The following is a 48,729-nucleotide window of genomic DNA, read 5'->3' as shown; positions in this document are numbered from 1 at the left end:
GGTAAAGGATACATCATTCGCGGTCCAGAAAATTATTCAAATACGGCTAGAGTTCCATTTACTGCAACTTTTTCAGGAACACCAAATAATGGAACTGTAAATACAGAAAATTTGTATGCAAACAAAATCTATCTTGTCTGAAATCCATATCCATCAGCGTTGGATGCCGATAAATTTATAATTGCAAATCGCAACCTGCTTCAAGGAACTCTTTATTTCTGCACATATAACACGGCAGTAGTGCTAGGAGGTGCTTATCAATACGGGGCGGATGATTATGCCACATATTACCTTACGGGCAGAGTAAAAGTCGCTAAACCTGCTGGGTCAGCAAATAGTTCAAACAACTATGACAAGCCAAGCGGTCAAATTGGTGCAGGACAAGCTTTCTTTGCGGGAATAAAAACAGCTGGTTCACTGGCTTTTACCAACGCTATGCGTTCAGGAGGAAAAGATAACGGCCAATTCTATAAACCAGGAAAAGATTCTAAAACAGCTGGATTAGAAAAGAATCGTATTTGGCTAAACATAACTAACACTGGCGGCGCTTTCAAACAGTTAATGGTAGGTTATATTGAAGGCGCAACTGATGCATATGAAAGTATTTTTGACGGTACTACTATGGACGCAAATAAATATCTTGACTTTTACAGCATCAACGAAAACAACAAATTAGTAATTCAAGGGCGTGCGCTTCCTTTTAAAGAATCAGATGTTGTGCCATTAGGCTACCGCACAACAATCAATGGCGATTTTACCATTGCAATTGACGAAGTGGACGGAAACATGACTACTCAGAAAATCTATTTGGAAGATAAAACCACAGCTGTGATTCATGATCTTACCGCAAGCAATTACACTTTTACAACTGTCGCAGGAACTTTTACAGATCGTTTCGTACTGCGTTACACCAATAAATCATTAGGAACAGGTGATTTTGAAAATATTGAAAACGGAGTTTTAGTTTCTGTAAAAGACAGAACAGTAAAAGTACTTTCATCGAATGAAAACTTGAAAGAAGTTAATGTTTATGACATTTCAGGTAAATTGCTTTACAATAAAACAAAAGTAGGTTCAAACGAATTGCAGATTTCAAATCTACAGTCAAGCAATCAGGTTTTAATTGTAAAAGTTACTTTAGAAAATAATTTTACCGTTTCTAAAAAGATCATTTTCAATTAATTTTCAAACAGACCAGTTAAAAATCCGACAGCAAAAGCTGCCGGATTTTTCTATATAACCACAAAGACAAACAAACACTCAGAAGCTTTAAAACCTACTAAATCTTCTGTTTTACCCTATTAATCAAACCCAAATCGCCCCCAAATTGTATGAGCCAAAAAATGCTTTTGCCCTCCCGTTTTCTATTTTCAAAACAGATAGTTTTCTTTTTTCTTTTGGCTACATTTCAAATGAGTGGTCAAAGCGACATCACCAGAATCTACACTGACTGGCAAAATTACTGGACCTCCAACAAAGCAACCCTTGAAGGAAACCGCCCAGACGACGCCAACAATTTATTAGCCTTTACTTGGAAAAACAAAACGTACTCTACTGGAGTCAACAACACAATACTTGACACTAAAGGCGTATCCTATATCCCTCAAAAATTTAGAGCTTTAAAAATTCAGAATTTAGGATCGAGCACTTCGACCTACTTTTTGCAAGGTTCTATGATAGACGCATCACCGACAACTGCAAAACTTCAGCCTTCAATAGCAGGATCAACTGCAACGGGTGCTGAACTTGCGGCACGACTCACCGATGGAAGCTTCGGCTTATCACTTGGAACTGGTATTGCAAATATTCCAGTTGGTAAAGCGGAATTTAAAATTGGAACAAACAATTTAAATTTGACTGGCCTCGACGATGGCATTCCTGACTTAATTGTTACTCAAGTAGCAGATACAGGAGGTTCTGCTGATATCTTTAAATTTGTCGATGCTGCAGGAAACACCGTTGGAAAAGAAATATCATTTTTATTTGGACCTGTTCAAGTTGTTGGAACTTATAGTCTTGATCTTTTCAAAGTTGATGGAACCCTTAGCACTTATGCTCCCGCTTCAACACGAGATATTAGAATATTAGGAATAGAAACAAGTTCATTTGGCATAACAAATGCTAATGCCGCTCAGGTAGACCGATTTGTTGTTACATTCTCTGGCAGCTCTGATTGTGCTTTTATTGCTTTCAACAGAAATTCATTAAAAATAGCGGAATTAACTCTAGCAAAAAAAGCTACACTTTCTAACTGTGGCAAACTTGGAGATAAAATAAATTACGAATTTGAAGTTACCAATACTGGAGAAGTGCCTATCACAGATATATATGTTACAGATCCAGACTCGGGAACCGTAATTACAGGAAATCCTATTGCTTCAATAGCACCTGGAGCAAAAGTAACTTTAACCGGAGTTCACACAATTACTGCTGCAGAGGTAAATCTTGGAAAAGTCATCAACAATGTTAAAGTTACAGGAACCGACCCTTCCTTGAATACTGTAGAAGATCTATCTACACCCCTGACAACTATTTTATTGACACCACCATCCGTTGGAACGATTACGAACATAACGTGTGCCAATTCAGGAACAGTCATTTTAAGTAATTTGCCAGATACAGGAACATGGACACTGGAAAGAAGTCCATCCGGCTCTCCAATATATGGAACTGGATCTACCACGACAATTTCGAATTTATCAGCAGGAACTTATACTTTCAAAGTCACAAACAGTACTGGATGCAAATCCCCGGCAAGTGCAGAAATTAAAATTACAAATCAGTCTTCAACAACTTGGAATGGCTCAACATGGTCAAATGGCAATCCTGATATAACAAAGAATGTCATTTTCACAGGCGCTTACAACATTACAACAGATTTTGAGGCTTGTTCTTGCACTATCAATTCGGGAGTTAATCTCACGATTCCATCAGGAAAGACCTTAACGCTTGCCAATGCACTTACAGTAGCAACAAGTGCGTCTTTAACATTTGAAAATAGTGCTAGTTTATTGCAAACAAATACAGGCACAAACATAAACAGTGGTAAAATTTTATATCAGCGTACAACACCTGGAATTCGTCAAGCGGATTATACTTATTGGTCAACACCAGTACAAGGACAAACCCCTGGTGGAATTTCTTCTAAGACTGATCCATCCAAAATCTATTACACGGATGGTATTGGATGGGTTTCTATGTCAAAGACAGCTGTAATGACTGTAGGTAAAGGATACATCATTCGCGGTCCAGAAAATTATTCAAATACGGCTAGAGTTCCATTTACTGCAACTTTTTCAGGAACACCAAATAATGGAACTGTAAATACCGAAAATTTGGATGCAAACAAATTCTATCTTGTCGGAAATCCATATCCATCAGCGTTGGATGCCGATAAATTTATAATTGCAAATCGCAACCTGCTTCAAGGAACTCTTTATTTCTGGACACATAACACGCCAGTAGTGCTAGGCGGTGCTTATCAATACGGCGCGGATGATTATGCCACATACAATCTTACCGGAAGCGTAAAAACAGCTAAACCTGCCGGATCAGCAAATAGTTCAAACAACTATGACACGCCAAGCGGTCAAATTGGTGCAGGACAAGCTTTCTTTGCGGGAATAAAAACAGCTGGTTCACTGGCTTTTACCAACGCTATGCGTTCAGGAGGAAAAGATAACGGCCAATTCTATAAACCAGGAAAAGATTCTAAAACAGCTGGATTTGAAAAGAATCGTATTTGGCTACACATAACTAACACTGGCGGCGCTTTCAAACAGTTAATGGTAGGTTATATTGAAGGCGCAACTGATGCATATGAAAGTATTTTTGACGGTACTACTATGGACGCAAATAAATATCTTGACTTTTACAGCATCAACGAAAACAACAAATTAGTAATTCAAGGGCGTGCGCTTCCTTTTAAAGAATCAGATGTTGTGCCATTAGGCTACCGCACAACAATCAATGGCGATTTTACCATTGCAATTGACGAAGTGGACGGAAACATGACTGCTCAGAAAATCTATTTAGAAGATAAAACCACAGCTGTGATTCATGATCTTACCGCAAGCAATTATACTTTTACAACTGTTGCAGGAACCTTTACTGATCGTTTTGTACTGCGTTACACCAATAAATCATTAGGAACAGGTGATTTTGAAAATATTGAAAACGGAGTCTTAGTTTCTGTAAAAGACAGAACAGTAAAAGTACTTTCATCGAATGAAAACTTGAAAGAAGTTAATGTTTATGATATTTCAGGAAGACTGCTTTATAATAAAACAAAAGTAAGCTCTAACGAATTGCAGATTTCAAACTTGCAGTCAAGCAATCAGGTTTTAATTGTAAAAGTTACTTTAGAAAATAATTTTACCGTTTCTAAAAAGATCATTTTTCAATAAATTAAGAAATACTATTCCATAAAAAAACCATCCGCTTTGACGGATGGTTTTTTTTATATTCAGATTTTTTTTCTTCAATTATCTCTTCTCAATCAGCACACTTACAGCATTTCCGCCAAAACCAACTGCATTAATTAAAACCTTCTTTATTGTTTTGCTCTGATTTTGTTTTTCTCCAAATGGCACACCAATAAAAGTATCGTTCTGGATCATCAAAAGCGCCAGTTCTAAACTCAAAATTCCAGAAGCTCCAAAAGTATGTCCTATTTTCCATTTGTTCGTTGTCAATAAAGGCAATTTCTCTCCAAAAACTTTCTCAATCGCACGCAATTCGGTCAAATCACCTTTAATTGTGCCTGGTGCATGCATTACAATTGCATCAATACTTTCTAGATCTTCATCTTTTAAAGCCATTTTCATCGACTTTTGAAAACAAGTCGCTTCTGCAGAAATCGAAATATTATGTTCTAAAATTTCGGTTGCATAACCAACACCAGTTACATATGCAATTGCATTTTCTGTTTCTCCAGCTTCTAAACAGCAAACCGCGGCACCTTCTCCTAAAATCATTGTGTTTTGCGTTTTTTCAAAATCAAATGCTAGATTCGGCCAAGCTTCCTGATTTTGATCAATACGTGAATAGATTTTCAAAGCTCTCATTTGAGCAATTGTAAAATCAGTCAACGGTGCTTCACTTCCACCTACCAAAAACTTATCTGCCATTCCTGATTTCAGCCAGGCAACGCCATTTAATAACGCATGAAGCGCTGTTGAACAAGTTATTGAATGCGAAATTTCAGGACCTGTACTTTGCAAATCATGAGCAATCCAAGATGAAATATTTCCTAATGTAGTAGTTGGCGAAGCTAAAGTCTGTGCTTTTCCAGTATCAATATATTCTTTATAATGTTTTTCAAACAAATCAGTCGCTCCTCTCGAAGAACCAATATTTATTCCGAAAACATCTTCTGAATTCCAGCCAGCCTGTTCAACTGCTTTACGCGAAGCTGCCAATGCGAATAAAACAGAATCATCTAAAAACTTATATTTAGGATCTGATTCCCTGATTTCGGCAACAAGCCTTTTTGATTCTTCGCTAAGTGAGGCTGTAGAAGTTTCCTGCTGATCCAAAAATCGTTTTGAAAAGCAGTGATTCTCGTTCAGATAGTTTGTCCAAACTTCTTCAGCATTATTTCCTAATGGAGAAATAGATGAAAAAGCTGTTATAGAGATTTTATTTGTATTCAAAATATTGTTTTTATGCCTATTGCATTTTCTAACCGCAAAGATCGCAAAGATTTACGCAAAGGTCGCAAAGAATTATAAAAAATGGCACACTAATAACATGGCTTAAACTAATTCCAAATTGTTATCTGTGGAAATCTGTTTTAATATGTCTAATCTGTGGGCAAAACTATACCATTTCAATCGCTTCTTCGATTGTTTTATAGACTTTTTGAAGCTGTTCGTCTGTCATAATATAAGGTGGTAAAATATACACGATATTTCCAACCGGCCTCAAAACAACTCCTTTGTCAATAAAGAAATTATATAATTTGGTGCGCATTGAACCATAATAACTTTCTTCCGAATCTGATTTTATTTCAACTGCAAAAATAACTCCTAACGTTCTAGCCGTAATTACTTTTGAATGATTTTCAATCTTCTTCTGAAACTCTAAATGGCTTTTATTTATTCTTTCAATATTAGCCTGCATTTCATCAGTCTGTAATAAATCTATGCTGGCCAAAGCCGCCGCACAGCCCGTTGGATTTGCAGTAAAAGTATGTCCGTGAAACAACGCTTTATTGATATCGTCATCATAAAAAGCATCGAAAACTTCTTGGGTAAAAGTCGTAATCGCCATTGGAATTGTGCCGCCAGTTAACGCTTTCGACAAACAAATCATGTCCGGATCTACATTGACATAATCCATTGCAAAGGTTTTTCCAGTTTTGCCAAAGCCTGTCATTACTTCATCGGCGATGGTTAAAATATTATTTTCTTTACAAATTCCAATCAGTTTTGCCAATGCTTCTGGCTCATACATTACCATTCCGGCTGCACCTTGCACCAAAGGCTCAAAGATAAATCCGGCGCAATTATGTTTTTCAATTACATCTTTCAGCGCCTCAAAACTTGCTTCCTCCTCCCCTTTTACCGGAACCGGAATTCGGACAACGTCAATAAACATTCCCTGAAAAGCTTGAGTATAAAATGAAATACCGCTTGCTGCCATTGCTGCAAAAGTATCTCCGTGAAAAGCGTTTTCGAAAGCAATTATGGTTGTGCGCTTTTCATTTTTATTGAAAAAATACTGCAACGCCACTTTAATTGCCACTTCAACTGCCGTTGAACCATTGTCTGAAAAAAAGATTTTTTGCTGATTCTTTGGCAAAATTTCCATCAACTTTTCGGCCACTTTTATTGCAGGTTCATGTGTGAATCCGCCAAATAAAACATGTTCTAAAGTCGTCAGCTGTTTATAAATTGCATCGGCAATAAATTTATTGCTGTGTCCAAAAGGATTAACCCACCAAGATGCTATGGCATCAATGTATTCTTTATTGTTTTCGTCCCAAAGCAATGCGCCTTCTCCTCTGGAAATGGCGATTGGCGTTTGCGAAGTTTTATGCTGGGTATAAGGATGCCAAAGGTATTGGCTGTCTTTTTCTGTTAATGTCATTTTTTTAGAAGATAGAGAATAGAACATAGAAAAAAGACTATGCTCTACAGTTTCCGCAAAGATAAGAAAGTCTATTTTCTTTACTCTATATTCTTTACTCTATAACTTCAATAGATTTTCCCGGAACAAATCAGCGTATTCTTTAATTACGTTTTGGTCGAAATAAGGTTCTTCATCAATTCTTCCAATGCATTTAATTCCGGTTTTATTCAGAATCAAACTTTCGGTTGATTTATTTTCGCTTCCGCTGAAGATAATTCCGTGCACTTGAAAACCTCGATTCTGAATTGCCTCAATAGTCAATAAAGTATGATTGATGCTTCCTAGATAATGTCTTGAAACTACAATTACTTTATAATCCTTCTGAATCAAATCTGCAATTGTATCTTTTTCATTTAACGGAACAAAAATCCCTCCTGCACCTTCAATTACCAAATGATTTTCTGTTTTTGGCTCCTGAATTTTCTTCAAATCAATTTCAATTCCGTCAATTTCTGCTGCTAAATGTGGACTTGCAGGTGTATTTAACTCATACGCATTCGGGAAAAATTGAGATTTTGAATTGGAAATTTTAGATTTTACTTTGTGAGTATCGCTAAGATCTAAATCTCCGGCTTGTATCGGTTTCCAATAATCAGCTTCTAAAGCTTCAACTACAATTGTCGATGCTACAGTTTTGCCAACATCTGTAGAAATTCCTGTAATAAATATTTTCATAGATTCTTGTTTCGCAAAAATTAGCAAGGAAAATGCAAAGAATAAACAATTTGTGAATCTATGTGTTTTCTCTGCGAATTTTTGTGTAATAATTTGATAGCACAAAAATACCAATAAAAACAACAAACCCATCAATTACGATGGGTTCTGTTTTATTCTTCTTTTAATTCGTCAATTACTTTTCTGATTTCCTTGGCATATTTTCCATAAAAACATTTTACTGTCCATTCCAGAGACAATCCCATAAATAAAATGCAAAAAGCAACTATGAAAAAAACACTTATTAATTGTCCATTGCTGAAATCCGTTACTTGAATTCCGCCCGTTTTCATCGAATATTTATCGTATAAAAAACCAAGCAAAAACAACACTAAAAAAGGTGTTAAGGCAAATCCAAAAGTTTTGTACAATTCCATATTCAATCTTATATCAAAATAAGTTTCATAAAGACTGTCTTTCGTTTTTAATGTGATATTGTTTAATCTTCTGTAAAACAAATAAAGCTTTGTCAAATAATATACGCAAACAGCAAAAAAGATGCTGAAGAGCAGATAAAAAGGTGCGATCCATTTTTCCGAAAAACCATGCATAAAAGGCGCCAACCCTATTGCTAATACTGCTATTGTTTGCATGATCAAATCATTTCTTAGATTTCTTCTGATTTTGCCTAAAGGCGTATTTGCCGAATTTATTTTTTCTAAATTATCTGGAAGAACAACATTTTCAATTTTTTCGTTATTCCATGCATTTTGTATATCGTTAAAATCCATATCCTTGATTTTTAATTATTTCTTTTAATTTTTCTTTTGCTCTGTTTAATTTCACTCTGGCATTTCCTTCAGAAATTCCGAGATTTTCGCCAATTTCTTTATGAGAAAAACCTTCTAACTGATAGAAAATAATGGCTTTGTCAATTTTTTCCAATTTCTGAACTGCTTTATAAAAATGATCCAGCTGACTTTCTTTAATATGCGAATCGCCTTCGTCATCTTTAATATTTTCTGAAGCAATCTCGTATTTGTCCACCTTTCGTTTTTCTTTTCTGAGGAAAACGATAGCGGTATTCACTGCCACTCGATACATCCAGGTCGAAAACTGACTTTCATTTCGAAACGTATCGTACGATTTCCAAAGCTGGCAGACAATTTCCTGAAACAAATCCTGCTGATCATCATAATTGTCCATGTACATTTTTGAAACTTTGTACAAAATCCCTTTGTGACTTTCTATCCGATTTAAAAACTCTTGTTCTTTCTCTTTCAAAATAGTTTTAATTCATTACTGGTTTTACAATATATCCTGCATTTCTCAATAAATTAATCACTCCAAATTCACCTCCTAAATGTGCTGCGCCAACTGCAAAAAATACGCTTTCATTTTTCATCATCTGTGGCATTACTTTTATCCAATTCAAGTTTCTTCCATCCAAAATCATCTTCTTTGTTTTCTCGCTCGTAATTTTTTTATCTGTTATGATATCATACAAACTTTCAATATTCTCTGCCTTATATACCGCCACTAATTTAGCCGTTTCATCTTGATCTGATTCACTCAACATAGTAATCATTTCATCATTCGTATAAGCATTTTCAAAAATTGATATTTGAGATTTTACAGTTTCTAAACCATCAATTTGAATATTTCTTTTTTTGGCCATTTCTATAAATTCCATTTCATAAAGCTTTATATCTGCACAACCAAAACTTTTCATTGAAATCAAACTCATTACTGTCATTAAACTAAAATTATCTACTTGTTGAACCGTCATGCCAGCAGTTTTTTTCAAGATATCGTCTAATTGTGATAATTGCCTCGGATTTAAAAGTTTGCTCAAAGGTTCTTTTCCCATAGCTAATTTCTGCATGTCAGTCATTTCTGCGGCGTTTGCAAAATTGATTTCCAAAACTAATTTATTTGCTGTGCTGAATGCTTTTTTTGTTTTTTCTGAAAGAAAATAATCTGGTCCGCAAATCATATGAATGGTTCCATATAAATATGAAGGTTTTTCCAATCCGTTTCCTGAAACTTCCCATAAAAGAGAATTTTCCAGTTTTGGAGCTTTTGTCTGCGCTTGAGCAGATGAACTAAAAACTATTGCAATTACTGCTATTACTGATTTAATTAAATTTTTCATTTTGTTGATTGTTTTTTGATTGATGATAATTGATTTTGATTGACTTATTTGATTTGATTGATGATTGAAACCCTGCTTGCTATCTACTGTATTTTTTTCTCTGCCACGAAGCTGCGACTCCAATAACTAAAGAGATAATAATAACGACGCTTATAATTTTTATTAAAAAGTAACTTACCAAACCTAATAAGAATCCTACTGAAGTATAAAGGATAATTTTAGAAAAACTTTCTTTTGACGAAGCTGATTTTGATTTCATAATAGTTTATTTTTTTGATTACGACTCGTAAGTGACCAAACAATCAAAACGTTACAAAAAAAATTCAACTTTTTTCAAAAAGTGAGGAAATACAATACTTTAGAGAAGAAGAAAAGCCCACAGATCAAACTGATCCAACAGATTATCGCAGATTATTTATATTTTGTTTTCTATTATTAGTGTAGATAATGCGCTTAAATTCTGGGGTTTCTCCAAAATTCAACAACAAACCAACTTGAATTTGAGTTGATTTTAGATAATTCATCAATTGGGCAATATGCGAACTTGATACACATTCGCAAGCTTTAAGTTCAAGAATAATAGAATCTTCAACTAATAAGTCAGCATAAAATTCGCCTACTAGTTGATTTTTAAAATAAACTTTGATTTGTTTTTGAGCCTCAACTTTATATCCTTGTGATTTCAGTTCAAAATACATTGCATTTTGATAAACCTTTTCGAGAAATCCATAACCAAGTTGGTTATAGACATCATAAAATATCTTTAATATTGGTTTAGTTATTTCTTTATGCAATAAATCATTCATAAACATCCGTGTAAACCTGCTAAATCCGTTTCATCGGCGGGCTAAAATACGAAATTTCCTAATAATTCTGGAATTTGACTGATTTCTTCTTCAGTATTATAACTATGAATACAAAAACGCAAACGCTCCTGACCTTCTGGAACTGTTGGAGATAAAATTGCTTTCACATCAAAACCTTTATCCTGCAATTGCTGTGCGATGCGTTTTACATTTTCGTTCCCAGGAATAATAGCCGACTGAATAGCCGATTTACTGCGGACAAACATTGGCTTCAAGCCAAATAAATTTTTCTGCTGATTAAAGAATATGATATTTTGACGGAGTTTGTCAATCGTTTCTTTTTCAATTTCTAAATGCTGATAAGCGATCAAAATTGTTGCAACAGAATGCGGAGATAATCCGGTAGTATAAATAAAGCTTCGGGCAAAGTTGACTAAATATTCTTTCAGCTCAGAACTTCCAAGTACAACCGCACCGTGACAGCCCAAGCCTTTTCCAAAAGTCATAATTCGGGCAAAAATTCTATTATGCAATTGAAGATATTGGATCAGTCCTTCACCTTTATCTCCAAAAACACCCAAAGTATGTGCTTCATCAACCACTAAATAACAATTGTATTTTTCAGACAGCTGTACTAATTCTTCCAAATTCGGACTGTCGCCATCCATTGAAAAAACGGTTTCTGTCACAATGTAAATATTTGCTGGAATTTGGGATTTAGAAGATTGGAATTTAATAATTAATCGTTCTAAATCTTCAAAATCGTTGTGGTTGAACTTGTATGATTTTGCATTTGACATTACAATTCCGTCACGAATTGAAGCATGACTTAACTCATCATACAAAATAACATCATTTCGCTGTGGTACAGCGCTAAAAAACCCTGCATTGGCATCGTAACCCGAATTAAAAATTAAAGCCGATTCAGCTTCATGAAATTGAGTTATAAAAGATTCTGCAATTTGATATAACGAATGATTACCTGAAATTAATCTTGAACCGGTAGCTCCGTTTTGAATAATCTCATTTTCTATTAGATAATGATGAGACTGTTTAAAAATAGATTCGGATTTTGAAAATCCAATATAATCGTTTGAAGAAAAATCAACAAGATTATTAAAACTTGGCAATTTTCTTAACGAGTTATTTTGCTTTCTATTTTCAAGCTTTTGAATAAGATTTTCGGGTAATTTCATGAAAGCAAAGTTATGAAATTGAAATTTGATATAAACAAACAGCGAGATTTGATGTTCTCGCTGTTTTCTAATTTGTTTTAAATATTGCTTATAAAAGGCGACTTCCTGCTGTAACTTGATTCGGTTATTTCTTTAACCATAAATTGAGCAATGTCAAATGCGCTGATTTTATCTCCTAAACAATCTTCAAGATTTACTGCAATTTTAGAACTATCATCAGTAAACTCAATAAACGGAACACGAACTTGTGTCCAGTTGCTATCACTCTGGACTAAAAAATTATAAGCTTTTTGACGATCTTCCTGAATTTCGGGAAAATTGGTTTTCATCCAATCAGTTGCCATAATAGTTTTTATGCTTTTTTTATCAAATGAAGTATCAATATTTAACCCAGCTAGTAAAACAAATCGCTCAATACCAAATTCCTTCATCGCTTTCAGCACATTTTTTATCGATTGACTTGCGACCATAGACTCACCTGGTCTTTGACCAATAGTACTGATCACCGCCTCACAATCTTGCAATAACAACCAAATGATTTTCTCATCAACAGCATCTCCTTTGATGATTTCTAAACATGAATTTTGAATGGTGAATTTATCCGGATTTCTTACTAATGCTTTTACGCTGAATCCTTGTTCCAATAACTGGTTTATTACATATTTTCCAGTTCTTCCTGCACCGCCAAGAACGGCGACTTTTTTTATATTTTTCATCTATACTCTTTATAAAATTTGACATAATAAACTTCGCTTTATCAAGTCGATAAAACGAAACTGTAAAAGCTTACTGAGCGTTTACAACAAAATCAATATTTTATAAAGAGATTTTAATACTTCAAAAGTAAAAAATAATTCTCAAAAAGTCTTAAAAACAAAAAACCATTCACAAAAGTGAATGGTTTTAAAATTATTTTGAAATTGTTTTTAGTCAACTAAAACAATTACTTTATTGTCTTTCATTTCGATTGTACCTGACGTAATCCCTAATGTATAAGTTTGGTCATTAACTCTCACAAATTTATCTGCTACCTCTTTAGAAAAATTAAAGCTCGGTGCTGCAATTTTTATAGTTCCCTTTTCAAGAATAGAAACAATAGGAGCGTGATTATTCAAAATCTGAAAGCTTCCATCAACTCCAGGAACCGTAACTGAAGTCACTTGTCCCGAAAATAATTTTGCTTCTGGTGATACTATATCTAAAATCATAATCGTTTTTTAAATTCCAAATTATAAAATTCCAAATCCCAATTTTGGAATTTGGAATTTTTATTTTTTGATGTTTATCAAGCTATGCTTGATTATGCTTCAGCTAACATTTTTTCTCCAGCTTCGATAGCATCCTGAATAGAACCTTTCAAGTTGAAAGCAGCTTCAGGAAGATGATCTAACTCACCGTCGATAATCATGTTAAATCCTTTGATAGTATCTTTAATATCAACCAATACACCAGGAATACCTGTAAATTGCTCCGCTACGTGGAATGGCTGAGACAAGAAACGTTGTACACGACGAGCTCTTGATACAGATAATTTATCTTCTTCAGACAACTCTTCCATACCTAAGATCGCGATAATATCTTGCAATTGTTTGTATTTTTGAAGAATCTCTTTTACTCTTTGTGCACAGTCGTAGTGCTCATTTCCTAAAATTTGAGGAGTCAAAATTCTTGAAGTAGAATCTAACGGGTCAACCGCTGGATAAATACCTAGCTCAGCAATTTTACGAGACAATACAGTTGTTGCATCTAAGTGGGCGAAAGTTGTAGCCGGCGCCGGGTCAGTTAAGTCATCCGCAGGAACGTAAACCGCTTGTACAGATGTAATAGATCCTTTGTTTGTAGATGTAATACGCTCTTGCATAGCTCCCATCTCTGTTGCCAAAGTTGGTTGGTAACCTACTGCAGAAGGCATACGACCTAAAAGTGCCGATACTTCAGAACCTGCCTGAGTAAAACGGAAGATATTGTCAACGAAGAACAATACATCTTTACCTTGATCAGATCCAGCTCCATCACGGAAATACTCAGCGATAGATAATCCTGAAAGTGCCACACGTGCACGAGCTCCAGGTGGCTCATTCATTTGTCCGAAAACGAAAGTAGCTTTAGACTCTCTCATTCCTGGCATATCTACTTTAGATAAATCCCATCCTCCATTTTCCATAGAGTGCATGAAATCATCACCGTATTTAATAATTCCTGACTCTAACATCTCACGAAGCAAGTCATTTCCTTCACGAGTTCTTTCACCTACTCCTGCGAATACTGAAAGTCCACCGTGACCTTTTGCGATATTGTTGATCAACTCCTGAATCAATACTGTTTTACCAACACCAGCACCACCAAACAATCCAATTTTACCTCCTTTTGCGTAAGGCTCGATCAAATCGATTACTTTAATACCTGTGAATAAAACTTCAGATGAAGTTGATAAATCTTCAAACTTCGGAGCTTGTCTGTGAATAGACAAACCGTTTTCTCCTGTTTTTGGCAAGTTTCCTAAACCATCAATTGCATCTCCAATTACATTGAATAAACGTCCATATACATCTGGACCGATTGGCATTTGGATTGGATTACCAGTTCCAACTACTTCATATCCTCTTGACAAACCGTCTGTAGAGTCCATAGAGATTGTACGAACAGTGTTTTCACCAATGTGAGATTGTACTTCAAGAACTAATAAAGTTCCATCTTTTTTTGTGATTTCTAATGAATCATAAATTTTTGGAAGTTCAACATCTTTACCGTTGAAAACTACGTCTACTACTGGTCCAATGATTTGAGCAACTTTTCCTATTACTTTTGACATTACTTATGTATTTATTAAATAGCTATTTAGGTTTATCGAAAATACCTCTTTTTTCAGAGCGCAAAGATAATTTTTTAAAATATAAAATCAATTTTTTTTTCATAAAAAATACGATGATTTTGTTTGATTCCTAAAAGCAGAGGCTCAAATCACTAAAATTGTATTTTTTAACGAAATAAAAAAAGCCACTGCATTTTAAAAACGAGTGGCTTTTTACTAAAAAAAATTGGCATTATTGTATTACTTGCGGATATTGAATCGGATATGAAGCCAAATCAACCTTACGCAAAGTTGAACCATATTTTGCATTGATTGCATCTATAAAAATATTAGCAATCAAACCATAACCTCTTGCACTTGGATGAACTCCGTCTAATGAAAAAGCGCCACCAGTTGCAAAAGAAGAAGACATAACGAAATTGCCAAATCTAATTCCACCATTTGATAATTGAGTCAAAGTTGCTTTTGTATCAACAAATGCTAAATCTTTTGCTTTAGCAACTGCTTCAATAGTTACATTATAAGCATCAGTAGCTTTTTTAACTTCGGCTGTTTCAGTTGGAACCAATACATGTTTGTCTTGTAATGGATATGTAATACCAAATTTATCCAAAGGTGCCGGTGGTGCAATTCCTAAACCAGAATTTGCAGCAGTTGGAGCAGTACCAATATCAGCTCTTGTTGTCAAAACTACTAAATCAGTAGCTTTAGCTTGTCTGGCTTGTCCAAATACATTACCATAAAACGCAGCTGTTTGTGCTCCCAATGTTGGTGTAAATGCTAAAGTTAACTGTGCTGATAAATTAGGCAGACTTTCATCTTTTATAAGAAGCGGAAGATTTGCGGCTGTTTCAGACAACAAATTAATTCTGTCTCCTGCGCCAAAAGCAGTCAAAGCCTGTTTTAGCGGACCATATAATTGCGCATTCAACGCCTGTATTGTTGCTTTACCAACTGCCTCATTACCATTTCCAAGAATTTTTGCTGTAAGCGGATTGTAAGGAACTGTTGTAAAATATGGAAGCGCCGTAATGTATGGCAAATTTGCCACTACTCCTTTTGCACCTTTAGCAGTTAAATTTGTTGCTAAAGCATTAAATGCATTTGCAAACACAGTTGGATCTGTAATATCATTTCCTCCATATGTCGCAGGATTTGTATTTCCTGTTTGATCTTTTCCTACACCTCCAGAAGTTGCATAGGCTAAAACATCATTTCCTCCAATAAACAAAGAGAAGAAAGTTGGATTTTGAGCAACAGCATCTGCTATAACCGAAGTTCCTGGTGCACTCGCAAATCTTGCAAAATAAGGATTAGCAGCACCAGAAGCAACTCCCGCAACATTTCCGTAACCAGCCGCTAATAAATGAAAACTTTTAGCTCCCGGAACACCTAAATTCCCAAATGTACCCGTTAAATGCGCCGTAACTTCTGTTGTTGGTTTTCCAGGTACGTTTGTTGGAGTTTGAGTTTGTCCAACAAAATACAAACGTGTTCCTGCAATAATATTACCACCTAAAAGCAAACCTCCTATATTATCATTTGCTAAAGGAGTTTTAAATTCTCCTCCTCCTGCAGCAACAAATTGCTGTGCTAAAATATTTGGATACGCATTACTCTGTCCTTTTATAAACAAAGCATTATCACTATATCCTGCAGCAAAAGAATCTCCAAGTGCAACATATTTAGTTAAAACTGCCGACCCGGGAACAACAGGCACTTCTGCTGGCGCATCGCTTTCATCATTATTACATGCTGCCATAAAGGCTAAAGAAACCAATAAAAGCAATTTTATATTTTTTTTCATGTCATTTAAAATTTAAAAAATTAATACTCCTTTCCGTTTTATTTTCATTTGAGAAAATGGAAAGAAAACCCTACTTCATCAAATTAACTTCTTTCAATTATGGATTAATTGTCCAAGAAGCAAACCACATCTGACCAATTGCTCCAGCACCAATTACCTGAAGATAATCTTTTCCGAAAAGGTTAGTTGCTCCTACTTTAATAACTGATTTAAGCTTTGGAATACCATAATTCACCTGGGCATCAAGAACTGTATTTTCTGGAATCATTCCATCTCCGAAAGAAGATTGCCATAAATATTCTGTGTTCCATCTTACATTTACATTAAATCCTAAATTTTTAGCCACTTTTGCATTTCCAAGAGAAGCTTTGATTCTGTGTTTTGGTGTATTGAATCCTGCCACAAAACCTGGATCTTCTGATTGATCAAAAGTAAACTGAGCATAGTTGTAGTTAACACCTAATTCAAAATCTTTATATACTTTTTTAGACAAACCAACTCCAAAACCAAATGAAGAAATTTGTGCTGTTGTATTGGTATAAACTTGATAAACTCTTCTGTCTCCAAAAGCAAGAGCAGCATAAGTCATTTGTACATTTGGATCTGCTGCATTTGTTCCTACTGTACCATAGTAAGGAGAAATAACTCTAGCAGTATTCATAAAATCATTGTAGATATTATAATAAGCATTCAAATCGATTGACAAATCATTTTGAACTACAGAACGGTATCCAGCCTCAAAAGCCTGAACTCGCTCTGGTTTTACTAAACCAATATTAGCTACTTGAAGATCTCCAGGGTTTGCAGAAGCTGCAAATGCCTGAACAGATGCTAAAGTATAAGCATTGTGATAAGCATTTTGACCCGATAAATTTACTGTAGCTGGAGCACCGGCTGCCTGACCCGCTAAACTAACCGGCATTGTTTCTTGAAACCTGTCTAAGTTTTCAGGTGCAGAACCAATTAAAGCGAATGGTCCTAAATCTAAACCAATATATTGATCTTGTGTTGTTGGGTTACGGAAACCTGTTTGATAAGATGCTCTGAAGTTATGTCTTTTAGACTCGCCTGCAGCATATGTAAACGAAACTCTAGGTGAAACGTTTCCGTCGAAATTCTGGCTTTTATCATAACGAATAGATCCTGTAAATTTCAATCTGTCATCAAGCCATTTTTTTTGTAATTGAGCATAAGCTCCATATTCTTTATATTCAATTGGACCGTCATAATCTGTAAAGATTGTTCCTTCAGAATCCATGATGTATTTTCTCCAAGATCCACCTACTTGAATTTCAGCCCATTTTACTAAATCTTTGAAATTATAATTTACATCTGAATGATATAATTTCGAATGATCAATAAATTTAGCTCCTTGAGTCAAATCAGGATTTGCAATTACTTTTGCAAGAGCATTGTTAAACTGTGCTGAACCCGGTTCAAATCTAGCAGAACCTGTTGGTTTTGGAAGAAAAGATAAAGCAGGAGGAAGAATATTATAATCTGCAAAATTTCTAGCAATTGCAGCAGATTCATTTGCATTTGTTCCCATTACAGCACCAGAATACTGATATGCAGTCGCATAATTAGTAAACCATTCTGTATCTGATTTTGCAGTTCTGTTTACGTTCCACGCAGCAAATCTCATATCATAAGAATCTCCAGCATCTTCACTTGTAAAATAAACTCTTCCAAAGAAGTTTTTACCTTTTACTTCAAATTTACCTTGCTGCATTAAGAAATCTTTCAAAGCATATCTGTTTGCTCCTTGATAAATAGTACTTCCTGTACCAATTTTATATTGAAGAATAAACTCAGTATCATCTTTCCAAGGTTTAAAGTGTGCACTGAAATCCGCTTTCATACTCTTAACTTTATTGTCTGTTAAGTCTTGCTCACGATATCCTGTTCTACTTACTTGCCCTACGTTCGGAATAAAAGTAGTAACCTCATCACCGTAGATATTTAATCCATCATAATTCTGATTCACTGCGTGACTATCTCCACCACTTGTCATACTTCTTTTATCAGCAGCGATCCATTCTGTAGCTTCCATATAAGTGAAATTAGCTTTTAAAGCGAAAGTTTCTGTAAACGCTTTTGCAGCTCTAATTCCGAAGTCATTGTAATCATTAGTTCCGGCAGCATCCTGAGATGTTTGCCCATATTTATAGTAAACACTGATCCCTTCATTAGTAAAAGGACTTTTACTATTCATAAACATAATACCATTAAAAGCATTTGCACCATAAAGAGCAGAAGAAGCACCAGGCAAAAGCTCAACACTAGCCACATCAATATCTGAAACACCAATTAAATTACCCAAAACAAAATTTAATGCCGGCGATGAATTATCCATTCCATCAACCAATTGCATGAAACGAGTATTTGCTACAGTTGCAAAACCACGCGTATTGATTGATTTGAACGAAATACTGCTGGTATTAAAATGCACCTCTTTCAAGTTTTCTAAACCATCATAAAATGTAGCCGCTGTGGTATTTTTAATTTCTTGAATTCCCATTCTTTCAACAGTTACAGGAGATTCAATGATTCTTTCAGGAGTTCTGGAAGCCGAAACTACAATTTCATCCAATTTAGTTTCTTCATCTTTCAGTACTACATCAATTTTTTGATTTAAAGATGTAACACTAATTGTCTTTGTTTCAAAACCGACAGCAGACACCTTAAGTGTAAAAGGCGGTTTAGAAGTAGTGTTCAACTTAAATGTACCGTCAAAATCAGTCGAAGTTCCACCTGAACTTCCTACTATATTAACATTGGCACCAGGGATAGATTGTTTGTTACTATCGGTAACAGAACCAGTAATTGAATTCTGCGCAAAGGAAACGCCGCAGAAAAACAACATAATCAGCAAATACACTCTCATTTGGGTTAGGTTTTTGGTTAGTTTATCTAGCCAAAATACAAATATTTTTGATATTAATAAAAAAACGTTAAAAAAAATTAATATAACGCATAAAAATTGTTAGTATTTTAACTTTTTCACATAATGTTTTATTCAATTAACAGCAATAACGAGGCTTTTCAAATCTTAAATAGTATGCATACATATAAAATTTGATTAAAAAATTGAGGATTTAATAAAAATACAGGGGGCAGAAAAAAAATATGATAATAAAAAAAAGCGAGACCAAAATCTCGCTTTTTTAACATTTATATATTTTAAGATATTACTCTACAGTAACTGATTTTGCCAAATTACGCGGCTGATCGACATTACAGCCTCTCATAACAGCAATATAGTAAGAAAGCAACTGCAATGGAATAGTTGTAATTAACGGAGACAATGCATCTGAAGTTTCAGGAATTTCGATTACATAATCAGCTAATTCACGAACTTGAGTATCACCTTTAGTAACAACAGCAATAATTTTACCGCTACGAGATTTAATCTCTTGAATGTTACTTACAATTTTATCATAGTGACCTTGCTTAGGCGCAATTACAATAACCGGCATATGCTCATCAATCAAAGCAATAGGACCGTGTTTCATCTCAGCGGCAGGATATCCTTCAGCGTGGATATATGAAATCTCTTTTAATTTCAAAGCTCCTTCAAGCGCAACTGGGAAATTATACCCACGGCCTAAATAAAGACAGTTTGGCGCATCTTTAAAAGCGGCAGCAATTTCTTTTGCTCTATCATTTGTTTCCAATGCTTCAGCAACTTTTTCAGGAATTATTTCTAATTCTTGCAGGTAAGTATGGAAATCTGTATTTGATAATGTTCCTTTAGCTTTTCCTAATCTCAAAGCAATCATAGTTAAAACTGTGATCTGAGTAGTAAATGCTTTAGTAGAAGCTACTCCAATTTCTGGTCCTGCGTGTGTATAAGCACCTGCATGGCTTTCTCTTGAAATAGATGAACCTACAACATTACAAACTCCAAAAACAAAAGCACCGTTTTCTTTAGCTAATTTAATAGCAGCCATTGTATCAGCAGTTTCTCCAGATTGAGAAATTGCAATTACAACATCATTTTTATTGATAATTGGGTTTCTGTATCTAAACTCAGAAGCATATTCAACTTCAACAGGAATACGTGTAAATTCTTCAAAAATATACTCTGCTACTAAACCTGCATGCCATGAAGTACCACATGCAACAATTAAGATTCTTTGTGCATTTAGGAATTTCTCAAGATTATCTTCAACACCTGCCATTTGAACAATTCCTTCATTTGCATGAAGTCTTCCTCTGTAGGTATCTTTAATTACACTTGGCTGTTCGTAGATTTCTTTTAGCATGAAATGATCATAACCGCCTTTTTCAATCTGCTCCAAATTCATTTGAAGTTCTTGAATATAAGGATCAACTAATGAATCATCTTTTATTTTTCTAACTTTAAGAGGCTTGTGCAATCTAATGTTTGCCATTTCACCATCTTCAAGATAAATTGCATTTGAAGTATATTCAATAAATGGAGAAGCATCTGAAGCAATAAAATATTCACCTTCGCCAACACCAATTGCTAACGGGCTTCCTAATCTTGCCGCAACAATTTCATCCGGATTTTTTTTATCAAAAACTGCAATTGCATAAGCACCTACAACTTGGTTTAAAGCAATCTGCACTGCCTTACCTAATTTGATATTTTCGTTTTTTTGAACTTCTTCAATTAAGTTTACTAAAACTTCTGTATCTGTATCCGATTTAAAAGTATAACCTCTCTTGATTAATTCTTCTTTCAGCGGTGCGTAATTTTCGATAATTCCGTTGTGAATGATAACCAATTCACCAGAATTAGAAAGGTGCGGATGTGAATTCACATCATTTGGCACTCCGTGGGTTGCCCAACGCGTATGCCCTATACCAATAGTTCCGTTTGTTGTAAAACCATCTTTTGCTTTAGCTTCAAGATCCGAAACTTTACCTTTTGTTTTACAAAGCTTCACTCCAGTTTCGTTGTCAAACAACATAACACCGGCACTGTCGTAACCTCTGTATTCGAGTCGTTTTAATCCCTTGATAACAATAGGATACGCCTCTCTATGGCCAATATATCCAACAATTCCACACATATATATTTATTAATTTGGTTTCGTGTAGTAAATTTCGAGTCTCAGTCTCTTAGCTTCTGCAACGGTTGATTTTCCACCATAAAGCACAGTTCCTAACGGTCCCATAACCGAACCTCTCGGCGCTTCTGAAATAACGTTGTTTTTTAATTTTAATTTATTTGAAGTAATCACCCCAATGTCTTCAGTAACAACTAAACCTAGTTTCACGTTCGTTGCTGTAGCATCTTTTATAAGATTTCGAATATGATTCGTAATTCTTACTTTATAATAAGTACCACGCTTACTTGTAGCATCAATATTGATAATACCGCCAAAAACATATTTTGTAGCTTTAGGATCATTTGCAAGTGCAGTAGAAGTACCATCAGAATAATCAATTAAAGGCACATTATTGGTCAAATCATAAAGATAAACTCTTTTTGGTTCTTCGGCTTGAAAACCGCTGCCATCTTTTACCCCCATTTTATCAGTATCAATATAGAAAACTAAATTCGCCTCATTTACAAGCCAATTTTTAGTTCTAATCTCAGCCAACTTAGACGCAAAGCCATTCAACTCTATTACAGCAACAGATCCTTGTCCTCCTTTAATATAAAGACTTTCATCGCCGTCGGTTCTGTTGATATTTCCGTCTGATATTGCATTTGTATAATTTACACTCTTCGCATCTTGCTGCAGACTTGCCGTTGCTCCAGTCAAATTAATCGTAATAGTCTTCTCTTCCATTGTTTCAGGAGCATCAGTAGTAATTGCGGTTTTTGCTTTGTATTTAACAACAATTTTACCTGCCTTTGCAAAATCAATCAAAGCCATATTAGCAGGCCCGCCTGTTGATCTTGCCACTTTGAAATATAATCCTCTAAAATAATCCTGAAACACCGTTGCTGACGATAATTTTTCAGCAGGAGCCTGCAGAATTTTTTTCTTAAAAAATACAGTATCTAACATCAATCGCATTTCTGGTGCCACTTTTGTCGATGTTTCTTTTCCACTGGCATCAACAGTTTTGTCTGTTATTTCAGCATTATTAAAAAAGAACTCTGTATTTTGACTTTTATCACTTGAATTATTTAACTTTTCTCCAATTTTATATGTATCAAAAGTTGTATTTTCATCTGTATAATACAATTGAGGCAATTGCGTACCATTATCAAAAAAACTGCTTCGCATTTGAACTCCAGATTCGTAAACACTTAAATCAAGCTTTCCTTTTGGGTCTCCAAAAATAGAATCTAAAGCAAAAGTACGTGCACCAGTAGTAGCATCAGTAGCCGTAACATGATTAAAATAAGGAACACTCAAAGTCACACTCTCAATAACAGGAGCTTCACCAATTGTAGGAGCATATTCAGACAAAGCAACCTGAGTCGCATAATTACCAGTCGTTGTCCCCATAACAGGGTTATCGTAAATACCCAAAACATTTGTTGCCAAACCGTTTGACTGAACAGGCGTTATTTCTTGATTATAGGCTAAAACATCGTATTTCTCAGGCGTCAAATCAAAATGATTATCCCCAATTAACTCATCGCCTATCGCATTAAAATCTCTATCACAGGAATATAAAAAAACAACCGTTGCCGCTATTAGAATTTTCTTAATAAAAGAAGTATTATACATGTTTAAATTTAAAATTAATTAAAGACCCATTTTTCTGTAGAAATTTGTATACGCCTCAGCGAATGCATCTTTCGGGCCGAAAGGTAAAAAAGGTTTTCCTGAAGATTCTATAAATTTTGTTAAACTTGGGGAAACATTTTCAGAGGCGATAATTACAGCATCTGAATGTAATATACTTGCTTTTAATATATTCTCATAATTAGGAACTTCCAAGTCAGAAACAGATTCATGAGGCACACCGTCAAATTTAACTTTGTTGATCATTTCCATATCTAAGTTCTCATCGAAAGACTGTCCGTAAACCGATGTAACAATTTTAGTTTCAGAAAACAAAGCTTCATTTTTATAATAATGCTTCATATATATAGGAAGCATCGCTGCAAGCCAGCCATGAACATGAATAATATCTGGAACCCAGTTCAATTTTTTAACTGTTTCAACAACTCCTTTGGCAAAAAATATAGCACGCTCATCATTATCAGGATATAATGCGCCTTCTTCGTCTGCAAAAGTTGCTTTACGTTTAAAATACTCGTCATTATCAATAAAATAAACCTGAATTCTTTCTTTCGGAATTGAAGCGACTTTAATAATCAATGGCATATCTAAATCATTCACTACCAAATTCATTCCAGAAAGCCTGATCACTTCGTGTAATTGATGTCTTCTTTCGTTGATATTTCCATATCTTGGCATGAAAATTCTTATCTGACCTCCTTGATCGTTAATCATTTTTGGAACGTCATACGACATTAAAGAAACCTCATTTTCAGCCAAATAAGGCACGACTTCAGATGATACATATAATATCCTCTTATCTTTCATAATAGTATTTTACTTAATTTTTGGTAATAAAAACGTTGCAAAATTACAAAATTTTATGCAGTTTATAACTAATATATTATGTTTGCATAAAATTTTAATAATACCGACATGCATATTTTTTACGGTAAAGTAGCCCTGATAGCCTATTTAAAAACTATCAAAACAGCAAGTTCAACTATCGGATTTGTACCAACCATGGGGGCTTTACACCAAGGGCATCTGGCTTTAATGCAGCGATCACTTAAGGAAAACAACGATACCGTTGTAAGTATTTTCGTAAACCCTACTCAGTTCAATAATCCAGAAGATTTAGAAAAATACCCTCGCACTCTTGAAGAAGATGTAAAAAAAATGAGAGGATTAAGTGACAAAATAATTTTATACGCTCCTTCTGTCGAAGATATTTATGAAGGAAACACAATTTCGCAAACATTTGATTTTGACGGATTAGAAAATCAGATGGAAGGAAAATTCAGACCAGGACATTTTAACGGAGTCGGAACTATTGTAAAACGTCTTTTTGAAATCGTAACTCCTACAAATGCCTACTTTGGAGAAAAGGATTTTCAGCAGCTTCAAATTGTTAAAAAACTAGTCGAAAAAAATAATTTGCCTGTAAATGTTATTGGCTGTCCCATTTTTAGAGAAGAGAACCTTTTAGCGATGAGTTCTAGAAATGAGCGTCTTTCTGCCGAAGAAAGAAAAGAAGCTTCAATTATATACAAAGTAATTACTGAGGCCAAGGAAATATTCCAAAAAGGTACTCCCGAAGAAACCATCAAATTTGTCGAAGATGCTTTCAAGGACAATCCTAGATTTGAACTTGAGTATTTTGTAATTGCTGACGAATCTACATTATTACCAATTGATCATAAAATTATAGACAAAAAATACCGTGCATTTATAGCGGTATTTGTTAATTCTATAAGGTTAATTGACACCATTTCATTAAATTAAATTACCTTTGCTGCATGCAAATTCAAGTTATAAAATCAAAAATTCATCGAGTAAAAGTTACTGGAGCTGATTTAAATTATATTGGCAGTATTACTATTGATGAAACTCTTCTAGAGGCCTCAAATATTATTGAAGGCGAAAAAGTATCTATTGTTAACATTAATAATGGCGAGCGTTTTGAAACTTATGCTATAAAAGGTATAAAAAATTCAGGCGAAATCACTCTTAACGGCCCGGCCGCAAGAAAGGTTCAAAAAGACGACATTATTATCATTATATCCTATGCAACCTTGGAATTTGAAGAAGCTAAAACCTTCAAGCCATGGATCATTTTCCCAAATGAAAATGATAATTCGCTGACGTAAATCGTATATCACACTTACTTTCAATCTTAATTTGTCAAAAATATTTTGCACAAACAGATTTTCTATTGTCTTAAATCAAAAAACGAATTAAACGTAGGAAATCATTGCTTTTTTTTCAATCCCAAAATACTTAAAAGCAAATAAAGTATTATATTGCCATACTATTTTCAATACTTTTTAATTCACTGAAATGCCACAAATCATGAAAAAAGCCTACCTACTGCTTGCATTCATATCCGTTTCTGTTTTTTCTCAGAAAAAATTCGACAATATTAAGTCTGAAAAGCTGGGAGAAGAACGACGAATAACAATTGGACTTCCTCCTTCTTACGATGAAAAATCAGATCGAACATATCCTGTTTTGTATCTTTTAGACGGAGATTATTTGTTTGATCCATTTTCTGGAGCTGTGAGTTATGGCTCATACTGGGATGATATTCCGGAAATGATTATTATTGGAATTCATCAAAATAAAAATGGTGAACGTGAAGACGATTCGACAATTGATCAAAATGAAGGCCTGCCGTTTGAAAAAGGAGCGAAATTTTTTGAATTTATAGGTGCCGAATTGATTCCATATATTGAAAAAAAATACCACACAGCATCTTTCAGAATTATAGCTGGTCATGATATTACGGCAAGTTTTGCTAATTTTTATTTATATAAAGAAGAGCCAATTTTTAACGCCTATATTTGTTTAAGCCCTGAATTGGCACCAAAAATGGAAGTTAGAATAGCAGAAAAATTTGCAAAAATCCAAAAACCTATATTTTATTATCTTTCTGCAGGAGAAGGTGATATTAAAAAAATAAAAGAGCCAATTGAAAAATTAAACAGCAATATTAAAGTCGCTAATAATCCGTTAGTAAATTACAAATACGACGTATTCAAAAACGCAACGCATTATACTGAGGTTCTGCACTCGATTCCGAGCGCTTTGTACCAAATTTTTGAATCTTACAGACCAATAAATTCTGCTGAATACAATGACAAAATAGCCGTTCTTGAAACAGGTTATGCTGATTATTTAGAAAAGAAATACGCAACAATGTCAGAAATATTAGGCTACCAAGTTCCTGTCAGAATGAGCGATTTTAAAGTAATTGAAAACATTATTTTAAAGAAAAATGCTTACGATGAATTAGGGAAAATGGCTGAAATTGGAAATGTAAATTATCCAAAAGCCATGTTAGGTGAGTATGAATTAGGTTTGATGTACGAAAAAATGGGCGACCCTAAACATGCTTCAAAAAAATACCAAAATGCTTCTCAAATGGAACCAATTGGAGATTTGAACAAGGATTTGATGTATGAGAAAATTGACGAAATGAATACGCTTGTTAAAAAAACCAAATAATGTCAAAAGTTAAAACTTCCTTTTTTTGCCAAAACTGCGGCACTCAATATTCTAAATGGCAAGGGCAGTGCAACGCATGCAAAGAATGGAATACCATTGCTGAAGAAATTATTCAGAAGCAGGAAAAAGTGGCTTGGAAAAGCGAACCAACTTCGACAAACAAAGCGCCAAGACCGTTAAAAATTGACGAAATTGATTCGGCTCAGGAAATTCGTATGGATACTACTGACGGCGAATTGAATCGTGTTTTAGGCGGCGGCATTGTTCCGGGATCTTTGACACTTTTAGGCGGAGAACCTGGAATTGGAAAAAGCACACTTTTACTTCAAATCTCATTAAAATTACCTTATAAAACTTTATATGTTTCTGGAGAAGAAAGTCAGAAACAAATAAAAATGCGTGCTGAAAGAATCACGCCAAACAGCGACAACTGTTATATTCTAACGGAAACTAAAACGCAGAATATCTTCAAACAAATTGAAGCGATTCAGCCGGAAATCGTAATCATCGATTCAATTCAGACTTTACATACTGATTATATTGAATCAACAGCTGGAAGCATTTCTCAAATCAGAGAAACAACCGCCGAATTGATCAAATTCGCTAAAGAAACCAATATTCCCGTTATTTTAATTGGGCATATTACCAAAGACGGAAACATCGCTGGACCAAAAATTCTGGAACATATGGTCGATACCGTTCTTCAGTTTGAAGGCGACAGAAATCATATCTATAGAATTTTGCGTTCATTGAAAAACCGTTTTGGTTCCACTTCTGAACTTGGAATTTATGAAATGCTCGGAAGCGGTTTGCGCGAAGTAAGCAACCCGTCAGAAATATTGATTTCACACAAAGACGAAGAATTATCAGGAACCGCAATTGCCACAACACTTGAAGGCATGCGCCCGCTGATGATCGAAATTCAGTCGCTTGTAAGTACAGCCGTTTACGGAACACCACAAAGAAGCACAACTGGCTACAATGCCAAAAGACTCAACATGATTTTGGCCGTTTTAGAAAAAAGAGCCGGATTTCGTTTGGGTGCAAAAGACGTTTTCTTAAATGTCACAGGAGGAATTTCTGTAGATGATCCTGCGATTGATCTTGCGGTTGTTGCTGCCATTTTATCATCAAACGAAGATATTCCGGTTGGTAAAGGTTTCTGTTTTGCAGGCGAAGTTGGATTGTCTGGCGAAATTCGTCCGGTAAACCGTGTTGACCAACGCATTCAAGAAGCCGAAAAATTAGGTTTCGACACGATTTTTGTTTCTAAATACAACAAAATAGCTTTAAAAAATACAGGAATCAAAATTGAACTTGTAGCAAAAATTGAAGATGTTGCCAGCATTCTTTTTGGGTAATTTCTATTAAAAATACCACTATGAATTTTCCAAAACAAAAAATATTCAAAGCGCTAAAAATACTTGCTGTATTATTAGTTTTGCTTTGCATCGGGTTATACTTTTTTCGCGATTCACTTTTAAAACAAGCCATTGCAAAAGTTACCCATAAAATGGCGGTTGACTACAACAGCGATTTTTCTATTAAAGAAGCCTCTTTTAACGGTTTATCAACTATTAAATTAACAGATGTCGTTTTGGTTCCTAAAAATGCCGACACACTTTTTAAAATTGAAAAAATTGAAACGAGCATCAGTCTAAGCAATTTATTGATTGGCGATGTTCAGGTTGGAACTTTAAAAGTCAATAATGGTTATGTCCAATTAGTCAAAAAAGGAAAAATTCGCAACTTCGATGCCTTCTTAAAAAGAAACAGCGACGATACTGAAAAAAGTGAAAAACGTAAATACGGTGCTTTTGCTTACCGAATTATCTCGAAATTACTGAATCTCGTTCCGACTGATATGAATTTGGAAAACTTCCAATTCAAAATTGACGATAATGGCAAAAAAACGAATGTCGCAATCAACAAACTGGTTTTAGACAACAAACAGCTTGAAACCAATATTCATGTGGTAAGCAAAGATTTTGATCAGAAATGGAATTTAAAAGGATTTGCTGATCCAAGAAATCAAAAAGCTGATATTCGCTTTTTTAATTTAGACACTGGAGCAATTAAAGTTCCTTATCTTGATGAACGATACAACTTAAAAGCCAGCTTTGATTCGATCCGCTTAAATGTCGAAAAAATTGACAAAAGCGGCAGTGAACTTCATATTGACGGTTTCACTTCGATTACCAATTTAAAAATTAATCACCCAAAAATTGCCAGCAAAGATGTTGTGATCAAAAATGCCCGTTTTGATTACCGCTTTTTGTTAGGGAATGATTTTATTTCGATTGACAGCACTTCAACAATGACGCTGAATAAAATAAAACTGCGCCCATATGTTTCTTACGATACTGAAAAAGATACCGTTTATACACTGAAAGTTGATATTCCAAAAATGAAGGCGCAGGATTTTATTGTTTCACTTCCTGATGGTTTATTTACTCATTTTCAAGGAATGCAGGCAACCGGTAATTTTGATTATAAACTGGATTTCAAATTCAACAAAAACAAACCAAATACGCTTGTTTTTGACAGTAAACTCAACAAAGAAGATTTACGAATCACTAAATACGGCGAAGCCGATTTGAACAAACTAAATGGCGAATTTGTGTATCGTGCGATTATTCAAAACGTTTTGCAGCGGCCAATTTTAGTTGGAAATGCAAATCCGAATTACACGCCTTTAGATCAAATTTCACCTTATTTGAGGAAATGCGTTTTAACGACTGAAGATCCATCGTTTTTTTCGCATCGTGGCTTTATAAATGAAGCTTTCAAACAGTCTATTCTAAAAAACATCAGAACTAAAAAATTCTCGCGCGGTGCAAGTACAATCAGCATGCAATTGATTAAAAATGTGTTTTTGACGCGAGAAAAGACGCTTTCGCGAAAGCTGGAAGAAATTCTATTGGTTTACATTTTAGAAAACAACCGAATTGTAAGCAAGGAAAGAATGCTGGAAGTGTATTTCAACATTATCGAATGGGGACCAAATGTTTACGGAGTTGGCGAAGCGAGTCATTTTTATTTCCAAAAAAGTCCTTCAGATTTAAATGTGGATGAATGCTTATATTTGGCAACAATAATTCCGAAACCAAGAAAATTCATGTATCAATTTAATGATCAAGGTAATTTGAAAGATTACGCCTTAAAGAATCAAAAGTTCTTAAAGAATTTAATGTTCCGCCGAGGTCTGTTAGTTCCTGAAGACACACTTGGACAATTGCCGGTTTATATTTCAGGAAACGCGCGTTCTTTAATTAAAATCAAAGCGCCGGATTCAACTGCGGTCAAAAATGATTCTTTGGCTGTTGATGATGAGTTTGATTTGTAATTGCTGGATAAGTGAAGTTTAACCGCAAGGTCCGCTAAGATTTACGCAAAGCACACAAAGATTTTTTTACTTATAAAAAGAAATCTTTGTGTGCTTTTTCTATTATTTTTCTTAATTAAAGCATTGCGGACTTTGCGTAAATCTTTGTGTGCTTTGCGGTTAAATGCTATTTTAAGGTGCCGGATCAGGAATAACTGCCTGAACAGCATCAATTTCAGCCAGGATTTCTTTAGAAAGCACTACATCAATTGTATCAATATTTTCTTTTAATTGTTCCAATGTTGTAGCACCAATAATGGCACTTGTCAAAAACGGCTGCTGCAATACAAATCCCATTGCTAATTGCGTCAGCGTTAAACCATGTTTTTTAGCGATTTCCTGATACAATTTTGTCGCTTGCGTACATTGTTCGCTATTGTAACGTTTATATTGCGGAAAAAGATTAATTCTCGCTTTCGGGTGACTTTCTCCAGTTAAAAATTTCCCGGTAAGAACGCCAAATGCTAGTGGCGAATAAGCCAATAAACCAACATTTTCATATTTTGAAACTTCAGCCGAATTCACTTCAAAAAGACGGTTCAATAAATTATACGGATTTTGAACGGTTTTGATTCTTGGCAGATTTTGGTATTTGCTTTCTTCCAAAAGACGCATCATTCCCCATGAATTTTCGTTAGAAACTCCAATGTGCTTGATTTTCCCTTCTTTGATTAATTCGTCAAAAGTTTCAAGAATTTCCCTGAAATTGTCTTCCCAGACATCGTTATGTCCGTGAAAAGCGCGCTGTCCAAAATTATTTGTTTTTCTTTCCGGCCAATGCATTTGATACAAATCAATATAATCTGTCTGAAGTCTTTTTAAACTATTTTCAACAGCGAATTTTATGCTTGCAGGCGAAAAATCCACTTTCTCGCGCATGTACCCAAAACTCGGATTTGGACCAGCAATTTTTGACGCCAAAATCACTTTATCACGATTTCCCGTTTTTTTAAACCAAGTTCCTATGATTTTTTCTGTGCTTCCGTAAGTTGCTTCACTTGCCGGAACTGAATACATTTCGGCTGTATCAAAAAAATTAACGCCTCTTTCAAGCGCGTAATCCATTTGCGCGTGTCCTTCAGTCTCCGTATTCTGCTGACCGAAAGTCATTGTGCCGAGATTGATTTTACTAACTTTTATATCGGTGTTGGGTAATGTAGTGTAGATCATTTTTTTGAGGTTCTAAGGTGCTGAGATACTAAGATTCTAAGGTTTTTATTTTAAATAATAAAGCTTCAAATATACGACGGTATTCTTCAAATGAAAATTTCACAAAAGTTAAAAAATCTACAAGATTTTTTTTGAGGCGCTAAGTTGCTAAGATACTAAGATTCTAAGGTTTTTCTTTTTTAGAATAAAAAAAAGGGGGTTCAAAGTTTTACTTTGAACCCCCTTTTTTAAATCTTAGAATCTTAGTACCTCAGAACCTTAGCCTCTTAATTAATACTATTAAGCATTTCAGCAATTTCATCTAATCTTGGTGTCAAGATAATTTCGATTCTGCGGTTTTTAGATTTTCCTTCTGCAGTCGCGTTGCTTGCCAAAGGAGAAAATTCGCTTCTTCCCGCTGCTGTTAATTTTTGTTTGTTGATTTTAGTATTTTCACTTAAAATAGCCACAATTGCTGTCGCTCTTTTAGTTGATAAATCCCAGTTATTTGCAATTGGTCCTGAACCAGCATACGGATCATCATCTGTATGTCCTTCAATTAAAACAGAAAGATCTGGATTGTCGCCTAAAACTTTTCCAAGTTCGACAACTGCTTTTCTTCCTTCAGTTCCAACCGCCCAGCTTCCTGAATTGAAAAGTAATTTGTTTTCCATAGAAACATATACTTTTCCGTTTTTCTGTTCCACTGTCAAACCTTTACCTTCAAAACCATTTAAAGCTTTAGATAAAGTTTCTTTTAGTTTGCGCATTGATTCTTCTTTAGCCGCAATCATATCTTCAAGCTCTTTTAATCGGCTTGCCGTTTTATCTAAACGAGCTTGTTCATCGGCCAATTTTTTAGATTTTGCTTCTAATTGTGCCAAAAGATCACGGTTTTTAGCCATGTTGCTTTCTAATGCATCGTTGCTGTTTTTCTCTAAGGCATTATAAGAATCCTGCAGCACTTTGTATTTTTTTTGCTCCGCCGCAAGATCAGCTTTTAGTTTTGCAAGATCATCTTTTGTGCTTGCCAGATCTTTAGTCAGTTTATCGCGATCTAATTCCAGCTGATTTTTTGCCGTTTTCAATCCAGCGTTTTCATCAGCAATAGAACGGTTTTCTTTTTTTAGATCCGAATATTTGTTTTCAAGATCATTGTAAATCTTTTTGGATACACATGAAGTCATAGACAAAGCTAAAACTACTAATGCGATAGAGGTTTTTTTAATCATTTTACTTTTGGTTTTTATTTGGGGCTTTATTAATAATTCAAATTTCTTGTTACCTAGAAGCCCTAGCCCTGATGGAAACGGCATCCTTTTGTGGCGGGGTTCGCCGCAAAAGATATAGTGTAGAGCAGGAAACAGCTCCTAGAACAAAATTGATACATTGTTAACAAGAACAATACCAAACTTTACTCGATTTCGACTAATACTGGGCAGTGATCTGAGTGAACAGCATCTGGAAGAATAACAGCTCTTTTTAAACGATGTCCCATTGAATCACTTACCAAATTATAATCGATACGCCAGCCTTTGTTATTTCCTCTGGCTCCGGCGCGGTAACTCCACCACGAATAATGATGCGGGTCTTTATTGAAATGACGGAAACTGTCTATAAAACCTGATTTCATAAATGCATCAAGCCAAGCACGTTCTGCCGGCAAAAATCCAGAAACCGTTTTATTGCGGACCGGGTCGTGAATATCAATTGCTTCGTGACAAATATTATAATCACCGCAAATAATCAGATTCGGAATTGTAAGTTTCAGTTCGTTTATATAGGTTTGAAAATCATCCATAAACATAAATTTATGATCCAATCTTTCAATATTTGTTCCCGATGGAAGATACAGACTCATTACAGAACAATCCTCAAAATCGGCACGCAAATTACGTCCTTCAAAATCCATATGATGAATTCCAGTTCCGTACACCACTGCTTTTGGTTCTGTTTTAGATAATATCGCAACGCCGCTGTACCCCTTTTTAGTTGCAGAATAATAATATTGATACGGATAGCCGGCCGCCGTTATAGCCTCAACCGGAATCTGATCCTGTGTTGCTTTAATTTCCTGAAGGCAGATTACATCAGGGTTTGCAGCTTGTAGCCATTCAATAAACCCTTTAGTTATGGCAGCACGAATTCCGTTTACATTATAAGAAATAATTTTCATCTTGGTAATTTTTTTAGGATTCCAAATGTAATAAAAAAGTGGAAAGTTTATGATTGAATAAAGGAAAAGTAGAGTTTTTTGTTATCTTTGTTCGCTGCTCTAATAATTTAAAAATAGTACATGGGTTTAGTTACCGCGAAAGAAGTTGCAAAGGCAATAAATGTTGATAAGTACGGAGTATTCGGTACTTTTTCAGGCTGGATTCTTATGAAGGTTCTTAAGATCTCAACCCTGAATAAAATTTATGACCATAATAAACATTTAGAGGATCTTGCGTTTCTTAACGGAATTTTGGATGAGATGGAAATCAAATTTGAAATCCCGGAAGAAGATTTAAAACGTTTACCAAAAGATGGCGCATATATCACCATTTCTAATCATCCGCTTGGAGGAATTGATGGTATCTTACTTTTGAAATTAATGCTCGAGAGAGAACCTAATTTCAAGATTATTGCAAATTTCTTGTTACACAGAATTGTTCCGCTTAAAAAATACATCATGCCGGTTAATCCTTTTGAAAATCATAAGGATGCAAAATCAAGCGTGGTTGGAATCAAAGAAACTTTACGCCACTTAAGCGACGGAAAACCGTTAGGGATTTTCCCAGCTGGAGAAGTTTCAACTTACAAGGATGGAAAATTAATGGTTGACAAACCTTGGGAAGAAGGCGCTTTGAAATTAATCAGAAAAGCAAAAGTTCCTGTTGTACCCATTTATTTTCATGCTAAAAACAGCAAATTATTCTATTGGCTTTCAAAAATTGATGACACTTTGCGTACAGCAAAACTTCCATCAGAATTGCTTACGCAGAAAGACCGTGTAATCAAAGTTCGTATTGGAAAACCAATTTCTGTAAACGAGCAAAACGAAATTGAATCGTTTGAAGAATACTCAGAGTTTTTAAGAAAGAAAACCTATATGCTTGCCAATCCTTTTGAAAAAGATACCAAACTAATTGACACCGCAAGCTTAAAAATCCCGAAAGCGCCTAAAAAAATAGCAACTCCGGCCAACGAATCAAAAATGATTGCCGAAGTTGATGCTTTAAGAAATAGTGACTGCCGTTTATTACAAAGTAAAAACTATGAAGTGTTTTTTGCCACAGCAAAATCAATTCCTAATATTTTACATGAAATTGGGCGTTTGCGTGAAATTACTTTCCGTGAAGTTGGTGAAGGAACCAACGAATCGATCGATTTAGACCAATACGATCAATATTATCACCACATGTTTTTATGGGATGATGAAACCAAGAAAATCGCAGGAGCTTACCGTATGGGATTAGGTGCTGAGATTTATCCGAAATACGGAATTGAAGGTTTTTACCTGACTGATCTTTTTAGATTTGAACAGGAACTTCACGATATGATGCACAAATCTATTGAAATGGGACGTGCTTTTATCATTCGCGAATATCAGCAAAAACCAATGCCTTTATTCTTGCTTTGGAAAGGTATTATTCACACCACTTTACGTTATCCAGAGCATAAATATTTATTAGGAGGCGTAAGTATCAGTAATCAATTTTCAGATTTCTCTAAATCATTGATGATTGAGTTTATGAAGTCAAATTATTACGATCCTTATATTGCACAATATATTCATCCGAAAAAAGCATATAAAGTAAAACTGAAAGATGCAGACAAAGACTTTATTTTTGATGAAGCCGAATCTGATTTGAATAAATTTGATAAAATAATTGACGAATTGGAACCAGGAAATTTACGTTTGCCGGTTTTAATTAAAAAATACATCAAACAAAACGCGAGAGTTGTTGCTTTCAATGTCGATCCGTTATTCAATAATGCCGTTGATGGCTTAATGTATATCAGAATTGCTGACATTCCAGAAAGCACGATGAAACCAGTTATTGAGGAATTTCAAATTGAACTAGAAAAGAAATTATCTGAAAAAGAAGATTAACAGATAATCTCTCCAAATAAAAAAGTCCCATCTGCAAATGCAAATGGGACTTTTTTAATTACAATTTTATTTAAAACTAGTTTGTCAAATTCTATTTATCACTAAACTAGAACCATGCTTTTTTACCAACTTGGTAAGTTCTGTAGAATTCATCATCTGGTTTTGTCAAGTAAATTATTCCTTCCACAAATCCAATCACGCCACCCATCCCACAAGTAACAATACTAATTATTAATTGAATAATTCCTTCTTTAGTGTATCCTAAATAAAACTTATGAGCACCAAAAGCACCCAATAGAATTCCTAGAATTCCCGCTACAACTTTTTTATTCTCTACATTTTCTGGTTTGTTATTTTCCATTTCTTTCAATTAGTTAAGGTTTGTAATTTTAAGATTTTTCTTAAAAATCAGCCAAAAATATCAAACCGAAAAGAATCATTTAGAACCTATAAGACATCACTATATTAAAAAAAGACATTTTATATTTTATAAAAAACAGAATAAAAAAAATCCCACTTCAAATGAAATGGGATTTTTTATTATTTAAAACCAGCCGCGATAGCCTACTTGATAAGTCTGATAAAATTCTTCGTCTGTTTTTGTCAAGTACAAAATTCCTTCAATTATACCAATCACACCGCCTACACCACACATTAAACCTAAAAGCAGGTGAATAATACCTTCTTTAGTATAACCTAAATAAAATTTATGAATCCCAAAAACACCCACTAAAATGGCCAGAATTCCTGCTGAAATTTTTTTATTTTCTTCTCGTGGCCGTGATGGAGTATTCCAAGCCTCGTACTTTGTGTTTTCCATTTTTTAAAAGATTAATTAAATCCTACTCTTTTAAGGATTTTCGGCCGCTCCTTTTCGAAAATATTGTTAAAAATCTAACGACAATATTAACAAAAAATAACTTTAAAAACTAATCGAAAATATCGAATTTACAGAAAATACCTATTATAAAATAACCACAACGCTATATTAAAGTACAAATCTTTAAAAATTATGCTTTGGAATCTCCATCAGCATAAACCGCTTTGATTTTATCGACAATCACTTGAGCCAAACGTTCATGGCTTTCAAAAGTCCATCCCGCGATATGCGGCGTAAGCAAAACGTTTTTAGCTTCCAGCAAATATTGAAATGCTTCAGGCGTGTTTTTATCTTGAAATAATGTCTCAAAAGATAATTTCTCATACTCCAAAACATCCAAACCTGCACCTAAAACCTTTTTTGCCTTCATAGCTTCAACCAAATCTGCCGTGACAATATTTTTACCGCGTGAAGTATTAATGATCCAAAATGGCTTCGAAAATGCGTTTATAAAAGCAGCATTGACCATTTTGTCTGTTTCTGGTGTCCACGGCAAATGAAGACTCAAAACATCGGCTCTTTTTTGTAATTCCGGCAATGAAACCTGTTTGGCATTTTCATCACCAATATTTTCTAAAATATCATAAAACAAAACTTCTGTTTCAAAACCTCGAAGTTTTTTGGCGAAAGCTTTTCCCATGTTTCCGTAACCGATAATTCCAACCGTTTTTCCATCCAATTCATGTCCGCGGTTGCTTTCACGATTCCAATGTCCGGCTTTAATCTCGGCGTCAGCCTGATTTAAATTGTTAAAGAGTGACAATATTACACCAAGCGAATGTTCTGCAACTGCATTTCTGTTTCCTTCCGGAGCCGCGATTAAGTGAATTCCTTTTGTTTCGGCATAATCACAATCGATACTTTCCAGGCCCGCTCCCACTCTTGCTATAAATTGCAAGTTAGTTGCATTATCTAAAAAAGTCTTGTCAATCTTGAAACGGCTTCGAATTACAATTCCGTTATAATCCTGAATTTTAGCTTCAATCTCTTCTTTCGAAGATTTAAAATCGGCGTGATTTTCAAAACCTGCTTCTTCTAATTGATTCCATAAAATTGGATTATTGCTGTCTATGTGAAGAATTTTTACACTCATTATATTTTGAATTTTATAAATACAAAAATACGGTTAATTTAATATTCCATCCCTATTAAAAATCTCTATATCTGCGCGTCTTTGCAGCTAAACTTTTTTATTGTTCCGATTTTCTTTAACTTTGAAAATACTTGCCTTCGAAGAAATCCCTTCCCGTTTTAAATCTTCAAAACCTTTTCTAAAATGAAATTGACCAAAACTTTTAATTCTTTCTTTAATAACGAAAAATCTGGAGGACTGCTCTTGTTATTTGTAACAATCTGTTCTTTGTATTTAGCAAATTCAGCTTATTCGGCAGAATATGTTGCTTTTTGGGAAAAAGATTTGGGAGGACATTCTATCACACATTGGATTAATGACGGCTTAATGACCATCTTTTTTCTTTTGATTGGTTTAGAATTAGAACGCGAAATTTATCATGGAGAATTATCAAACATAAAAAATGCTTCATTGCCAATTATGGCTGCTCTTGGCGGTATGCTCGTTCCTGCAGCAATTTTTCTGGCTTTAAACTTTGGCACGGCAACTCAAAACGGAGCAGGAATTCCGATGGCAACCGATATTGCTTTTGCCATTGGGATTTTATCTCTTTTAGGCAAAAAAGTTTCACCGTCACTAAAGGTATTTTTAACCGCTCTTGCCGTAATTGACGATTTGGGCGCTATAATTGTCATCGCCGTTTTTTACACCACTTCAATTGCTTTTGTAAATCTTGCAATAGCTTTAGGAATTTGGGGTCTTCTTTTTATTCTGAACAGAATGAAAGTAAACAATATCATTCCGTATTTAATTGGCGGAATAGTAATGTGGTATTTTATGCTGAATTCTGGTGTGCATGCGACTATTACGGGCGTTATATTGGCCTTTGTAATTCCGTTTGGAGATGGAAGCGAAAATTCATCATCGTATAAACTGCAGCATTTTTTACACAAACCTGTTGCTTTTATCATATTACCGCTTTTTGCTATTGCAAATACTTGTATTTCTATAGCGAACGATTGGCACGAAGGTTTAAATCATCCTAACACCTTTGGAATCATACTCGGATTAGTTATTGGAAAACCTCTCGGAATTGTTCTTTTTTCTTCGATTGGAGTGACAGCTGGTTTATGTGCGTTGCCAAAAAGCTTAAAATGGCCGCATCTTTTAGGAGCAGGAATGTTAGGCGGAATTGGTTTTACAATGTCAATTTTCATTACCATTTTAGCGTTCAAAGATCCTGAAACAATTGTTTTTTCTAAGATAGCCATTTTAATTGCTTCGCTACTTTCAGGATTCTTTGGATTCGTCTTTTTAAAATATACGTTGAATAAAAAATAACTCTAAAATCATGATCGCGAGAATCTGGCACGGAAAAACAAAACTTGAAGATTATGAGGTTTACACCGAATTTATGATCACAACTGCTATTCCCGATTATGAAAAAACAACGGGATTTGTGAAACTTTCCTTTTTGAGAAATATCAAAAATAACGAAGGCCGTTTTACACTAATTACATATTGGGAAAATCTGGAAGTAATCAAGAATTTCGCTGGAGAAGATTTTGAAAAAGCAAAATATTATCCCGAAGATGAGCAATTTCTTTTAGAATTTGAAGAACATGTTGAACATTTTGAGGTATTTGCTTAATCAAAAAGATATCATGAAAACAATAAGACAAATACTTACTCTATCAATATCAATTATAATAGTTCTAGCTGGTTTTATACTATATCAAGCAGCAACATATGAAGATCCACTTCCTGCCTTTTATTGTCGAATTTCTGTTCCTTTTTGTGGAACGAAAAATCCTAAATTAACAGAAAATCAACAAAAAGGAAAAGAAATTTTCAATTCGAATTGTGCTGCTTGCCACAAACTAGATGCCAGAAGCACTGGTCCAGCACTTCGCAACTTAGATTCACACGTCTTTGTAAAATGGATGATCGATAAAAATCACAAAATTGACAGTTCTAAAATTGAAAAATTAGGAATCGATTATCACAGAACAATGTTTAAAGATTATATAAATAAAGAAAATCTGCCTTTAGTAATAGAATATTGTTCAAGCCCGCGTTATTAAATTCTAAAAATAAAAAATTCCAAACTCCAACTAAAAAATTGGAATTTGGAATTTAAATATTGAATATTAATATTTTTTACTTCAACAAACCTTTTATCTGTTTCAAAGAAGTCTTGATTCCTTTTATCAATGACGAACTGAAACCGTTGTGCTCCATTTCATTTAAACCAACAATTGTACAGCCTTGAGGCGTTGTTACACGGTCGATTAATTGTTCTGGGTGCACTTTTTCCTCTAATAACATTTTTGCAGCTCCTTTTGCTGTTTGTGCCGCTATTGCCAAAGCTGTGCTAGAATCAAATCCTATTTCGATTCCGGCCTGCATAGAAGCGCGGATATAACGTAATGCATATGCTGTTCCGCAAGCGCCTAAAACAGTTGCTGCATCCATTAATTTTTCGTCAATAATAGGAGCAGTTCCTAAATCCTGAAATAAATCCACAATTGGCATAGCTTCTTCACGATCTGTTTCTGGAAAAGAAATACAAGTTGCCGATTCTCCAAACTGCGCTGCAATATTTGGCATAATGCGAACAACCGGATATTCGTTATTTGTTTTTGACTGAAGCATATCCAAAGACAATCCACTTACTGCCGAAGCGATTGTTTTGTCTTTGATAACGGGCAAAATTTCAGCCAAAACCGTATCAACTTGATAAGGTTTTATAGTCAAAATCACAACATCAGCTTCCTGAATATTGTGTTTATTATCGTTAGACACTGTAATTCCGTATTCAGATAAGTATTGAATACTGGCAATGTTTCTTCTCGTAACTGTAACTTGATTGTTTTTCGAAAATTTAGCAATTCCCAAGGCAATAGAAACGCCAAGGTTTCCTCCTCCAATAATGTGTACTTTCATTTTGCTTGGTTTTAATTTATTTCTAGCTGATTATCATCTAATTCTTCAGATTGCAAATTACATAGAATTTAAAGATTTTAAATCACTGCAATCTATTAATTTGTGCCAAAAATCTAAAACCCAAGAATCATTTTAGCTACACCAAAATAGAGCATAATTCCAAATACATCATTAGTTGTCGTAATAAACGGACCTGTTGCAATTGCAGGATCAATTTTATTTTTATGAAGAAAAAGTGGTACCAAAGTTCCTAAAGTTGCTGCAAACAAAATCACAACAATCATCGAAATTGAAATAGCCACACCTACTAAATATTGTCCATACATAAGAGAATGATATCCAAGCAAAAGAAACGAAATAATACTTCCTGAAATCATTGAAACCGTAAGTTCTTTACTGAAATAACTACGGCTGAATTCCTTCAGAGTTCCATTTGCCAAACCCTGAACTACGATTGCCGAAGCCTGAACACCAATATTTCCAGCCGTTGCTGATAATAAAGGCACAAAAATAATTAAGGTAGAATATTTTTGAAAAGCGCTTTCGTTATCTTTCAACACGAAAGAAGCAACAATTTCGATTACCATTCCAATTAAAAGCCAAGGCAAACGTGCTTTTGTCAATTCCAGCACACTGTCATTACTTTCAATGTCCTGGGTAATACCCGCTGCTAACTGGTAATCTTTATCGGCTTCATCCTTGATCACATCTACGATATCATCGATTGTAATTCTGCCAACCAGACGGCCCAATTCATCTACAACCGGAATAGCTTCCAAATCGTATTTCTGCATGATACGCGCTACCTCAACATCTTCTGTATCGACGTTTACAAAATTTAGTTTTCGAATATAAATATCCCCAATTTGAGTTTTGGTAGAAGTCGTCAGTAAATCTTTAAGAGATAATCTTCCTTTTAAACGGTTTTCATCATCAACAACATAGATCGAATGTACTCGGGAAACGTTTTCTGCCTGAATTCGCATTTCTTTTACACAAGTCAATACGTTCCAGTTTTCGTTGACTTTCACAAGCTCTTTTCCCATCAAACCACCCGCCGTGTTTTCATCATAGCGTAATAATTCGACAATATCTTTTGCGTGTTCAACATCGAGCAGCTCCGAGATAACTTCTGCTTTGATTTCCTGCGAAAGCTCAGCGATAATATCGGCGGCATCATTTGTTTCAAGCTCATCGAGCTCTTCAGCAATTTCTTTTGGTGAAAGTCGGCTTAAGATATTTTCACGCAGATCATCTTCTAATTCAAGAAGAATTTCGGCTGTTTTATCACTATCTAAAACCTTAAAAATATAGGTAGCTTCGTCAAAATCCAATTCATCAAGGATTTCAGCGATATCAGCATGGTGAAGATCATTAAGTAAAATTTCAAGTTCGTTGTCATTTTTCTTAACGATATGTTCCTCTAGTTGTTGGATAAATTCTTTGCTAACTTTGAACTCCATCGGCTTCTATTTTTTGAGTCAAAACAATAAATTCGTCAACGCTAAGCTGCTCAGGACGTTTATCAAAGATAGTGTCTTCTCGCAAATTATCTGATAAATTTAATGTTTTCAAACTGTTACGTAATGTTTTTCGTCTTTGCTGAAAAGCCGTTTTTACAACCGTAAAAAATAACTTTTCGCCACAAGGAAGACTGTAATCTTCCTTTCGGGTCATTTTCATCACACCCGACTTGACCTTGGGCGGAGGAATAAAAACATTTTCGCTTACAGTAAACAAATACTCAGTATCATAGAAAGCCTGTGCCAGCACAGACAAGATTCCGTAGGCTTTTGATCCTTTTTTCTCGCAGATTCGCTCTGCAACTTCCTTTTGAAACATTCCTGAAAATTCAGGAATCTGATCTCTAAACTCCAATGTTCTAAAAACAATTTGAGTTGAAATATTGTACGGGAAGTTGCCAATTATAGCAAACTGTTTGTTTTCGTAAACCTGATTTATATTGTATTTCAGAAAGTCTTCTGAAATGATATTTCCTTTTAATTTTGGATAATTTGCATCCAGATACGCAACAGATTCTGTATCAATTTCGATTACTCGTGTATGCACAGGCTTGTCAAGTAAATATTTAGTAAGCACACCCATCCCTGGTCCTATTTCTAACACCTCATCATATCCTTTTAAGCTTAAAGTATCGGCAATTGCTTTTGCGATGCTTTCGTCTTTAAGGAAATGCTGTCCTAAATGTTTTTTGGCTTTTACTTTTTCCATTTTCTTACTTGTTTTGCCACGAGGGCGCAAAAGTATTCTTTTTACCTCGAAGGGTCAAAGACTCAAAGCTTTATTTTTTATTTATTTCTCGAAGCTGCTGTACATCGAATAAATCTTTTGCTCGATTTGCTTTGATTTTACTCGTAATTAAATCTTCTAAAGACAGAACATTCCACTTTAAAAAAGTTTTATCATTTACAGTAACTTCTTCACTATCATTATATGCTTCCTCAAAAGTCCTATTCACTGAAAATTTAGTAATCAATTCTAAATCAAGATCAACTGGAGAAAATTTTATTGAAATATTTTGCTGTTGTTGTTTTACATTTTCGGGAAAATCATCGATTTCATATCCCATTTCATTAAAAACTAGCACTAATTTTTTAAAATTTTCATCAGTAGTTTCTATCCAAAAATCAACATCAGCAGAGTGTCTCTGATAGCCATGGAAATTAACAGCTCCTCCTCCAACCATAAGCATTCTAACCTTATGTTTAGTAGCTAAAGCTATAAATTCATCAATATTTTGATCCCAGAGCTTTGACATCTATTTTGATTTTATAACAATTATAAAATTCCCTTTATTTTTATCTACTTTATTTTTCATCGGAAACCGACTTATTCTTTCACTTAATCGCAAAAAGGCATAAAACCTTTCCACTTTTGATAATTTCAAAAAATCTTCCTGCTGCTGTTTATTACTTTCCTCTTTTGTTTGAAATCGAATTTCCATAATAGACTTTTTAAGTAAAATTGAGACTGAAAAGACTTAAAATAAAATTAATGATCTGAAATAACTTCTAATTCTGTTCTAAAAGAAAGCATTTTATCAGCAAATAATTCTAATGCTTCTCTGTCGAATTTAGGCTGATCTTCAAGATAATATTTCTCAAGCGTATCTTTACTGTCTGTTGTATATTGGACTGAATATGTAATTCCTCCCATTTCTTCTTCAATCAAAACCTTCACAATTCTTGCCGAAGAAAATTTTTCGGTTGCTAGAATTTCAGGTATATGTTTTTCCTGCATCCATTTTAACCATTGGTCATGAACGCTTTCATGGATATTGGTTGTAATATTGTAAATGATCATTTCTTTTAAGGTTCTGAGATTCTAAGGCTCTAAGGTTCTAAGTTTTTTTACTCGATTCTTAAAATCAAATTATTAATTCTTTTTTTTTGGAATTTGGAATTTAAAATATTGGAATTTACAAATTCTTATCTCCTCTCAACTCGCGGTATTTTTTTCTGGCATCAACAAAGTAAATACTGTCTTGATGATTAAAAATTACCTTTTCATACAAAGGCTTTGCCTTTTCTATATCATGCAATTCATCGTTGTAAATTTCAGCCGAGAAGAACAGTGCTTCATCAACATAAATTCCGTCACTATGATTGTCAATTATCTGTTGGTATTGGCTTAAAGCCGAATTAAAATCTTTCAGGCTTTCATATATTTTTCCTAAACGCAACATTGTAACAGCTTCTATTTCCTGTCCTTTATAGGTTTTCAGAATGCTCTGAAACTGCGTAATTGCTTCTTGTTTTTTGTTCTGATAAATTAAAAAATCACCTTTTGCAAACTGTTTCAATGCTGTTTGTGTCGAATCAGCGGCGGTATTATCATTTATCAGTAAAAAATATTCAAGAGCGTCATTTGCGATCAATTGTGTGTTTGCCGATTTCAATTCTTTAAACTGCTTTAAAGCCCATTCAAAATCGGTTTTATAATAACTTGTTTTAGCTGCTTTCAAACTTGCTTCATGTGCCATTACATCGTTCTTCAAATCCAATTGGATCTGCGAATAATAAATCAGCGCCTGATTGAATTTTTCCTGCAGAAGCAAAATATCTCCCAATTCCATTTTGGCATCAGCTTCTTGATAATCGTTTAAATTAAGCTCTAAAGCGCGCTTAACAATTGCAATACCTTCTTCGGGATTTTTTAAATTAAAAGCTGCAAAATGCGCTTTAATTAATTGCAAAGATAAGGTAAATGGAGTTATTTCGTAAGTTGTCAATAATTGCTGCAGTTCGGCATCAATTGCAGGATAATCTTTTTCCTGTGCTTTTTCTATTTTGATTTCCATCAAATAGTAATTCGTCTGAATCAATAAATCTAAATCTTTGGTATTCAAAAGAATGAAATTCAGAATTTCAGTAGCTGTTTCAGTATCATCTTCATTCAATGCAAACTGGCTCAAATTGACAATACTCGAAAGCGATTCAGGCTCACGCTTATAAATTGCTTTTTCCTGAATAAAAGCTTTTCCAAACTCTTTTTGTTGCACATAAAACCAGCTCAAATAATGATTCCAGAAAACATCCTGGTCTTTCTGAGTTTTTAAAATCAAGGCTTTTCGCATGGCATCTTTAAAAGCAGTATTATCTGTTTCACCATTCATGAAACGCGATAATTGTGTCTGAATTAAATTTGCATTCTGCGGATTTTTATAAGATTCTGTCAGCAAAAGTTCAATCATTTCATCGGTTCTGCCCAATTGCCCGTATAACATTCCAATCTGGAAGTTAAAATTATAATTCGGCTGCATCTGCATTGCGGTCTGATAGGCTTTTAAGGCATATTCCAGCAATACTTTTTTCTCAAATGAATTTCCAATTCCGTAAACATCATTCGGATTTGATTTAATTTTTTCGATTGCCTGATCGTAATAGTTTCTTGCTTTAGATTCATTTTTCTGCAATTGGTAATTGTATCCCAATTCAACTAAAAAAACGCCCTGTTTGTATTTGCTGTAACGATCCTGAATTGCTTTTTCGGCAACTGAATATTGCTGTAATTGCTGATAACAGTCAATTGTTCTTAAAAAATATTGCGTATTAGACGGCGCACTTGTCAAAAGCTCTTCATAACTGACTTTTGCTTTCTCGAAATCGCCTTTATCGAAGTAATATTGAGCCAATTGCTCATTTTGAGAAAATGCAAGACTTGACCACAGTAAAACGATATAGATAAAGATGTTTTTCATATTTCAGTTTTTTTTAGTCGCAGTTTTTAGTCGCGGTCTCGGTTTTCAATCGCAGTTTGCAGTCACAGTATAAAACTGTCAACTGAGACTGAGACTGTAAACTATTCTCTAATGTCAGTTCTTGATTTCCAAACAATCAAAGTTAATCCAATTAAAATAAAGGGAATACTTAAAATTTGTCCCATATTTATGATCATGCTATTTTCAAAAGCTTCCTGATTTTCCTTAAAAAATTCAATTATAAATCTAGCTAAAAACAATAGAGTTAAAAAAGTTCCAAATAATAATCCGCTGGTTTTCTTTATTTTGTCCGATTTATACATCCAAAATACAATTCCAAAAATCAACAAATACGCAAATGCTTCATACAATTGCGTTGGATGTCTCGGAATTAAATCATCTCTTTGAAAAACAACACCCCAATTTCCATTAGTAGGTTTTCCATAAATTTCAGAATTCATAAAGTTTCCCAATCTTATAAAAGCACCTGTAACAGGAACTCCAATTGCCATTCTATCCAACAGCCACAAAAACTTTACTTTGTATTTTCTGCAATATAAAATCATCGCAATTAAAACACCTATCGTTCCGCCATGACTTGCTAAACCCTGAAAGCCAACAAATTTATAAACACCACCGATTTTCTGAATCGGCAAAAGTATTTCTATTGGATGTGCCAGAAAATAATCTGGTTCATAAAAAAAACAATGTCCCAATCGCGCTCCTAGAACTGTGCCTACAATTACGTAAAGCAGCAAACTATCCAAATTTTCAATGGAAATGTTTTCTTTTTTATAAATATTTCTGACAATATAATAGCCTAATAAAAGTCCGGAGGCAAAAAGAGCGCCATAGTATTTCAAAGGAAAACTGTCTGTAATCATTACTATTACAGGATCTACATTCCAATTTAAAATTCCGTTCATATCACTTTATTTATGCTCTTTATTAAAACTAAGAAACCTAACAGATTTAAAAACCTGTTAGGTTTAACTCCCTAAATTACAAAAAATTTAGTTTATAATATCAAATCCACAGTAAGGACGTAAAACTTCTGGTATTACGATTCCTTCTGGCGTTTGGTAATTTTCTAAAATTCCAGCCAAAACTCTAGGCAAAGCCAAAGAACTTCCGTTCAAAGTATGCGCCAATTGATTTTTCCCGTCTTTGTCTTTGAAACGCAATTTCAAGCGGTTTGCCTGAAAAGTTTCGAAGTTAGAAACCGAACTGATTTCTAACCAACGATCCTGTGCTGTAGAAAACACTTCAAAATCATAAGTTAAAGCCGATGTGAAACCCATATCGCCTCCGCAAAGACGTAAAATTCTATACGGCAATTTCAATTCCTGAAGAATGTTTTTAACATGTTCAACCATTCCGTCTAGAGCTTCATATGATTTTTCTGGATGCTCGATACGTACAATTTCAACTTTATCAAATTGGTGCAAACGGTTTAATCCGCGCACGTGTGCTCCGTAAGAACCTGCTTCACGACGGAAACATGGTGTATAAGCGGTGTGTAAAACTGGTAATTCGCTTTCGTTTAAAATAACATCGCGGAATAAATTCGTAACCGGAACCTCAGCCGTTGGAATCAAATATAAATCATCAATAGTTGAATGATACATTTGTCCTTCTTTATCTGGCAATTGTCCTGTTCCAAATCCTGAAGCTTCATTTACCAAATGCGGTACCTGAACTTCATTATATCCTGCAGCCGTATTTTTATCTAAAAAATAATTGATTAAAGCACGCTGTAAACGAGCACCTTTTCCTTTGTAAACCGGAAAACCTGCACCAGTAATTTTTACACCTAATTCAAAATCGATGATATCGTATTTTTTTACCAATTCCCAGTGAGGCTGTGCACCTTCATGCAAAACCGGAATTTCTCCTTCTTCAAAAACATTTAAGTTATCGTCTGGTGTTTTTCCTTCCGGAACAATATCAGCAGGAAGATTTGGCAAAGTGTATAATTTGTTTGTCAATTCAACAGCAAGCGCTTCGGCTTTTTCGCCAAGTTCTTTGCTTTTTTCTTTTAACGAAACTGTTTTTTCTTTTAAAATAGCCGCTTTTGATTTCTCACCAGCTTTCATCAGCTCACCAATGTCTTTGGATAATTTATTAGATTCAGATAAAACATTGTCTAATTCTGCCTGCGCAGCACGACGGTTTTCATCTAATTGCACCACCTCTTCAACAACGCTTTTAGCATCGATATTTCGTTTTGCTAAAGCCTTGATTACTTTCTCTTGATTTTCTCTAATAAATGCGATTTGTAACATAGCTTGATTTTTGTAACTATTGTATTTTTTTATAATGGAAGCAAATTTAAGGAAATGTTTCCTAAGATTAAGACAAAGTTTGTGGGTAAAAAGTTATTTCACGCAGATACACAAAGATTCACCAAGGTTTTTAAAATTTCTTTGGGAAAACTTTGTGTTTTTTCTTTGTGTATCTCTGGGAAACAATAAAAAAAAACGGAAACAACTTTTTAAAGTTATTTCCGTTTCCTAATAAATCCAGCAATTCAAGGATTTAATTTTTCTATACATTATCTAGTATAAACTGTGATTATACCAGCGGCATCTTTCACTTTTAGCTCTTTAAGTGTTAGATTTACGATATCTTGAGTTTTAGTCACACCATTTATAACAGTAGTTAAATTATTGTGTGATCTTGAATAAATCCCCGACTGAACTGTTAACGCACAAGCACTTACAGCTGAACTGTAATCTCCAACATTTACTGTATTATCCAATTTTAGTTCTAGGTAATCACTGTTACAGCCACTTTGATTTTGTGGTGCATCAGACAATGTTTCTGTTCCATTTATGACAGTTCCCGTTTTACTAAGATCCCATTTTCCTTCTAATGGAATTAGTGTTTCTCCTTCGTTATCATCATTACTGCAAGATGTAGTAAATAAGCCAATGCTTAGTATTAAGGCGAGTAATAAGCTTCTAGTTTTCATGTTTGATTTCTTTAAAATTAATATTGCTAAATTAATTTGAAAGCTTACCAGATATGTTACATAAAATCCCCGATGATTTACATAATTATTAGAAATTCGTAAGTAAATTCACAGAAAAACACTTGACTCTTATAAAGCTTTAAAAATCAAATAATTCTGATATATTTGTTTTAACAATAATTTACAAAGTTTAAACCTATGAAAAAAATTACTTTACTGCTCTTGCTGGTCATTTCTTCAATATCTATAAGTTGTAACGAGAGAACTACAGAG

Annotated in this window: 43 protein-coding genes and 1 pseudogene (1 of these 44 cut by a window edge); 12 read left to right on the top strand and 32 right to left on the bottom strand. The window is 34.5% G+C overall.

The features are described 5' to 3' along the window. Positions 1-159 precede the first annotated feature (159 nt). Positions 160-1,182, top strand: a complete 1,023-nt coding sequence (locus tag GKZ88_RS20925; RefSeq protein WP_155104253.1) for a T9SS sorting signal type C domain-containing protein — start codon at positions 160-162, stop codon at positions 1,180-1,182. A gap of 149 nt (positions 1,183-1,331) precedes the next feature. Beyond that, the gene (locus GKZ88_RS20920) at positions 1,332-4,406 is read left to right on the top strand and encodes a T9SS sorting signal type C domain-containing protein (RefSeq protein ID WP_155104252.1); all 3,075 of its coding nucleotides are present in this window, start codon (positions 1,332-1,334) and stop codon (positions 4,404-4,406) included. Between the two features lie 78 nt (positions 4,407-4,484). Here GKZ88_RS20920 and GKZ88_RS20915 read toward each other — a convergent pair whose 3' ends face one another. The 17 genes from GKZ88_RS20915 to GKZ88_RS20835 all read right to left on the bottom strand — a co-directional run bounded on the left by GKZ88_RS20915 (position 4,485) and on the right by GKZ88_RS20835 (position 24,051). Continuing rightward, positions 4,485-5,654, bottom strand: coding sequence for a beta-ketoacyl synthase N-terminal-like domain-containing protein (locus GKZ88_RS20915; protein ID WP_155104251.1), 1,170 nt, complete (start codon positions 5,652-5,654; stop codon positions 4,485-4,487). Between the two features lie 166 nt (positions 5,655-5,820). Then, on the bottom strand, positions 5,821-7,092 hold the full coding sequence (bioA, locus tag GKZ88_RS20910; protein WP_155104250.1) for an adenosylmethionine--8-amino-7-oxononanoate transaminase: 1,272 nt from the start codon (positions 7,090-7,092) through the stop codon (positions 5,821-5,823). A gap of 99 nt (positions 7,093-7,191) precedes the next feature. Further along, on the bottom strand, positions 7,192-7,809 hold the full coding sequence (gene bioD / locus GKZ88_RS20905) for a dethiobiotin synthase (protein ID WP_155104249.1): 618 nt from the start codon (positions 7,807-7,809) through the stop codon (positions 7,192-7,194). 152 nt (positions 7,810-7,961) lie between these two features. Beyond that, on the bottom strand, positions 7,962-8,579 hold the full coding sequence (locus tag GKZ88_RS20900) for a hypothetical protein (RefSeq protein ID WP_155104248.1): 618 nt from the start codon (positions 8,577-8,579) through the stop codon (positions 7,962-7,964). Continuing rightward, the gene (locus GKZ88_RS20895) at positions 8,569-9,072 is read right to left on the bottom strand and encodes an RNA polymerase sigma factor (protein WP_035652894.1); all 504 of its coding nucleotides are present in this window, start codon (positions 9,070-9,072) and stop codon (positions 8,569-8,571) included. Before GKZ88_RS20895 ends, GKZ88_RS20900 begins: the two co-directional genes overlap by 11 nt. A gap of 7 nt (positions 9,073-9,079) precedes the next feature. Further along, positions 9,080-9,943, bottom strand: a complete 864-nt coding sequence (locus tag GKZ88_RS20890) for a TraB/GumN family protein (protein ID WP_155104247.1) — start codon at positions 9,941-9,943, stop codon at positions 9,080-9,082. 79 nt (positions 9,944-10,022) lie between these two features. After that, positions 10,023-10,202 (bottom strand): hypothetical protein, encoded by a 180-nt coding sequence (locus GKZ88_RS20885; RefSeq protein ID WP_155104246.1) that lies wholly within the window; start codon positions 10,200-10,202, stop codon positions 10,023-10,025. A gap of 142 nt (positions 10,203-10,344) precedes the next feature. Continuing rightward, positions 10,345-10,749, bottom strand: a complete 405-nt coding sequence (locus tag GKZ88_RS20880) for a GxxExxY protein (protein WP_155104245.1) — start codon at positions 10,747-10,749, stop codon at positions 10,345-10,347. Between the two features lie 41 nt (positions 10,750-10,790). After that, complete coding sequence (locus tag GKZ88_RS20875) at positions 10,791-11,945, bottom strand: pyridoxal phosphate-dependent aminotransferase family protein (RefSeq protein ID WP_155104244.1); 1,155 nt, start codon at positions 11,943-11,945, stop codon at positions 10,791-10,793. Between the two features lie 77 nt (positions 11,946-12,022). Continuing rightward, positions 12,023-12,661: an NAD(P)H-binding protein gene (locus tag GKZ88_RS20870; protein WP_155104243.1), complete on the bottom strand. Its 639-nt coding sequence runs from the start codon at positions 12,659-12,661 to the stop codon at positions 12,023-12,025. Positions 12,662-12,871: 210 nt separating this feature from the next. Next, a complete protein-coding gene (locus GKZ88_RS20865; RefSeq protein ID WP_155104242.1) occupies positions 12,872-13,153 on the bottom strand; it encodes a F0F1 ATP synthase subunit epsilon in 282 nt (93 codons plus the stop codon). 92 nt (positions 13,154-13,245) lie between these two features. After that, positions 13,246-14,757, bottom strand: a complete 1,512-nt coding sequence (gene atpD, locus GKZ88_RS20860; RefSeq protein ID WP_089053364.1) for a F0F1 ATP synthase subunit beta — start codon at positions 14,755-14,757, stop codon at positions 13,246-13,248. A 232-nt stretch (positions 14,758-14,989) separates the two neighbouring features. Beyond that, positions 14,990-16,564, bottom strand: coding sequence for a G-D-S-L family lipolytic protein (locus GKZ88_RS20855; RefSeq protein WP_155104241.1), 1,575 nt, complete (start codon positions 16,562-16,564; stop codon positions 14,990-14,992). A gap of 97 nt (positions 16,565-16,661) precedes the next feature. Then, a complete protein-coding gene (locus tag GKZ88_RS20850; protein ID WP_155104240.1) occupies positions 16,662-19,451 on the bottom strand; it encodes a TonB-dependent receptor in 2,790 nt (929 codons plus the stop codon). 304 nt (positions 19,452-19,755) lie between these two features. Further along, positions 19,756-21,606, bottom strand: a complete 1,851-nt coding sequence (gene glmS, locus GKZ88_RS20845; RefSeq protein WP_155104239.1) for a glutamine--fructose-6-phosphate transaminase (isomerizing) — start codon at positions 21,604-21,606, stop codon at positions 19,756-19,758. A 9-nt stretch (positions 21,607-21,615) separates the two neighbouring features. Next, positions 21,616-23,226, bottom strand: a complete 1,611-nt coding sequence (locus tag GKZ88_RS20840) for a DUF4270 domain-containing protein (RefSeq protein WP_155104238.1) — start codon at positions 23,224-23,226, stop codon at positions 21,616-21,618. 18 nt (positions 23,227-23,244) lie between these two features. Then, positions 23,245-24,051 carry a glycogen/starch synthase gene (locus tag GKZ88_RS20835; protein WP_133527102.1) on the bottom strand — a complete coding sequence of 269 codons (807 nt, stop codon included), beginning with the start codon at positions 24,049-24,051 and terminating at the stop codon, positions 23,245-23,247. Positions 24,052-24,159: 108 nt separating this feature from the next. Between GKZ88_RS20835 and panC the strand changes: the two genes are divergently transcribed. From panC to GKZ88_RS20810, 5 genes are all read left to right on the top strand, one after another. Then, positions 24,160-25,008 (top strand): pantoate--beta-alanine ligase, encoded by an 849-nt coding sequence (gene panC, locus GKZ88_RS20830; protein ID WP_155104237.1) that lies wholly within the window; start codon positions 24,160-24,162, stop codon positions 25,006-25,008. 14 nt (positions 25,009-25,022) lie between these two features. Beyond that, the gene (gene panD, locus GKZ88_RS20825) at positions 25,023-25,373 is read left to right on the top strand and encodes an aspartate 1-decarboxylase (protein ID WP_035652866.1); all 351 of its coding nucleotides are present in this window, start codon (positions 25,023-25,025) and stop codon (positions 25,371-25,373) included. A gap of 202 nt (positions 25,374-25,575) precedes the next feature. Continuing rightward, positions 25,576-26,730, top strand: a complete 1,155-nt coding sequence (locus tag GKZ88_RS20820; RefSeq protein WP_155104236.1) for an alpha/beta hydrolase-fold protein — start codon at positions 25,576-25,578, stop codon at positions 26,728-26,730. Next, on the top strand, positions 26,730-28,091 hold the full coding sequence (gene radA, locus GKZ88_RS20815) for a DNA repair protein RadA (protein WP_035652862.1): 1,362 nt from the start codon (positions 26,730-26,732) through the stop codon (positions 28,089-28,091). The genes GKZ88_RS20820 and radA overlap by 1 nt, the downstream gene beginning before the upstream one ends. Positions 28,092-28,111: 20 nt before the next feature. After that, positions 28,112-30,076: a biosynthetic peptidoglycan transglycosylase gene (locus tag GKZ88_RS20810; RefSeq protein ID WP_155104235.1), complete on the top strand. Its 1,965-nt coding sequence runs from the start codon at positions 28,112-28,114 to the stop codon at positions 30,074-30,076. Positions 30,077-30,247: 171 nt separating this feature from the next. Here the strand turns inward: GKZ88_RS20810 and GKZ88_RS20805 are convergent, their stop codons facing one another. The 3 genes from GKZ88_RS20805 to GKZ88_RS20795 all read right to left on the bottom strand — a co-directional run bounded on the left by GKZ88_RS20805 (position 30,248) and on the right by GKZ88_RS20795 (position 33,440). After that, entirely contained in the window at positions 30,248-31,285 is a 1,038-nt protein-coding gene (locus GKZ88_RS20805; protein WP_155104234.1) for an aldo/keto reductase, read from the bottom strand. A gap of 266 nt (positions 31,286-31,551) precedes the next feature. Then, entirely contained in the window at positions 31,552-32,496 is a 945-nt protein-coding gene (locus GKZ88_RS20800; RefSeq protein WP_155104233.1) for an OmpA family protein, read from the bottom strand. A gap of 182 nt (positions 32,497-32,678) precedes the next feature. Continuing rightward, a complete protein-coding gene (locus tag GKZ88_RS20795; protein WP_155104232.1) occupies positions 32,679-33,440 on the bottom strand; it encodes an exodeoxyribonuclease III in 762 nt (253 codons plus the stop codon). Positions 33,441-33,560: 120 nt separating this feature from the next. Here GKZ88_RS20795 and GKZ88_RS20790 point away from each other — a divergent pair, with 120 nt between their 5' ends. Continuing rightward, a complete protein-coding gene (locus GKZ88_RS20790) occupies positions 33,561-35,363 on the top strand; it encodes a lysophospholipid acyltransferase family protein (protein ID WP_155104231.1) in 1,803 nt (600 codons plus the stop codon). Between the two features lie 106 nt (positions 35,364-35,469). On the opposite strand, the gene GKZ88_RS20785 is transcribed toward GKZ88_RS20790, so the two are convergent. The 3 genes from GKZ88_RS20785 to GKZ88_RS20775 all read right to left on the bottom strand — a co-directional run bounded on the left by GKZ88_RS20785 (position 35,470) and on the right by GKZ88_RS20775 (position 37,336). Then, the gene (locus GKZ88_RS20785) at positions 35,470-35,724 is read right to left on the bottom strand and encodes a TM2 domain-containing protein (protein WP_155104230.1); all 255 of its coding nucleotides are present in this window, start codon (positions 35,722-35,724) and stop codon (positions 35,470-35,472) included. Between the two features lie 183 nt (positions 35,725-35,907). Beyond that, entirely contained in the window at positions 35,908-36,183 is a 276-nt protein-coding gene (locus GKZ88_RS20780) for a TM2 domain-containing protein (RefSeq protein ID WP_133527093.1), read from the bottom strand. 190 nt (positions 36,184-36,373) lie between these two features. Beyond that, positions 36,374-37,336, bottom strand: a complete 963-nt coding sequence (locus tag GKZ88_RS20775; protein WP_155104229.1) for a 2-hydroxyacid dehydrogenase — start codon at positions 37,334-37,336, stop codon at positions 36,374-36,376. A gap of 183 nt (positions 37,337-37,519) precedes the next feature. On the opposite strand from GKZ88_RS20775, the gene nhaA reads away from it, so the two are divergent. The 3 genes and pseudogenes from nhaA to GKZ88_RS22560 all read left to right on the top strand — a co-directional run. Further along, the gene (gene nhaA, locus GKZ88_RS20770; protein WP_155104228.1) at positions 37,520-38,656 is read left to right on the top strand and encodes a Na+/H+ antiporter NhaA; all 1,137 of its coding nucleotides are present in this window, start codon (positions 37,520-37,522) and stop codon (positions 38,654-38,656) included. Between the two features lie 10 nt (positions 38,657-38,666). Beyond that, positions 38,667-38,966 (top strand): antibiotic biosynthesis monooxygenase, encoded by a 300-nt coding sequence (locus GKZ88_RS20765; protein ID WP_155104227.1) that lies wholly within the window; start codon positions 38,667-38,669, stop codon positions 38,964-38,966. 184 nt (positions 38,967-39,150) lie between these two features. Next, positions 39,151-39,399, top strand: a pseudogene (locus GKZ88_RS22560) (cytochrome c); the annotation flags it as partial. A gap of 76 nt (positions 39,400-39,475) precedes the next feature. On the opposite strand, the gene proC reads toward GKZ88_RS22560, so the two are convergent. From proC to GKZ88_RS20715, 9 genes are all read right to left on the bottom strand, one after another. Continuing rightward, a complete protein-coding gene (gene proC / locus GKZ88_RS20755; protein ID WP_155104225.1) occupies positions 39,476-40,261 on the bottom strand; it encodes a pyrroline-5-carboxylate reductase in 786 nt (261 codons plus the stop codon). 113 nt (positions 40,262-40,374) lie between these two features. Beyond that, positions 40,375-41,724 carry a magnesium transporter gene (gene mgtE / locus GKZ88_RS20750; RefSeq protein WP_133527087.1) on the bottom strand — a complete coding sequence of 450 codons (1,350 nt, stop codon included), beginning with the start codon at positions 41,722-41,724 and terminating at the stop codon, positions 40,375-40,377. Continuing rightward, the gene (rsmA, locus tag GKZ88_RS20745; RefSeq protein WP_155104224.1) at positions 41,708-42,493 is read right to left on the bottom strand and encodes a 16S rRNA (adenine(1518)-N(6)/adenine(1519)-N(6))-dimethyltransferase RsmA; all 786 of its coding nucleotides are present in this window, start codon (positions 42,491-42,493) and stop codon (positions 41,708-41,710) included. The genes mgtE and rsmA overlap by 17 nt, the downstream gene beginning before the upstream one ends. 70 nt (positions 42,494-42,563) lie before the next feature. Beyond that, on the bottom strand, positions 42,564-43,040 hold the full coding sequence (locus GKZ88_RS20740) for a nucleotidyl transferase AbiEii/AbiGii toxin family protein (RefSeq protein ID WP_155104223.1): 477 nt from the start codon (positions 43,038-43,040) through the stop codon (positions 42,564-42,566). A gap of 233 nt (positions 43,041-43,273) precedes the next feature. After that, positions 43,274-43,585 carry a DUF4286 family protein gene (locus tag GKZ88_RS20735; RefSeq protein ID WP_155104222.1) on the bottom strand — a complete coding sequence of 104 codons (312 nt, stop codon included), beginning with the start codon at positions 43,583-43,585 and terminating at the stop codon, positions 43,274-43,276. Between the two features lie 115 nt (positions 43,586-43,700). Next, on the bottom strand, positions 43,701-45,482 hold the full coding sequence (locus tag GKZ88_RS20730) for a tetratricopeptide repeat protein (RefSeq protein ID WP_155104221.1): 1,782 nt from the start codon (positions 45,480-45,482) through the stop codon (positions 43,701-43,703). A gap of 101 nt (positions 45,483-45,583) precedes the next feature. Then, positions 45,584-46,408 (bottom strand): prolipoprotein diacylglyceryl transferase, encoded by an 825-nt coding sequence (gene lgt, locus GKZ88_RS20725; RefSeq protein ID WP_155104220.1) that lies wholly within the window; start codon positions 46,406-46,408, stop codon positions 45,584-45,586. 87 nt (positions 46,409-46,495) lie between these two features. Beyond that, the gene (gene serS / locus GKZ88_RS20720) at positions 46,496-47,767 is read right to left on the bottom strand and encodes a serine--tRNA ligase (RefSeq protein ID WP_155104219.1); all 1,272 of its coding nucleotides are present in this window, start codon (positions 47,765-47,767) and stop codon (positions 46,496-46,498) included. A gap of 269 nt (positions 47,768-48,036) precedes the next feature. Beyond that, entirely contained in the window at positions 48,037-48,456 is a 420-nt protein-coding gene (locus tag GKZ88_RS20715) for a lipocalin family protein (RefSeq protein ID WP_155104218.1), read from the bottom strand. A 198-nt stretch (positions 48,457-48,654) separates the two neighbouring features. Here GKZ88_RS20715 and GKZ88_RS20710 point away from each other — a divergent pair, with 198 nt between their 5' ends. Further along, positions 48,655-48,729 carry the 5' end (the start) of a hypothetical protein gene (locus tag GKZ88_RS20710; RefSeq protein ID WP_155104217.1) on the top strand. The gene runs 408 nt beyond the window's last position, so the window shows 75 of its 483 coding nt (coding positions 1-75); it begins with the start codon at positions 48,655-48,657; the stop codon falls past the right edge of the window.

The sequence above is a fragment of the Flavobacterium sp. LC2016-01 genome (assembly GCF_009711135.1).
In the GTDB taxonomy this organism is placed as follows: domain Bacteria; phylum Bacteroidota; class Bacteroidia; order Flavobacteriales; family Flavobacteriaceae; genus Flavobacterium.
Note: the sequence above shows the minus strand (reverse complement) of the source record. Positions and strands in the feature narration are given on the sequence as shown.

Excerpts from the sequence above, each read along its gene's own strand:
- GKZ88_RS20920 (WP_155104252.1), top strand. The coding sequence starts at position 1,332 with ATGAGCCAAAAAATGCTTTTGCCCTCCCGTTTTCTATTTTCAAAACAG.
- bioA (WP_155104250.1), bottom strand. The coding sequence starts at position 7,092 with ATGACATTAACAGAAAAAGACAGCCAATACCTTTGGCATCCTTATACC.
- bioD (WP_155104249.1), bottom strand. The coding sequence starts at position 7,809 with ATGAAAATATTTATTACAGGAATTTCTACAGATGTTGGCAAAACTGTA.
- GKZ88_RS20900 (WP_155104248.1), bottom strand. The coding sequence starts at position 8,579 with ATGGATTTTAACGATATACAAAATGCATGGAATAACGAAAAAATTGAA.
- GKZ88_RS20890 (WP_155104247.1), bottom strand. The coding sequence starts at position 9,943 with ATGAAAAATTTAATTAAATCAGTAATAGCAGTAATTGCAATAGTTTTT.
- GKZ88_RS20885 (WP_155104246.1), bottom strand. The coding sequence starts at position 10,202 with ATGAAATCAAAATCAGCTTCGTCAAAAGAAAGTTTTTCTAAAATTATC.
- GKZ88_RS20880 (WP_155104245.1), bottom strand. The coding sequence starts at position 10,749 with ATGAATGATTTATTGCATAAAGAAATAACTAAACCAATATTAAAGATA.
- GKZ88_RS20875 (WP_155104244.1), bottom strand. The coding sequence starts at position 11,945 with ATGAAATTACCCGAAAATCTTATTCAAAAGCTTGAAAATAGAAAGCAA.
- GKZ88_RS20870 (WP_155104243.1), bottom strand. The coding sequence starts at position 12,661 with ATGAAAAATATAAAAAAAGTCGCCGTTCTTGGCGGTGCAGGAAGAACT.
- GKZ88_RS20865 (WP_155104242.1), bottom strand. The coding sequence starts at position 13,153 with ATGATTTTAGATATAGTATCACCAGAAGCAAAATTATTTTCGGGACAA.
- atpD (WP_089053364.1), bottom strand. The coding sequence starts at position 14,757 with ATGTCAAAAGTAATAGGAAAAGTTGCTCAAATCATTGGACCAGTAGTA.
- GKZ88_RS20855 (WP_155104241.1), bottom strand. The coding sequence starts at position 16,564 with ATGAAAAAAAATATAAAATTGCTTTTATTGGTTTCTTTAGCCTTTATG.
- GKZ88_RS20850 (WP_155104240.1), bottom strand. The coding sequence starts at position 19,451 with ATGAGAGTGTATTTGCTGATTATGTTGTTTTTCTGCGGCGTTTCCTTT.
- glmS (WP_155104239.1), bottom strand. The coding sequence starts at position 21,606 with ATGTGTGGAATTGTTGGATATATTGGCCATAGAGAGGCGTATCCTATT.
- GKZ88_RS20840 (WP_155104238.1), bottom strand. The coding sequence starts at position 23,226 with ATGTATAATACTTCTTTTATTAAGAAAATTCTAATAGCGGCAACGGTT.
- GKZ88_RS20835 (WP_133527102.1), bottom strand. The coding sequence starts at position 24,051 with ATGAAAGATAAGAGGATATTATATGTATCATCTGAAGTCGTGCCTTAT.
- panC (WP_155104237.1), top strand. The coding sequence starts at position 24,160 with ATGCATATTTTTTACGGTAAAGTAGCCCTGATAGCCTATTTAAAAACT.
- panD (WP_035652866.1), top strand. The coding sequence starts at position 25,023 with ATGCAAATTCAAGTTATAAAATCAAAAATTCATCGAGTAAAAGTTACT.
- GKZ88_RS20820 (WP_155104236.1), top strand. The coding sequence starts at position 25,576 with ATGAAAAAAGCCTACCTACTGCTTGCATTCATATCCGTTTCTGTTTTT.
- radA (WP_035652862.1), top strand. The coding sequence starts at position 26,730 with ATGTCAAAAGTTAAAACTTCCTTTTTTTGCCAAAACTGCGGCACTCAA.
- GKZ88_RS20810 (WP_155104235.1), top strand. The coding sequence starts at position 28,112 with ATGAATTTTCCAAAACAAAAAATATTCAAAGCGCTAAAAATACTTGCT.
- GKZ88_RS20805 (WP_155104234.1), bottom strand. The coding sequence starts at position 31,285 with ATGATCTACACTACATTACCCAACACCGATATAAAAGTTAGTAAAATC.
- GKZ88_RS20800 (WP_155104233.1), bottom strand. The coding sequence starts at position 32,496 with ATGATTAAAAAAACCTCTATCGCATTAGTAGTTTTAGCTTTGTCTATG.
- GKZ88_RS20795 (WP_155104232.1), bottom strand. The coding sequence starts at position 33,440 with ATGAAAATTATTTCTTATAATGTAAACGGAATTCGTGCTGCCATAACT.
- GKZ88_RS20790 (WP_155104231.1), top strand. The coding sequence starts at position 33,561 with ATGGGTTTAGTTACCGCGAAAGAAGTTGCAAAGGCAATAAATGTTGAT.
- GKZ88_RS20785 (WP_155104230.1), bottom strand. The coding sequence starts at position 35,724 with ATGGAAAATAACAAACCAGAAAATGTAGAGAATAAAAAAGTTGTAGCG.
- GKZ88_RS20780 (WP_133527093.1), bottom strand. The coding sequence starts at position 36,183 with ATGGAAAACACAAAGTACGAGGCTTGGAATACTCCATCACGGCCACGA.
- GKZ88_RS20775 (WP_155104229.1), bottom strand. The coding sequence starts at position 37,336 with ATGAGTGTAAAAATTCTTCACATAGACAGCAATAATCCAATTTTATGG.
- nhaA (WP_155104228.1), top strand. The coding sequence starts at position 37,520 with ATGAAATTGACCAAAACTTTTAATTCTTTCTTTAATAACGAAAAATCT.
- GKZ88_RS20765 (WP_155104227.1), top strand. The coding sequence starts at position 38,667 with ATGATCGCGAGAATCTGGCACGGAAAAACAAAACTTGAAGATTATGAG.
- proC (WP_155104225.1), bottom strand. The coding sequence starts at position 40,261 with ATGAAAGTACACATTATTGGAGGAGGAAACCTTGGCGTTTCTATTGCC.
- mgtE (WP_133527087.1), bottom strand. The coding sequence starts at position 41,724 with ATGGAGTTCAAAGTTAGCAAAGAATTTATCCAACAACTAGAGGAACAT.
- rsmA (WP_155104224.1), bottom strand. The coding sequence starts at position 42,493 with ATGGAAAAAGTAAAAGCCAAAAAACATTTAGGACAGCATTTCCTTAAA.
- GKZ88_RS20740 (WP_155104223.1), bottom strand. The coding sequence starts at position 43,040 with ATGTCAAAGCTCTGGGATCAAAATATTGATGAATTTATAGCTTTAGCT.
- GKZ88_RS20735 (WP_155104222.1), bottom strand. The coding sequence starts at position 43,585 with ATGATCATTTACAATATTACAACCAATATCCATGAAAGCGTTCATGAC.
- GKZ88_RS20730 (WP_155104221.1), bottom strand. The coding sequence starts at position 45,482 with ATGAAAAACATCTTTATCTATATCGTTTTACTGTGGTCAAGTCTTGCA.
- lgt (WP_155104220.1), bottom strand. The coding sequence starts at position 46,408 with ATGAACGGAATTTTAAATTGGAATGTAGATCCTGTAATAGTAATGATT.
- serS (WP_155104219.1), bottom strand. The coding sequence starts at position 47,767 with ATGTTACAAATCGCATTTATTAGAGAAAATCAAGAGAAAGTAATCAAG.
- GKZ88_RS20715 (WP_155104218.1), bottom strand. The coding sequence starts at position 48,456 with ATGAAAACTAGAAGCTTATTACTCGCCTTAATACTAAGCATTGGCTTA.